This is a genomic window from Rhodococcoides kyotonense, assembly GCF_001645385.1.
In the GTDB taxonomy this organism is placed as follows: Bacteria; Actinomycetota; Actinomycetes; order Mycobacteriales; family Mycobacteriaceae; genus Rhodococcoides; species Rhodococcoides kyotonensis_B.
Genome location: NZ_LVHI01000023.1, coordinates 230,687 through 288,357 on the forward strand (window position 1 = coordinate 230,687; position 57,671 = coordinate 288,357).

At 65.4% G+C, this 57,671-nt stretch carries 49 protein-coding genes and 2 pseudogenes (2 of these 51 running past the window's edge); 25 read left to right on the forward strand and 26 right to left on the reverse strand.

Annotation, left to right across the window (positions count from 1 at the left end):
• The 5 genes in view from A3K89_RS16980 to A3K89_RS17000 are tightly spaced (at most 38 nt apart) and all read right to left on the reverse strand, a layout consistent with a single transcriptional unit that may run on beyond the window.
• Window positions 1-1,513, reverse strand: the 5' portion of a protein-coding gene (locus A3K89_RS16980; RefSeq protein ID WP_167674317.1) for an ABC transporter ATP-binding protein. The gene continues 2,312 nt to the left of window position 1, outside the view; the window shows 1,513 of its 3,825 coding nt (coding positions 1-1,513); the start codon lies at window positions 1,511-1,513; the stop codon falls past the left edge of the window.
• A 33-nt stretch (window positions 1,514-1,546) separates the two neighbouring features.
• Window positions 1,547-2,305, reverse strand: coding sequence for an ABC transporter permease (locus A3K89_RS16985; protein WP_068428132.1), 759 nt, complete (start codon window positions 2,303-2,305; stop codon window positions 1,547-1,549).
• Window positions 2,302-3,324 (reverse strand): ABC transporter ATP-binding protein, encoded by a 1,023-nt coding sequence (locus tag A3K89_RS16990; protein WP_068428135.1) that lies wholly within the window; start codon window positions 3,322-3,324, stop codon window positions 2,302-2,304. The genes A3K89_RS16985 and A3K89_RS16990 overlap by 4 nt, the downstream gene beginning before the upstream one ends.
• A 38-nt stretch (window positions 3,325-3,362) precedes the next feature.
• A complete protein-coding gene (locus tag A3K89_RS16995) occupies window positions 3,363-4,208 on the reverse strand; it encodes an LLM class F420-dependent oxidoreductase (protein WP_068429049.1) in 846 nt (281 codons plus the stop codon).
• 34 nt (window positions 4,209-4,242) lie between these two features.
• Entirely contained in the window at window positions 4,243-4,959 is a 717-nt protein-coding gene (locus A3K89_RS17000) for a hypothetical protein (protein ID WP_068428138.1), read from the reverse strand.
• An 84-nt stretch (window positions 4,960-5,043) separates the two neighbouring features.
• Here A3K89_RS17000 and A3K89_RS17005 point away from each other — a divergent pair, with 84 nt between their 5' ends.
• Window positions 5,044-5,862, forward strand: a complete 819-nt coding sequence (locus A3K89_RS17005; RefSeq protein ID WP_174551447.1) for a helix-turn-helix domain-containing protein — start codon at window positions 5,044-5,046, stop codon at window positions 5,860-5,862.
• Between the two features lie 20 nt (window positions 5,863-5,882).
• Window positions 5,883-6,275 (forward strand): VOC family protein, encoded by a 393-nt coding sequence (locus tag A3K89_RS17010; RefSeq protein WP_068429050.1) that lies wholly within the window; start codon window positions 5,883-5,885, stop codon window positions 6,273-6,275.
• Here the strand turns inward: A3K89_RS17010 and A3K89_RS17015 are convergent.
• Together A3K89_RS17015 and A3K89_RS17020 are read right to left on the reverse strand one after the other, a co-directional pair.
• Window positions 6,257-7,264 carry a glutathione S-transferase family protein gene (locus A3K89_RS17015; RefSeq protein WP_068428139.1) on the reverse strand — a complete coding sequence of 336 codons (1,008 nt, stop codon included), beginning with the start codon at window positions 7,262-7,264 and terminating at the stop codon, window positions 6,257-6,259. The two genes, A3K89_RS17010 and A3K89_RS17015, sit on opposite strands and share 19 nt — an antisense overlap.
• Before the next feature lie 4 nt (window positions 7,265-7,268).
• Window positions 7,269-7,970, reverse strand: a complete 702-nt coding sequence (locus A3K89_RS17020) for a GNAT family N-acetyltransferase (RefSeq protein ID WP_068428140.1) — start codon at window positions 7,968-7,970, stop codon at window positions 7,269-7,271.
• Window positions 7,971-8,094: 124 nt separating this feature from the next.
• Between A3K89_RS17020 and A3K89_RS17025 the strand changes: the two genes are divergently transcribed.
• A complete protein-coding gene (locus A3K89_RS17025; protein WP_068428143.1) occupies window positions 8,095-8,298 on the forward strand; it encodes a cold-shock protein in 204 nt (67 codons plus the stop codon).
• Window positions 8,299-8,489: 191 nt separating this feature from the next.
• Here the strand turns inward: A3K89_RS17025 and A3K89_RS17030 are convergent, their stop codons facing one another.
• The 4 genes from A3K89_RS17030 to A3K89_RS17045 form a co-directional block, all read right to left on the reverse strand.
• A complete protein-coding gene (locus A3K89_RS17030) occupies window positions 8,490-9,869 on the reverse strand; it encodes an aromatic ring-hydroxylating oxygenase subunit alpha (protein WP_068428146.1) in 1,380 nt (459 codons plus the stop codon).
• Window positions 9,866-10,171, reverse strand: coding sequence for a hypothetical protein (locus tag A3K89_RS17035; protein WP_068428148.1), 306 nt, complete (start codon window positions 10,169-10,171; stop codon window positions 9,866-9,868). The genes A3K89_RS17030 and A3K89_RS17035 overlap by 4 nt, the downstream gene beginning before the upstream one ends.
• A gap of 99 nt (window positions 10,172-10,270) precedes the next feature.
• The gene (locus tag A3K89_RS17040) at window positions 10,271-11,026 is read right to left on the reverse strand and encodes a ThuA domain-containing protein (RefSeq protein WP_068428151.1); all 756 of its coding nucleotides are present in this window, start codon (window positions 11,024-11,026) and stop codon (window positions 10,271-10,273) included.
• 76 nt (window positions 11,027-11,102) lie between these two features.
• Window positions 11,103-11,819, reverse strand: coding sequence for a TetR/AcrR family transcriptional regulator (locus A3K89_RS17045; RefSeq protein WP_254303563.1), 717 nt, complete (start codon window positions 11,817-11,819; stop codon window positions 11,103-11,105).
• Window positions 11,820-11,955: 136 nt separating this feature from the next.
• On the opposite strand from A3K89_RS17045, the gene A3K89_RS17050 reads away from it, so the two are divergent.
• From A3K89_RS17050 to A3K89_RS17070, 5 genes are all read left to right on the forward strand, one after another.
• The gene (locus A3K89_RS17050; RefSeq protein ID WP_068428154.1) at window positions 11,956-12,597 is read left to right on the forward strand and encodes a TetR/AcrR family transcriptional regulator; all 642 of its coding nucleotides are present in this window, start codon (window positions 11,956-11,958) and stop codon (window positions 12,595-12,597) included.
• A 68-nt stretch (window positions 12,598-12,665) separates the two neighbouring features.
• Window positions 12,666-13,373: a histidine phosphatase family protein gene (locus A3K89_RS17055; protein WP_068428156.1), complete on the forward strand. Its 708-nt coding sequence runs from the start codon at window positions 12,666-12,668 to the stop codon at window positions 13,371-13,373.
• A gap of 69 nt (window positions 13,374-13,442) precedes the next feature.
• Window positions 13,443-14,204 carry an SDR family NAD(P)-dependent oxidoreductase gene (locus A3K89_RS17060; protein WP_068428159.1) on the forward strand — a complete coding sequence of 254 codons (762 nt, stop codon included), beginning with the start codon at window positions 13,443-13,445 and terminating at the stop codon, window positions 14,202-14,204.
• A gap of 7 nt (window positions 14,205-14,211) precedes the next feature.
• Window positions 14,212-15,612 carry a dihydrolipoyl dehydrogenase gene (gene lpdA, locus A3K89_RS17065; protein WP_068428161.1) on the forward strand — a complete coding sequence of 467 codons (1,401 nt, stop codon included), beginning with the start codon at window positions 14,212-14,214 and terminating at the stop codon, window positions 15,610-15,612.
• A 16-nt stretch (window positions 15,613-15,628) separates the two neighbouring features.
• Window positions 15,629-16,432 carry a ThuA domain-containing protein gene (locus tag A3K89_RS17070; protein ID WP_068428162.1) on the forward strand — a complete coding sequence of 268 codons (804 nt, stop codon included), beginning with the start codon at window positions 15,629-15,631 and terminating at the stop codon, window positions 16,430-16,432.
• Here the strand turns inward: A3K89_RS17070 and A3K89_RS17075 are convergent.
• The gene (locus tag A3K89_RS17075; RefSeq protein ID WP_068428165.1) at window positions 16,425-17,219 is read right to left on the reverse strand and encodes a maleylpyruvate isomerase family mycothiol-dependent enzyme; all 795 of its coding nucleotides are present in this window, start codon (window positions 17,217-17,219) and stop codon (window positions 16,425-16,427) included. The two genes, A3K89_RS17070 and A3K89_RS17075, sit on opposite strands and share 8 nt — an antisense overlap.
• A gap of 31 nt (window positions 17,220-17,250) precedes the next feature.
• Window positions 17,251-18,027, reverse strand: a complete 777-nt coding sequence (locus A3K89_RS17080; protein WP_068428168.1) for an SDR family NAD(P)-dependent oxidoreductase — start codon at window positions 18,025-18,027, stop codon at window positions 17,251-17,253.
• A gap of 210 nt (window positions 18,028-18,237) precedes the next feature.
• Between A3K89_RS17080 and A3K89_RS17085 the strand changes: the two genes are divergently transcribed.
• Together A3K89_RS17085 and A3K89_RS17090 are read left to right on the forward strand one after the other, a co-directional pair.
• The gene (locus A3K89_RS17085; protein ID WP_254303564.1) at window positions 18,238-19,908 is read left to right on the forward strand and encodes a PEP-utilizing enzyme; all 1,671 of its coding nucleotides are present in this window, start codon (window positions 18,238-18,240) and stop codon (window positions 19,906-19,908) included.
• Window positions 19,905-20,921, forward strand: coding sequence for an NADP-dependent oxidoreductase (locus A3K89_RS17090; RefSeq protein ID WP_068428171.1), 1,017 nt, complete (start codon window positions 19,905-19,907; stop codon window positions 20,919-20,921). Before A3K89_RS17085 ends, A3K89_RS17090 begins: the two co-directional genes overlap by 4 nt.
• Window positions 20,922-20,933: 12 nt before the next feature.
• Here the strand turns inward: A3K89_RS17090 and A3K89_RS17095 are convergent, their stop codons facing one another.
• Window positions 20,934-21,533 (reverse strand): histidine phosphatase family protein, encoded by a 600-nt coding sequence (locus A3K89_RS17095; RefSeq protein WP_068428172.1) that lies wholly within the window; start codon window positions 21,531-21,533, stop codon window positions 20,934-20,936.
• Between the two features lie 23 nt (window positions 21,534-21,556).
• Window positions 21,557-23,101: an AMP-binding protein gene (locus tag A3K89_RS17100; RefSeq protein WP_068428173.1), complete on the reverse strand. Its 1,545-nt coding sequence runs from the start codon at window positions 23,099-23,101 to the stop codon at window positions 21,557-21,559.
• A gap of 204 nt (window positions 23,102-23,305) precedes the next feature.
• On the opposite strand from A3K89_RS17100, the gene A3K89_RS17105 reads away from it, so the two are divergent.
• The 3 genes from A3K89_RS17105 to A3K89_RS17115 are packed head-to-tail and all read left to right on the forward strand — an operon-like array spanning window position 23,306 to window position 26,804.
• A complete protein-coding gene (locus A3K89_RS17105) occupies window positions 23,306-24,334 on the forward strand; it encodes a thiamine pyrophosphate-dependent dehydrogenase E1 component subunit alpha (protein ID WP_243636608.1) in 1,029 nt (342 codons plus the stop codon).
• Window positions 24,335-24,353: 19 nt separating this feature from the next.
• Complete coding sequence (locus A3K89_RS17110; protein WP_114328515.1) at window positions 24,354-25,376, forward strand: alpha-ketoacid dehydrogenase subunit beta; 1,023 nt, start codon at window positions 24,354-24,356, stop codon at window positions 25,374-25,376.
• A gap of 3 nt (window positions 25,377-25,379) precedes the next feature.
• On the forward strand, window positions 25,380-26,804 hold the full coding sequence (locus A3K89_RS17115; protein WP_068428180.1) for a 2-oxo acid dehydrogenase subunit E2: 1,425 nt from the start codon (window positions 25,380-25,382) through the stop codon (window positions 26,802-26,804).
• 64 nt (window positions 26,805-26,868) lie between these two features.
• Here A3K89_RS17115 and A3K89_RS17120 read toward each other — a convergent pair whose 3' ends face one another.
• Complete coding sequence (locus tag A3K89_RS17120) at window positions 26,869-29,412, reverse strand: putative PEP-binding protein (RefSeq protein ID WP_068428183.1); 2,544 nt, start codon at window positions 29,410-29,412, stop codon at window positions 26,869-26,871.
• Window positions 29,409-30,035, reverse strand: a complete 627-nt coding sequence (locus A3K89_RS17125; RefSeq protein ID WP_068428184.1) for a hypothetical protein — start codon at window positions 30,033-30,035, stop codon at window positions 29,409-29,411. The genes A3K89_RS17120 and A3K89_RS17125 overlap by 4 nt, the downstream gene beginning before the upstream one ends.
• A gap of 227 nt (window positions 30,036-30,262) precedes the next feature.
• Between A3K89_RS17125 and A3K89_RS17130 the strand changes: the two genes are divergently transcribed.
• Both A3K89_RS17130 and A3K89_RS17135 read left to right on the forward strand, forming a co-directional pair.
• Window positions 30,263-31,735, forward strand: a complete 1,473-nt coding sequence (locus A3K89_RS17130; RefSeq protein ID WP_217266266.1) for an aldehyde dehydrogenase family protein — start codon at window positions 30,263-30,265, stop codon at window positions 31,733-31,735.
• A gap of 13 nt (window positions 31,736-31,748) precedes the next feature.
• Entirely contained in the window at window positions 31,749-32,222 is a 474-nt protein-coding gene (locus A3K89_RS17135; protein ID WP_068429065.1) for a nuclear transport factor 2 family protein, read from the forward strand.
• 233 nt (window positions 32,223-32,455) lie between these two features.
• Here the strand turns inward: A3K89_RS17135 and A3K89_RS26435 are convergent.
• A pseudogene (locus A3K89_RS26435) lies at window positions 32,456-32,917 on the reverse strand (hypothetical protein); the annotation flags it as partial.
• Between A3K89_RS26435 and A3K89_RS17150 the strand changes: the two are divergent.
• Genes A3K89_RS17150 through A3K89_RS17165 form a run of 4 tightly spaced genes read left to right on the forward strand, consistent with a single transcriptional unit; the run spans window position 32,916 to window position 37,539 of the window.
• Entirely contained in the window at window positions 32,916-34,463 is a 1,548-nt protein-coding gene (locus A3K89_RS17150; RefSeq protein ID WP_068428190.1) for a sugar ABC transporter ATP-binding protein, read from the forward strand. The pseudogene A3K89_RS26435 and the gene A3K89_RS17150 sit on opposite strands and share 2 nt — an antisense overlap.
• A gap of 10 nt (window positions 34,464-34,473) precedes the next feature.
• Window positions 34,474-35,502 (forward strand): ABC transporter permease, encoded by a 1,029-nt coding sequence (locus tag A3K89_RS17155; RefSeq protein WP_068428200.1) that lies wholly within the window; start codon window positions 34,474-34,476, stop codon window positions 35,500-35,502.
• A 20-nt stretch (window positions 35,503-35,522) separates the two neighbouring features.
• A complete protein-coding gene (locus A3K89_RS17160; protein ID WP_068428202.1) occupies window positions 35,523-36,650 on the forward strand; it encodes a sugar ABC transporter substrate-binding protein in 1,128 nt (375 codons plus the stop codon).
• 13 nt (window positions 36,651-36,663) lie between these two features.
• Window positions 36,664-37,539, forward strand: a complete 876-nt coding sequence (locus A3K89_RS17165) for a sugar phosphate isomerase/epimerase family protein (protein WP_068428203.1) — start codon at window positions 36,664-36,666, stop codon at window positions 37,537-37,539.
• Here A3K89_RS17165 and A3K89_RS17170 read toward each other — a convergent pair.
• Genes A3K89_RS17170 through A3K89_RS17180 form a run of 3 tightly spaced genes read right to left on the reverse strand, consistent with a single transcriptional unit; the run spans window position 37,500 to window position 40,980 of the window.
• Entirely contained in the window at window positions 37,500-38,297 is a 798-nt protein-coding gene (locus tag A3K89_RS17170) for an SDR family NAD(P)-dependent oxidoreductase (protein ID WP_068428204.1), read from the reverse strand. The genes A3K89_RS17165 and A3K89_RS17170 overlap by 40 nt on opposite strands.
• Window positions 38,294-39,244 (reverse strand): TIGR03619 family F420-dependent LLM class oxidoreductase, encoded by a 951-nt coding sequence (locus A3K89_RS17175; RefSeq protein WP_068428207.1) that lies wholly within the window; start codon window positions 39,242-39,244, stop codon window positions 38,294-38,296. Before A3K89_RS17175 ends, A3K89_RS17170 begins: the two co-directional genes overlap by 4 nt.
• Window positions 39,241-40,980: a PEP-utilizing enzyme gene (locus tag A3K89_RS17180; RefSeq protein WP_068428210.1), complete on the reverse strand. Its 1,740-nt coding sequence runs from the start codon at window positions 40,978-40,980 to the stop codon at window positions 39,241-39,243. Before A3K89_RS17180 ends, A3K89_RS17175 begins: the two co-directional genes overlap by 4 nt.
• Window positions 40,981-41,240: 260 nt before the next feature.
• Between A3K89_RS17180 and A3K89_RS17185 the strand changes: the two genes are divergently transcribed.
• Window positions 41,241-44,624 (forward strand): pyruvate carboxylase, encoded by a 3,384-nt coding sequence (locus A3K89_RS17185; RefSeq protein ID WP_068428213.1) that lies wholly within the window; start codon window positions 41,241-41,243, stop codon window positions 44,622-44,624.
• A gap of 69 nt (window positions 44,625-44,693) precedes the next feature.
• Here the strand turns inward: A3K89_RS17185 and A3K89_RS17190 are convergent, their stop codons facing one another.
• Window positions 44,694-45,839, reverse strand: coding sequence for an acyl-CoA dehydrogenase family protein (locus A3K89_RS17190; RefSeq protein WP_068428216.1), 1,146 nt, complete (start codon window positions 45,837-45,839; stop codon window positions 44,694-44,696).
• A gap of 84 nt (window positions 45,840-45,923) precedes the next feature.
• Here A3K89_RS17190 and A3K89_RS17195 point away from each other — a divergent pair, with 84 nt between their 5' ends.
• The gene (locus A3K89_RS17195; protein ID WP_068428218.1) at window positions 45,924-46,715 is read left to right on the forward strand and encodes an enoyl-CoA hydratase/isomerase family protein; all 792 of its coding nucleotides are present in this window, start codon (window positions 45,924-45,926) and stop codon (window positions 46,713-46,715) included.
• 10 nt (window positions 46,716-46,725) lie between these two features.
• A complete protein-coding gene (locus A3K89_RS17200) occupies window positions 46,726-47,664 on the forward strand; it encodes an adenosine deaminase (RefSeq protein WP_068428220.1) in 939 nt (312 codons plus the stop codon).
• Here the strand turns inward: A3K89_RS17200 and A3K89_RS17205 are convergent.
• Together A3K89_RS17205 and A3K89_RS17210 are read right to left on the reverse strand one after the other, a co-directional pair.
• Window positions 47,651-49,150 carry a molybdopterin-dependent oxidoreductase gene (locus A3K89_RS17205; RefSeq protein WP_068428223.1) on the reverse strand — a complete coding sequence of 500 codons (1,500 nt, stop codon included), beginning with the start codon at window positions 49,148-49,150 and terminating at the stop codon, window positions 47,651-47,653. The two genes, A3K89_RS17200 and A3K89_RS17205, sit on opposite strands and share 14 nt — an antisense overlap.
• Window positions 49,143-50,471: a D-arabinono-1,4-lactone oxidase gene (locus A3K89_RS17210; RefSeq protein WP_068428226.1), complete on the reverse strand. Its 1,329-nt coding sequence runs from the start codon at window positions 50,469-50,471 to the stop codon at window positions 49,143-49,145. Before A3K89_RS17210 ends, A3K89_RS17205 begins: the two co-directional genes overlap by 8 nt.
• Window positions 50,472-50,547: 76 nt before the next feature.
• On the opposite strand from A3K89_RS17210, the gene A3K89_RS17215 reads away from it, so the two are divergent.
• On the forward strand, window positions 50,548-51,180 hold the full coding sequence (locus A3K89_RS17215; RefSeq protein ID WP_068429073.1) for a TetR/AcrR family transcriptional regulator: 633 nt from the start codon (window positions 50,548-50,550) through the stop codon (window positions 51,178-51,180).
• A 35-nt stretch (window positions 51,181-51,215) separates the two neighbouring features.
• A complete protein-coding gene (locus A3K89_RS17220; protein WP_084423879.1) occupies window positions 51,216-52,442 on the forward strand; it encodes an alanine racemase in 1,227 nt (408 codons plus the stop codon).
• Here the strand turns inward: A3K89_RS17220 and A3K89_RS17225 are convergent.
• Window positions 52,439-55,827, reverse strand: a pseudogene (locus tag A3K89_RS17225) (TM0106 family RecB-like putative nuclease). The gene A3K89_RS17220 and the pseudogene A3K89_RS17225 overlap by 4 nt on opposite strands.
• Before the next feature lie 56 nt (window positions 55,828-55,883).
• Between A3K89_RS17225 and A3K89_RS17230 the strand changes: the two are divergent.
• Entirely contained in the window at window positions 55,884-56,498 is a 615-nt protein-coding gene (locus A3K89_RS17230; protein WP_068428228.1) for an alpha/beta hydrolase, read from the forward strand.
• 37 nt (window positions 56,499-56,535) lie between these two features.
• Here A3K89_RS17230 and A3K89_RS17235 read toward each other — a convergent pair whose 3' ends face one another.
• Window positions 56,536-57,671: the 3' portion of an AMP-dependent synthetase/ligase gene (locus tag A3K89_RS17235; RefSeq protein ID WP_068428231.1), read on the reverse strand. The gene runs 655 nt beyond the window's last position; 1,136 of the gene's 1,791 nt are visible here — the last part of the coding sequence; its start codon lies off the right edge, out of view; it ends in the stop codon at window positions 56,536-56,538.

The following is a 57,671-nucleotide window of genomic DNA, read 5'->3' on the forward strand; positions in this document are numbered from 1 at the left end:
CGGTCAGCAGAGCCCTCGCGAGCGCGATGCGTTGGCGCTGACCACCGGACAGCGTCAGGCCACGCTCGCCGACGGTGGAGTCGTAGCCCTCGGGCAGTTCGACGATGAAGTCGTGCGCCTCGGCGAGAACGGCTGCTCGCTCGATCTCTTCTGCCGACGCGTCGGGCCTGCCCAGCGCGATGTTCGCGGCGATCGTGTCGGAGAACAGGAAGGGCTCGTCGAACACGAGCCCGACGGCTCCGCGTAACTGCTCGGCGCTGATCTCGCCGACGTCGAACCTCTCGCCGTCTGATGTGAGCGCGACCGACCCGAATTCCGGGCTGTAGAAGCGAGGGAGAAGCAGGGACAGTGCCGTCTTTCCCGAACCCGCATGTCCGACGACGGCGACGCTCTCTCCCGGCGCGACTGTGAGATCCAGCTTCTGCAGGACGTCTCGCTGCGGATCGAATCCGAACGTCACACCGGCGAGGTCGATACCGAGGGGACCGTCGGGGAGGCGTCGGGGATGCGACGGCTCGGGTACGGACGGCTCGGTGTCCACGACCTCGTACACGCGCTCGACCGCCGCGCGCGACAGCTGGGCCATGACGACGACGGACGACAGCGTCCGGGTGATGGCCGACAGCGTCGCCACGTAGGTCGCGAACGCAAGGAACGTGCCGATCGTGATGTGGCCGTGCAGCGCGAGGTAGCCGCCGAGCGCGATGACGCCGACGAGTCCGAGCTGCGGGATCGCCGCCATCGACGGTGCGAACCGTGAGTTGATCTTCGCCGATCGCATTCGCTCGGCGAACAGCGTGCGGCCCAGACTCTCGAGACGGTCGACGGACCGAGATTCCTGGCCGAACCCCTTCACGACGCGCACACCGGTGACCGTCTCCTCGACGTGCTGCGCGAGATCGGCGGCTCGCTGTTGCGCGGACCAGGTGGCCGCGAACAGAGTGGGCCGGATTCGGTACACGACGAAGGCCACTCCGGGCACGATCAGCAGCGCGACGACCGTCAGCAGCGGCGACAGATACGTCATGACTCCCAGCGCGAGGAAGAACTGCAGCAGCGCACCCGCGGACAGCGGCACCATCGCGAGCAGGCCCTGCACGAGTTGCAGGTCGGTGATGGACCGGGAGACGACCTGACCGGTGCGAATGTCGTCCTGGCCACGGCCGTCCAGTCGTTGCAGCGATGCGAGAAGGCCCAGCCTCAGGTCGTGTTGGACGTCGATCGACAGTCGGCCGGCGAGGAACCGGCGTCCGAACTGACAACCGAATCGAACGACGCCGAGTGCAGCGATGGCCGCGGCGACCACGACGATCGTGCTGTTGTCGCCTGCGGCCGCGTCGTCGACCGCGACCCGTGTCAGCAGGGGGAACGAGATGTCGATGGCAGCGGCGATCATCGTGACCGCCAGGGCGCCGATCGCGGTTTTCCGGTGCAGCCAGCACTGCGCACCGAGCCGGCGAATCCAGCCGATCGGTCTGTCTGCAGCGCGTAGGTCGTTACCGTTCCTTGGCATCGCTCTCAAAGGTAGACCGAGCCACCGACAGCGCTACTGGACGATGTCGCGCTGCCGAGTGCGCCACCACCCCGCGGCAGCGAGTCCGATCGCCCACAGAGCCAGCACGACGGGCGCCCACGGCCACGACATCAGGAACGGAGCGTCGTCGGTATCGCCCACGGTGACCGTCGCGAGCGACGATGCCGCGGGGGTCAGCACCGAGCCGTTCGGGATCCCGAGTCCGGCAAGTATCGAGACCAGCATCGTCTCGCCCATCGGGAACCATGCGACGACGACGATTGCGGACCACGTCGGTGAACCGAACAGCAATCCGAGGCCGATGCCGATGACCGCCCACGCGACGACGGCGAACAACCCGGCGACGACGACACCGATCACGTGCGCGGTCAAGGTGAAGGTGGTGGGGGAGAAGAGCAGCAGGCAGACGATGCTTCCGATCTCGACCGCGAGCCCGTATCCGAGAGCGAACAACGCGGTGACGAGGATCTTCGTGAGTATCACCCGGTCGCGTCCGCGGGAGGTGAGGAACGACGTCGTGATCGTGTCGTGCCGGAACTCGGTGCCGCCGTTGACCGCGGCGAAGACGGCCGCGAACACCATTGCGACGCCGAGCGCCGCGTACAGGCCGAAGATCGCGAAACCGCCCTCGATGTCGAGGTCGCTCACGCTTTCGGAGATCGCCGACGAGATGGCGCTGGCGAAGATGCCCACGACGATCGGCGGCAGAGCCAACAGCCACCAGAACTTCAGCGTGGTGACCTTGCGGAGTTCCGCGGTCAGCAGTGTCATGAACGGCCTCCGTTCCAGGGTGACGACGCGTGGTTCGGTGGAGGTCCGTAGCCGGGTCCGTGATGCGGTGCCGGGAAGCCCCGCTGCATCGGTCCGACCGGCGCGCTCGCGTACTGACCTGCGGTCATCGACAGGAACACGTGCTCGAGATCGACGTGCTCGTACACGGTGCCGAACACCGTCAGGCCGGCGTCGGCGGCGATTCGGACGATCGTGTCGGTGTCGCTGCCTGCGACGCCGAGCCTGCCGTCGGGAAGCAGTTGTGCGTTGGTGACTCCGTTCGACGCGAGTGCCAACGCCAGCGCGGCAGGGTCGGAGACGGCGACGAGTGTTCGGCTCGGCCGCGACGCGCGCAGTTGCTCGACGGTGCCCTGATACATGAGCGATCCGGCGCTGACGATGACCAGATGGTCGACCGTCGCTTCGACCTCACGCAGCAGATGCGACGAGATCAGAACGGTACGGCCACCGGCCGCGTAGGACTTCAGGAAGTCGCGAAGCCACGCGATACCTTCTGGATCGAGGCCGTTGGCGGGCTCGTCGAGAACGAGAATCTCCGGGTCACCGAGCAGCGCGGTGGCCAATGCCAGCCGTTGTCGCATGCCGAGCGAGAAGCCGCCGACCTGACGGTCACCGACGTCGGACAGCCCGACGAGGCCCAGCATCTCGTCGGCTCGCGCATCCGGTACACCGACGGCCGAACAGTAGATGCGCAGATGTCCGCGTGCCGTTCGCTTGGGATGCAGGCTGCGCGAATCGAGAACGGCGCCCACTGCGCGCGCCGGGTGCGTCAGCTCGGAGAACGGAACGCCCGCCACGTACGACGCACCTGCGGTGGGCCGTACGAGACCGAGCAGCATGCGCAGGGTCGTCGTCTTGCCCGAACCGTTGGGCCCGAGGAACCCGGTGATCGATCCGCGCGGCACGGAGAAGCTGAGGTCCGACACCGCGCGGACCGCCCCGAAGAACTTGGTCAGACCCTGCGCTTCGAGCGCACTGACAGCGAAGCCGTACGTCATGCGTCAAGACAGTACGGCTTCGTTCCGACGGATGGGTGTCAGCCCAGGAACGCCGCCGCTACCTCGCGGTAGGTGATCGCCGGGTCCGCGTGGTCCGGCAGGGCATGCACGGTGACGTGTGATGCGCCTGCGTCGATGTGCTCGTGCAGACGTCGGGCAATGGACGCGGCGTCACCGTGCGCGACGAGGGCGTCGATCAGTCGATCGCTTCCACCGTCACCGATTTCCTCGTCCGTGTACCCGAGGCGCTTCAGATTGTTGACGTAGTTCCGCAGCTGAAGGTACGGGTTGTTCACCGGCGGCCGACCGATCTCGCGGCCCTTCACCGGGTCCGTCTCCAGGACGACTTTGTGTTCCGGTGCCAGCACCTTGTCCGGTCCGAGGATCGCGCGTGCCTCGGCGGTGTGTTCGGGTGGCGTCAGATAGGGGTGTGCGCCCGCGGCCCGGTCAGCGGACAGCTTCAGCACCTTCGGTCCGAGCGCTGCGAGAACGCGTCGGCTCTCCGGGACGCCGCCCTCGTCGAGCGCGTCGAGGTACGTCACGAGAGCGTCGTACGGCTTCGTGTACTCCCGCGTTGCCTCGGGATGTCCCGCGCCGATGCCGAGCAGGAACCGTCCGGGGTGCTTCTTCTCGATGCGCTGATACGACTCGGCCACCTCGGCTGCGTCGGCCGACCAGATGTTGACGATGCCGGTCGCGACGACGATGGACTCGGTCGCGTCGAGCACCTCTTCGGCCGACTCGAGATCGGCGGGAGGCGAGCCCCCGAGCCAGATCGTGCCGTAACCGTTGCTTTCGATCTGCTTGGCGAGCTCAGGCGGTATCCCCGAGAAGTGCCTCCAGATGCCGAGCCTGCCGAGTGCGGGTGTGTCGGTGATCGTCATGTTCCCTCCAACGTTCGCTTCGGGTCGAAACATTTCAGTCGGGCTCGATGATGCGGCTTTCCGGCCAGGCGGCAGGCGGGGGACCGAACGCGTCCCGAGCATTGCGAATGACGCCCTTGCCGATCGCACGATTGCCTGCGCCGCCGATGACCGCCCCTATTCCGGCGGGAAGCAGCTTGCCGAACAGCAGGGCACTCCGTTTCGCGAGGTACTTCGAGACGAACTTCTTCACGAGCGACCGGTTCATGTTCGCCATCGCGCCACCCGGAATGCGAGACGTGACGAGAGTTCCCCAGTTCTTCGCCGATGTGCCGACGGTCTTCTGCACGATCTGCATTCCGGATTCGCCCAGCGCGACCGCGAGCACGAGGGCGCGTCGTTGCTGGTGGTCGTGGACGGGAATGCCGTGCACCGACGCGACCGACAGGGTGAGCAGCGCCGACGACTCGATGAAGAACGCCGTCTCCGCACCGACCGCCGTCAGCGATGCGATCGTGCCGATCGCCGGAACTGCCGCCGCGCCGCCGACGGCACTGCCGCTGCCGGTCACCGCGAGCAGGAAACGGTTCTCGAGGCGTTCGATCAGCTGCGCGGGGGTGTCGTTCGGGTGTTGACGACGCATGTGCGCCACGTACTTCTCGACGGCCGGTCCCTGGAGGCGGCTGGCGTTGTCGAGGATGCCGACGAGGGCCTTCTCGACGCGTCCGCCCTCCTTGATGACGTCGACCTGGTCGTTCTTCTTGCTCGCCACGTCCCGCTCCGATCGATCCCTTCGGTGCCGGTTGTCGGCACCGAAGCGCTGGTACCCGTTCGGTGTCGGTTCTACCCTGAACGCATGAATGCCGTGTCCGACGGCGCGCGTCGAGCAGCGAGCGCGAAGTTGCGTCCGTACGTGCGCGCCTACGACGGCTATAGCTTGTCCGGATACGAGCCCGGGCAGCACATCGGTATGCCGAGCCCGTATCTGACGGTGATCGTGTCGATCGGGGACAAGCTGCAGATCGCGGACTCCCCACGACAGGGTGCCTGCTCGTTCGAAACGCTGGCCAGTGGCATCTCCGCGGAGCCCGTGACGATCGCGCACGACGGCAATCAGCACGGTATCCAGCTGTCCTTGACCCCGTCGGGTGCGCGATCGCTGTTCGGCGTTCCGACTGCTGCGCTCGGCGACTGGATGGTCGACCTGTCCGACGTTCTCGGCCGAGACGCCGACGAGTTGCTCGATCGGGTCAGCGACGCCTCCGATTGGATGGACAGGTTCGACGTCGTCGACGAGATCCTGGGTCGGTCGCCGACCGAGCAGCAGGTCGATCCGACGCTGCGCGAGGCCTGGCGACAACTGGTCGACGCCGGTGGCGCGGCGCGCGTCGGCGAGGTCGCGTCGAACATCGGGTGGAGCCGCAGACACCTGGTCGGTAGGTTCGCCGCGGAGTTCGGGATCTCGCCCAAGGATGCGGCGAGAATCGCCCGCTTCCACCGCTCGCACCGCCTGATGAAACGACCCGCCGTGCCTCGTCTGTCCGACATCGCGGCTTCATGCGGCTACTACGACCAGGCACACATGGCCCGCGAATGGCGCGATCTCGCGGGCGTCTCGCCGTCGCAGTGGCGTCGGGACGAGAAGTTCTCATTCGTCCAAGACGAGGACGGGTGACCGGGGGAAGGATCGCAGTCATGACACAGGAAACAGGTACCGCAACCGCAATCTGGCCGTGCTTCGCCTACGCGGACGCGCGTGCCGCCATCCGCTTCCTCGTCGACGTGTTCGGCTTCACCGAGGCGGCCGTGTACGGCGACGGTGACGTCGTCGAGCATGCCGAGCTCAGGTGGCCGGAAGGCGGCGGCGTCATGCTCGGAAGCGCACGCGACGACTCTCCGCTCGATCCGGGCGTCGGGAACGTCTACGTCGTCACGGCCGACCCCGACGCCGTACTCGAACGGGTCACCCGAGCCGGTGCCCGGGTGACCCGTCCGATGAAAGAAGAGGATTACGGCAGCCGCGGATTCACGTGTCGTGATCCCGAGGGCATCACGTGGAGCTTCGGCACCTACGCCGGCACCCAGTGATCCGCCGGGACCTGCTCGTCCTTGCTGGGCGGATGCGGCGCGGTCCCGTCGCCGAACGGGCGTCCGCCGAGTGATTCGCGGCCGTGGGGCTCGAGCCACCCGTGCAGCTCGGGCCCCTTCGGTACGACGCCGGTGGGATTGATGTCGCTGTGCACGACGTAGTAGTGCCGCTTGATGTGGTCGAAGTCGACCGTGTCACCGAAGCCCGGGGTCTGGAACAGGTCGCGGGCGTAGTTCCACAGCGTCGGGATCTCGCTGAGCTTGCTGCGATTGCACTTGAAGTGACCGTGGTAGACGGCGTCGAAACGCACGAGTGTCGTGAACAGACGTACGTCTGCTTCGGTGATCGTGTCGCCGACGAGGTATCGCTGGTCGCTGAGGCGGCCTGCGAGCCAGTCCAGGGCGTCGAACAGGCGGTCGTATGCCTTGTCGTACGCCTCCTGCGATCCGGCGAAGCCGCACCGGTAGACACCGTTGTTGACCTCGGTGAACACGCGCTGGGCCACGTCGTCGATCTCGCTGCGCAGCGCCTCGGGGTACAGATCGGGTGCACCGTCGCGGTGGTACTGCGTCCATTCGGTGGAGAAGTCCAACGTGATCTGCGGGTAGTTGTTCGTGACGACCTGGCCGGTCGAGATCTCGACGATCGCGGGCACCGTGATGCCACGCGGGTAATCGGGGAAACGGGCGAAGTAGGCGTCCTGCAGTCGCGGAATCTTCAGGACCGAGTCGACGCCACCCGGTTCCTCGTCGAAGTTCCAGCTGCGTTGGTCGTGCGTCGGGCCAGGGATGGCCAGGGAGATGGCGTCCTCGAGCCCGAGCAGGCGACGCACGATGATGGATCGATGCGCCCACGGGCATGCCCGTGCCGCGACGAGGCGGTAGCGGCCCGCTTCGACGGGATACCCGTCGCGGCCGTCCGCGGTGATGCGGGTTTCGATGTAGTTGATGTCGCGTACGAATTCCTTGCCGTTCTCGACGTAGCTCATGAATTCAACGTACGTCGACCGAGACGAGCACGCCCCACTCTTCGTACCCGAGCCTCGCGCCGAGGCGACGGGCCGTCGTGTTCTCCTCGTCGCATCGCCATTGCGGAATCATGCCCTCGTCGAACGCGTCGTTCGTCGCAAGACGAGCCACCACCTGAGCGTTGCCGCGTCGGCGCGCCGTCGGTGCCGTCAACACGCCGACGTCCGCGAGTACGCCCTCCCATTCGAGATACGCGGCCGCAGCGAGTGGCGCGGCGGATTCTGCGGGCCTGTCGTCGTCGAGCAGGGTGAACCAGGATCGCTTGCGGGTCAGATCGGCGGCGATGACGTCGTCGGGTGCGCATCGGCCTTCGAGGTCGAGCACCTGGCCGAGGTCGTGGGAGATCAAAGGGTCGTGTCGATCCAGCTCGGTACCGATGTCGCCCGCGAACGACAGTACGATCGGCCCGTGCGTCCGGCCGGGTGCCTCGCACGACGACGCCAGGGTTCCGCGTCGGGCAAGTTCGTCGTCCGACCTGTCGGCCGCCTCGGAGACAGCTGCTTCCGGCCCGACCAGGGCAGTGGCGTCGCCGAGACGAAGGAATGTGACCGACGTCGCCTCCGGGACGACGAGGGTGTGACGGCGTCCGTCACGCAGCGCAGAGTCGGCGAGCCCCAGGTGTCTGGACCATGCGAGGCGGATGATGTCGTGATGATGCGAATCCACCGGGTCCACGCTATCTCGAAGTTTTTCGCCCCCGACGTTTCGCATGACTCAGAACAATGGCATGATCACGGATGAGATTGGAGCTTCGACGTGAAGGTCCAGCTCGCTACAGAAGGTTTACGGTATGACGCAGGGCAGTGTTAAGTGGTTCAACGGCGAAAAGGGCTTCGGCTTCATCGAGCAGGACGGTGGCGGACCTGACGTGTTCGTTCACTACTCCGAGATCCAGGGAACTGGCTTCAAGACGCTCGACGAGGGTCAGCGCGTGGAGTTCGAGGTCGGCCAGGGTCAGAAGGGCCCCCAGGCAACGGGCGTTCGCGCTATCTGATCCCCTTTCAGGGATCGCCAAACCCGGATTTTGCTGACGGCTCTACGCTGTCCCACTACCGGTGACGAGAGGCCGGACACACGGAGAGAGATCTCCGAGTGTCCGGCCTCTCGTTCGTTAGGCGGCGTCGCTACACGTGCGCGCGAATGTATAGAGGGCTATACATTCGCGCGCACGTGCGCCGAAGGCGCCTACTCGCCGATCCACTCCGCGAGAAGGTGATGAATGTGTCTGATCTTCAATTCCTGGTACCGGGCGAGGGGGATGGTCTTCGCCTGCGTCGTCTTCAGCCCTCGCTGAACCTTCGGCATGTTGTAGGCATCCTGGTCGAACACCCGGGCCGAACTTCCAAGAATCGTTGCCTCCAACCATGATTGGTCGGGGTCGAGCCATTGGGTCTTGGCCGGCTTCGGCCGTTCACCCTTGAACGGCCCGAGGAGGTAAACGTCCATGATCGACGTTTCGTGATCGTCGCCGTTGGGCCGAAACCGGTACACGATTCGTTGGTAGGCGCCCCACGGATGAAAGTTCGGGAACACCGTGTAGTAGATGCTGTCGAGTGACTCGGCGTCGGACATGTTGTCCGCCTTGACATCTCCGATGACGTCGCGCAGTCCTTCGCGGGCCAGCATGCCCGACATCTCGCGAGCGGTCACGCCGTCCGGAAGCGTCACCATGGGATCTTCGTCGATACGGGCGTCGACCATCGAGTCGAACATTTCCTGCTCGGTGGGGACGAAGTTGATGTGGGGGCTCGGGACTCCGTTGGCGGTGATGCCGCGGTTGAAGTTTCCCCAGCTGTCGTACTGGCTGTTGGAGTCCCCGGTCCCGACGACGCGTTGAGGATGCGTGGTGATCACGTGAAACGCTTCGGAGAACGCCTCCTGCGCGATTTTCCAGTTCGCCTGGATGACCTGAGCGACGTGGGCTTGGATGTACCGATCCTCGAGTGGCCACGCCTCGAAGTGCTTGCCGAGATCCCCTAGAAAGCTGTCGAGCGATTCGGATTCGGGGTCCATGTTGATGAACACGAAGCCGCCCCAGGTGCCGACCTTCACCTGCGGAAGGTCCATCTTCCCCTGATCGACCTGTGGAAAGTCCCAGGCGCACGTCATCGACTTCAGGGTCCCGTCGAAGTTCCACGCGAAACCGTGGAACGGACAACGTATTTCGTTACCTGCAGGTCCGGCCTCCTCGCGTAGCGTTCGTCCGCGGTGCAGGCAGGAGTTGTAGAACGCGCGGATGCTCATGTCCTTGCCGCGCACGATGAGGATGGACTTCTCGCAGATCTCGTAGACGAGTGTGTCGCCGGGCTCGGGAATCTCCTCCTCGCGGCACGCCATCTGCCACACCTTGTACCACACGCGGTCTCGTTCGAGCTCGTGATATCTGCGGCTGATGTAGCGCGAGACCGGTACGAAATTCTGGTCCTCGTAGAGGTCGTGGCTTTCTTCGCGCAGGATGGGCGGAACCGGGTGGGTGTCGGTGTCGAGAAGGCGTTGGTAGCCCATTCCGTTCTCGATGAATCCGTCGTCGGTCCCCGACGGCGGGCGATCCTCGATATCGGTCACAGCTTGCCTCCCTTGTCCAGCGCCGCGGCGCGGGCTTCCTCGGCGAGTTTGTCGGCTTGCATCTTCTCCAGTAGCTTCGCGGCTCCCATGAAGCGGCGGTTCTGGGTGATCGGAATAGGTTCTCGTGGACCGAGTCCCACCCAGCGCGCCAGTTCGGGATCGACGGCTTTCACCTCACCGTGCAGGTACCTGCCCTCGGGGTCGAACGTTCCGGTTCGTCCGTCGCGAGTGGTCACCAAGACGTTGAAATCGTCGTCGAATTCGTAGATCGCGTGGCTCATCGGATGCTTGATCTGTCGCATCGCGGTTCTCCTTGAAGCGGGGCTGAGGCCTTACTTAACGTCGAATGCACTTACTGTAACAGCGGCACGTGACCGCAGACACATATTTCTTGAATTGGACTACATAAAGCCCTGCGGTCGAGCGGCCCAGCGCACGGCACCTGCCACCAGGCGCCGGTACACCGGATCGCCGAGGGTGGCCGCCGAGTCTCCGGGCTGCAGGTAGACCAGACGGCTTCGACCGTTGGTTTTCGTCCACCCGCACAGCGACGAACCGGGCTCGTGATGCCACCCCTCGCGTTCACCACGCCTGCCGGCCATGGCGAGCGCGGTGGACCAGTGCACGGCGTCGGTCATCTCGGCGTCACTACGCAGCAGGGGCGTCACGTCGTCCTCGAACACCTGGCAGAGGTACGTCTCGTCGACGATGTCGAAGGTCGGGGGGATTCCCTCGACGACCGGGTGCGACGCATCCGCAACCGAAATTCGTTGGGGTACGTCGAGTCGGTAGCCGGAATCGGGTTCGTCGATTCCGCGAACGACGCCCGGTCGATAGAGATATTTGCCCCCCACGAATTCCGACCACCCCTCCCAGGTCGCCCACGACGCGATGGCGTGGTGCAGGACCACGTATCCCAGTCCCGTCGTCGGTGCCGACGCGATCGCGTCGCGTAACGCAGCGGGGGGATCGGACGGTTCGGGCAGTGTCCCCGGCATGTCGTAGTGGAGGCAGACGTCGAAAGTCGTCAGCTCGGTGGGCCCGAGGGCGACGTCGGGATGTTCGAACCAGGTGACGTCACCGGGCAGAGACTCCAGCAGGGCAGCGAAGGCGTCGCGGTCGAACGAATGCCCTCCGGTGAATGCGGCGATGCGCATGGACACACTCCAGAACTCGACAGAACAACTGTGGTTGCAGTCAAGTTACTCGAATGCACCGGCGTGAGCGGCTGTTTCAGCGACCCACGATCATCTTCGAACACACGTCGTTGATCGCGGCGCGCAGACGCGGTGTGGAGATGTTCGACAGTGGCCCGCCCTCGATGCGCAGAGGCTGAATGGCGATCGTGGTTCCGATCATCGTCCGAACTCGCAACGATCGCGCGGCCTGCTGGGCGGCCGCTGCCCGCTTGTTCGACGGGATCTCGACGGCAGGGAAGTAGTCGAACGCCCGTCGGATATGGCGCTCCATGTACTCCTTGGTCAGCAGGCGTGTCCCGGGAGTGGCTCCGCCCGCGATCTGGAGAAACAGCATGCGCGACGCGTTCGGATGTTCCGCGGTCCAGTCCCACACCGCATCGATGACGGCACGGAACGAGTCCGCGTCGGCGTCCACGTCGTCGGGCCTGGTGTTCTGTGCGGCGGCCGAGCTCGCGTCCATCGCGTAGCCGAGAGCGCTCTCGAACAGTTCTTCCTTGCTCGAGAAGTGGTAGTAGACCGCGGTCGCCACCATGCCTGCTGCTTCGGCGATCTCCTGGATCGACGCCTCGGCGAACCCTTTCGTCGAGAACACTCGAACGGCGGCCTGGACGATGAGATGCCGACGGGACGGCCGATGGGCGGAATTCTTGGTCGATGCAGCAGGCGCGGGGTCGGCAGGCATCGGTTCGTCGCCGAATTCGTCGTCGACCTGCGTCGCGAGATCCTCGTCGACAGCTTTCCGTCGCGCCACAGCGTGCTCCCGTTCTCGTCGGCCCCTCGGGTGGGTCCATCCTCACACACCACGTCCACGGGTCGGGCGACCTGTTCGCGACGAGAAGCGGGTCGCCCACCGCCGGGCCGACACCCTGCCTGTCATGATCTAGGTCATGACAGGCAAGAAGGGGACGGCGAGGAGCACCGGTAAGGCCTCGGAGGACGGGAGCGTCAAACGTGCCGCCCACCGGCCGTCGCGTCGCGAGATGGTGATCGACGCTGCTATGCATCTGTATTCGGTGCGGTCCATCGAGGACGTGACGGTGGCCGACATCGCTGCCGAGGCACAGATGACCTCCGCCGCTGTCTACTACCACTACCCGTCGAAGGACGACGTCCTTCTCGGTGGGCTTCGCCTGTATTCGGAGGGTCTGCTCGACGAATTACGCCGTCGGATCGACAGCGACGACTCGGCTTCTCTGGGCGACGTCATCGTCGGGCTGCTCGAATGGACGGATCAACATCGCCCGGCGTCGCTCGTGTACTTCGTGCACTCACCCGGGTGGAGCTTGTCCATCGAGTCTCTTCGTCGGAGTGTTCGTTTGGCTGTGCTGAATTTGTTCATGGCGGAACTGCGCACCCGGCACGGGATCACGGTTCGGGCGAAACAGGCTGCAGCCGCGACCGCGTTGTCGAGTCTGTTGGAAGTGTCGATGTCGTCCTGGCTCACCGAGGACGCGGTACTGGCCAACCTCGGGCGCAGACGGTTCTCGGACGAAGTGCGCGACGTGGCGGCCGACATCGCAAGCCTGTGACGGGGCCTGCGAAGAAAATTTCTCCCAAGTATCTTTAGACCGACGATAGTTTGTGGTTGACTCGGACCATGCTCAGTCAGCCGCGCGCTCGGTCCATCGACCTCGACAACCCGTTCGCCCCGTTGAACGGTCTGTGCGAGCTGGTGCTCGTGCGTCACGGCGAGCAGAAGTTGAGCAAGGATCTCAGCGCAGGCGAGACCGTCGACCCGCCGCTGTCCGAGCTCGGTGAGCGTCAGGTCGACGCCGTGGCCGAGCGATTGGCTGCAGCCCGTGTGGACGCCGTCTACAGTTCACCGTTGAGTCGTGCACTGCGCACCGGAACCGCGATTGCGGAACGTCACGGGCTGACCCCGTTCGTCCGCTCCGAACTCGTGGAATACGAAGCGTGGCAGAGATTTCCGGCCGACCGATCCCCGTTCGAGGTCCTGCCGCACGACGAGATCGCCGCGATATTCCGTGACCACATTCGAACGCGGCGGTACGAGGTCTTCCCGTACGCCGAGGACGCCCAGGCGTTCCGCGAGCGTGTGCTCGGCGTCGTGGAAACGATCGTGGACGATCACCTCGGTGAACGTGTCGTGGTGACGTGTCACGGAGGCGTCATCAACGCGGTGCTCGCCCACGCGCTCGGCAGCGGTCTCGACATGCCGGTGCGGGTCCACCACACGTCGTTGAGCGTCGTTCGCGGCGCCGACACTCGTCGCGCCGTCCAGTCGGTCAACGACTTCACGCACGTGCTCGACTTCCAGACCCATGTCGGAATCATGAATCAGTAACCGCCGCAACACCGCACACGAACTTTCGACACCGGCGCCCAGCGCCCACAGCAGCCAAGGAGTCATCACATGGATCTCGGTCTCGCCGGAAAACGAGCGCTCGTCAGCGGCGCGAGCCGTGGAATCGGCCTGTCGATCGCACGCACTTTGCTTGCCGAAGGTGCGTCGGTCGGAATCTGCGCGCGCGGAGAAGAACACCTTTCCGACGTCGCCGCCGAATTGTCCGGGGCTGGAACGGTTTTCCACAAGGCGGTCGATGTCGGCGACGCCGCTGCCGTCGCGTCGTTCGTGGACGACGCCGCGGCAGCGCTGGGCGGAATCGACATCGTCGTCGTGAACGCCTCCGCAGCCACCGGCAAGGGCCCGCAGGCTTGGCTGAACAGCTTCAACGTCGACCTGATGAGTCTGGTCAACTTCATCGAGGCGGCGACGCCGCACCTCGAGACGAGCGACGCCGCGTCGGTGGTCACCATCAGTACCACGTCCGCTCTCGAAGCCGGGCCGATCACGACGGCCAACAGTTACGGTGCGCTCAAAGCAGCTGTGCTGCAACACTCGTCGGCTCAGGCCCGAGCGCTCGGTCCGAAGGGAATCCGAGTCAACGCAGTGTCGCCCGGTCCGATCTTCTTCGAGGGCGGGGCGTGGGACACCATTCAGAGCAGCCGCCCGGCCTTGTACGAGGCTGCGCTCGCGTCCGCGTCTCTGGGTAAGCTCGGTGCCGCCGAGGACGTCGCAAACGCGGTGTCTTTTCTGGCATCGCCCGCAGCCGGGCACATCACCGGGACCAATCTGGTGGTCGACGGCGGGTTCACCAACCGCTTCGATTTCTGAGTTCGCGATGGGTGACGACGTGACCACCTCTGCGGACGTGGTGATTCTGGGCGGCGGATCGGGAGGGTACGCGTGTGCGCTTCGCGCCGCGCAGCTCGGAATGTCGGTCGTCCTGATCGAGGCGGGCAAGCTCGGGGGTACCTGTCTGCACAACGGGTGCATTCCGACGAAAGCGCTGCTGCACGCCGCCGAGATCGCCGATTCCGTCAAGGAAGCAACGAGTTTCGGGATCAAGGCGACTCTCCACGGTGTCGACATGAGCGCGGTGAACGGCTACAAGGACGACGTGATCGCCGGCTTGTACCGCGGTCTGCAGGGCTTGATCGCGTCGCGGTCCATCGACGTCGTCGTCGGGCACGGGCGTGTCGTCGGCGAACGTACCGTGGAAGTGACGCACGACGGCGGCGGCACCAGCACCTACCGCGGCGACGCGCTCGTGCTCGCGACGGGCTCGCAGTCGAAGTCCTTGCCCGGCCTGGACATCGGTGGGTCGGTCGTGACGAGTGACGGCGCACTCCAGCTGGGCGACGTGCCCGGCCGCGTCATCGTGCTCGGCGGTGGGGTCATCGGATGTGAATTCGCGAGTGTGTGGTCGTCGCTCGGTGCCGACGTGACGATCGTCGAGGCCGCCCCTCGCCTGCTGCCCACGGAAGACGTGTGGGTGTCGAAGCAGGTCGAACGAGCATTCCGCAAGCGTGGTCTGACGCTGCGCACCGGAAGTTCCTTCGCGAGTGCGGCACAGCGTTCGGGCGGCGGGGTCGATCTGGAGATGGCGGACGGAAGCCGTCTCGACGCCGACCTGCTGCTCGTCGCCGTCGGACGAGGTCCCCGCACCGACGGCATGGGTTTCGTCGAAGCTGGAATCGACCTCGATCGCGGGTTCGTGGTCACCGACGAGTGGCTGCAGACGTCCGTGCCCGGGGTCTTCGCCGTCGGAGACATCGTGGCCGGACCACAGCTGGCCCATCGGGGATTCGCTCAGGGAATTCTCGTGGCAGAACAGCTGGCCGGGCTCGACTGTATGCCCGTGAACGACAAGGGTATTCCGCGGGTGACGTACTCGAACCCGGAAGTGGCGTCGGTCGGACTGACCGAGGCCGAGGCGCGCGAGCAGTACTCGGACGTGTCGACTGTGGTGTACGACCTCGGTGGAAACGGTAAGAGCCGCATCCTGCGCACCTCCGGCGGTGTCAAGCTCGTTCGTGCGGGCGACGACGGACCGGTCGTCGGCATACACCTGGTCGGTGCTCGCGTCGGTGAGCTGATCGGAGAGGCGCAGCTCATCTACAACTGGGAAGCCACGGCAGGCGACGTCGCTCAGCACGTCCATGCACATCCCACGCAGGCAGAGGCGCTGGGTGAAGCGCACCTCGCCCTCGCGGGCAAGGCGTTGCACGCGCACGATTGAAGCCACAGGAGGAACGATGTCGGGACCGGCAGGTCGGATCGACGCGGTGTTGGTGTGCGGCGGGCAGTGGCACGACTTCGACTATGCGCGTGTGGAATTGCTGTCGGAACTGGCCCGGTACGAGAACGTGCGCACCAGGGTGTTCGAGGACTACGACTGCGCTGATGCCCTGGCTGCGGCAGATGTGCTGATCACGTATACCTGCAACCGAATTCCCGACGCGACGCAGCAGAAGACGCTCGTCGACTTCGTTTCTCGCGGAGGCCGTTGGTTGGCTCTGCACGGAACCAATTCGGCAATCGAACGAACTCCGGCCGGTTCGCCGAGCAAGTACGTCACACCTCGAACGCTCGGGGGACTTCCCGCAGTGTTGGGGAGCCAGTTCCTCGGGCATCCGCCGATCGCGCCGTACCGGGTCGAGATCACGGAACCGGAGCATCCGCTCGTGGCCGGTATCGGCCCGTTCGATGCCGTCGACGAGCTGTACGTCAGCGAGCTGCATCCGCCGATTCGTGTTCTCGCACATACACGATTCGTCGGGGAGTCCACGGGATTCGAGGAGGGGCACACCACGGTGGACGAGCCGCGGCCGGTGCTCTACACCAAGGATCACGGTAGGGGTACGGTCTGTTACTTCACCTTGGGACACTGCCGCGGGCGATTCGACGTGCAGGATCTGGGCATCGACGACCTGGGCCGAGTCGATCGGGGAAGTTGGGTCGTCCCGCAGTACCGAGAGATTCTCTCGCGATGCGTGTCGTGGGCCGTCTCCGGTGAGATGACGGCGCCACGACCCGCGTCGGCCGGACAGGTCAGATGATGTCGACCGTGTCCAGAATTTTCTCTGCGTAGGATCTGTCGCCGTCGATCGACACGTGATCCCGCCACGAGCTTCTGGTGGTACCCCACAGAACGAAGTCCGTTGCGCGCGAGGTGATCACGGTGTCCGTTCGAGAAAGACCCGTCTCCACGGTCAGGAGTTCGGAACCGGGAACGAGTGTCCACTCGCCGCCTCCGGCGCCGGTCAACTTCACTCCGATCGGACGGTCGAGCACGGCCGATACCGGCGTACACATCTGAGGCAGGCCCGTCCACATCCACTCGACCGCGACGCGAACCAGATCGTCCTCCGGATCGGGAATCGGACGCACCACCGGACCGTCGGGACCGAGTAGATCCACGTACATGTGGCACCACATGTCGAATGCGAAGGCGTCCGACAGCTGATGGGTGCGGTAGGTTCCCAGGTCTGTCAGCACCATGGGCTGCTCCGCGAGATCGTCTCGCTGCATCGCCCCGAGCACACCGACCGCGCCGTCGAGATGGGCGAGGAACTCGTCCGCCACCTGCGTGTACGTCCAGTCACGCCGCGCGTCGACGAGTCGGTTCTGCAATTCCTCGGCAGTGGTCGGTGGCGGTACCGCCGGGTCGGGTTCGGGCGGCTTGGTCAACGCCGCGAAGTTCGAACCGGTGTGGGCGACGAGGTCCTTGACTGACCAGCCGGCGCACCGACTTGGCGCCGACCACTCGTCGGGTGTGAGGCTACGGACGACCACCGAATACCGTTCGGCGAGTTCGCGGCTGGCTTCCAGGCCGGATGTGCTCATCGAAATCCTTCCCGTTCGTCGGCGTCGTCGCTCAGTACGACGCCGTGCCGCCGTCGACCGAGAGGATCGCCCCCGTGATCCCCGCACCGGCGTCGGACGCGAGGAGCATCGCCATCGCCGCGACCTCTTCCACGGTGTTGGGACGTTTGATCGACGATTCCTCGGCGAACATCGCGACCATCTCGTCGAACGTCAAACCCATGGCTTTCGCCGTGTCCGGACCGTTGTTCTTGATGATGTCGGTGATGACGAGACCCGGACAGATCGAGTTGACGGTGATTCCTTCGGTACCCACCTCGCGGGCGATCGACTTCGTCATGCCGTTGATCGCGTGCTTGGCTGCGACGTAGGCGGTGAACACGGGTTTGCCGTGCTTGCCCTCGACGGACGAGATGTTGATGATGCGTCCGTACTTGCGCGGCAGCATGTGTTGCAGCGCGCGACGCGTGGCCCAGAAGTTGGAGTTGAGGTTCCAGTTCATGACGAGCGTCCACTCCTCGTCGCTGAGTTGCGCTGTCGGCTGCAGATCTCGTGCACCGCCTGCGTTGTTCACGAGGACGTCGATGCGGCCGAAGGTGGCGACGGTCTGCTCGATGAAGTCCTCGACGTCCGCTTGGGACGTGACGTCGCCTGCGAAGAACGCGGCACGCTCGCCGACCCCGAAATCGGCGAGCGCTTTGTCGCCTTTCTCCTTCGAACGGCCGTTGAGTGACACCGTGGCTCCTTCTGCGAGGGCGGCGGCGGCGATTCCGCGACCGATGCCCTGGGTTCCGCCGGTGATGGCGACAACTTTGTCCTGCAATTTCATCGAAGGTCTCCCTCTGCGGATTCGGTCGGGGAATTCGGCAAGTAACTTGCTTCCGAGTGCAGTCTTACATGTAGAGTGTCGTGCATCACAGTCTTTTGTGAATTCGATGTCTAGAAACTGGTTTCACCGCATCCGGTGACGACAGAGACGAGAAGCGCAGTGGCCGAACAGCGTTGGTTGGTCGATACCGTTCCCAGCACGAGACTTCCGGTGTACACACGTCTCAATGCCAGTGACGTGTTGTCCGATCCCATCACGCCACTCGGGGCCGACCTCGGGTGGATCCAGAACATTCTGCCCGGGTGGAACTTCGGTTACGCCAGCCTCGGCAGCTATTCGCTGGCCGAGAAGCCCGACGTGGCCGCGTCGTCCGGGATCTTCTACGGACACCTGTACATCAACCTGTCGATGTCCCGGTTGGTGGGCATTCGCGGCGGACTCCCGGTCGAGCTCGTCGACCAGCTCTTCTACGGCGGGGATCCGAACATTCCCGCGTACGTCGGGCATCCGGACGACGAGAACGCCGACGCCACCGAGCGATTGACGGCACGCAACGCCTGGGTCCTGTCGACCGAGACGTTTCCCGAGTTGGAAGAAGACCGGGTGCTCGCAGATCGGCTTCGCGCCGAGCGGCCCGACCTCACGGCGCTGACGCCTGCAGCTCTCGTCGCGCGCGCACGATCGGTGATGCCGCTGGAGCGGGTGGCATGGCGCGGCGAGGTGATCGCGACCAACGGCGCTGCCGTCGGCCCGGCCGTTCTGGGTCAACTTCTGGGCGCCGACCGACAAGACCTGATCGTGTCGTTGGTCGGGGCGGCGGGCGATGTCGATTCGGCACTGCCGTCGTACGCGTTGTGGGAACTGAGTCGGCTCGTCCGGAGCAACACCGAATTGATGGACGCCTTCGATGCCCGCACCGGGGGTGCCGACGCGTCCATCTCGGGCATCGACAGCAAGTTCGACGCCACTCTCGAGCGTTTTCTGCTCGACTACGGCTATCGAGGCCCCAACGAATGGGACCTCGGCTCGCCGTCGTGGGAAACGCATCCCGAACTCGTCCTGGGCCTGGTCGACCGCCTGCGACTGCAGGACGATTCGGCGTCGCCGACGGTCCGCTCGTCGGATCACGCGTCGGACTCGGCGGAGGCGCTCGAGCTGGCACGCGCCGCGGTCACGGACGACGACGGGCGCGCGACGCTCATGACGGCGCTTGCGTCGGCGCGACGGTTCGCGGCGTGGCGTGAGCGCGCGAAGACCAACTGCATCAAGGTGCTTCACGAGGCGCGGGTTCCGTTGGTCGAGCTGGGGCGCCGTCTGTACGCGGACGGTGATCTGGAGTCGGCGGACCACGTCTTCATGGCCGTGGACGACGAACTCGACGTTCTCGCCAGTGCGCCGCACTCGTTGAAGACGACCCTGGCAGAGCGTCACCGCGAGTGGAAACAGCTGTTCGGGCTCGAGCTGCCGACGTTCCTCGACACTCGTGAACCGTTGCCTGCACTGTCGACGCTGGCCCGTCGGGGAGAGACGGCTGTGGAGCCCGTCGAGGTCGGAGACGTCCTGCAGGGGTCGGGAGCGTCGTCGGGCGTCGTCCGGGGCCGTACACGCGTGGTCACGTCGATGGCGGATCTCGGCGAGTTCCAGGTCGGGGAGGTTCTGGTCGCTCCGCAGACGGACCCCTCGTGGACGCCGTTGTTCATGGTGTCCGCAGGAGCGGTCACCGACGTCGGCGCCATGGGTTCTCACGCGATGATCGTCAGTCGCGAGCTCGGGATCCCCTGTGCGGCAGGTGTTCCGGGAGCCACGCGCCGCATTCCCGACGGTGCGCTGGTCGAGATCGACGGATCGAGGGGCACCGTGACGATCGTGGAGCTGCCATGACCACGGGTGTCGCGAGCACGACCCGCGCTGTATTCCTGAGCGAACGGCCGACGCCGAACTGCCCTCGGCCCGAGCACTTCGAAGTTCGAGAGCTGGCATTGCCCCGGCCCGGCCCGGGACAGGTTCTGGTCCGCAACGTGTTCATGAGCGTGGATCCGTCGATGCGGGGCAGGCTGGGTACGTCGGCGATGCACTACACCAGTAACTTCGTCGTCGATGCACCGCTCGACGGATCGGCACTCGGCGTGGTCGTCGAGGGTACCGACGAGGTCCCGGCCGGCTCGTACGTGCGACACCGACTCGGGTGGAGAGAACACGCTGTCGTCGACCTCGCGGGCGCCACGGTGATCGACCCGCGCGGAATCGAGCTCCATCACTGGCTCGGCATTCTCGGGCAGACGGGTTTCACCGCATACTGCGGACTCGTTCGAGCGGGCGAAATGCACGACGGTGACACCGTTTTCGTGTCTGCTGCGGCCGGCGCGGTCGGCAGCGCTGCTGGACAGTTCGCCAGGTTGCTCGGAGCGTCGAACGTCATCGGTAGCGCTGGGGGACCGGACAAGGCAGCGATGTTGACCGATCGCTTCGGCTTCGACGTGGGTATCGATTATCGAGACGGACCGATCGGGTCGGCTCTCCGCGCAGCTGCGCCGAAGGGTATCGACCTGTACTTCGACAACGTCGGCGGTGATCACCTGGTTGCCGCGTTGTCGTGGCTACGGCAGCGTGGACGGGTCGCACTGTGCGGCATGATCTCGAACGGTGGACCGGACAGTCCTCCCATCGATCACTTGATGAACGCAATCCTGAAACGAATCACGATCCGCGGGTTCATCGTTCGCGATCACGAAGACCTTCGAGAGGAATTCGAGAACCGTGTGACCGACTGGCTGTCGTCGGGCGCTCTCGTCGCGGAATCGACGGTGCACGACGGCCTGGACAACGCGGTCGACGCATTCCTGTCCATGCTGGAAGGCGGCAACGTCGGCAAGGCCCTCGTCCGGCTGTCGTGACGGCGGAGTCCGTCAGGCGTTCACCGTGCCCCGCAGGTGTGCGGTGTCGTTGATCGACGCCACCACGACCACGCCCGAATCCAACTTCTGCACGCGGGCCACCGAGGTGTAGGCGGGATTGTGCCAGAACGTCTTCGGCATGTCCAGAACGTCGGCTACCGCTGCATTGATCACTCCGCCGTGCGCAACCGCGACGACGCGTCCGGACGGGTAGCGGTCGAAGATCTGCTCGAGTCCGGACCGCGCCCTCGCCCTGAACTTCGGGAGATCGAGGCCAGGGACGTACGCCTCGAAATTGCCCGTCGTGACGGCAGTGAGGCGTGGGTCGTCGGACGCCATGTCCTCGACGGCCATGTAGTGCTCGGGATCGATGTCGTCGTCCCACTCCCGGAGGTCCTCCAGCACGAGGTCGACGCTGCGGCCCATGCCTGCGGCAAGTTCGTCGGCAGTCTCGCGGGCGCGCACCAACGGACTCGAGACCACGGCGTCGATCTGTTCGTGACGCAACCACGTGGCGAGTCGACGGGCATCGGCGATTCCCTCGGGCGCGAGCGACGGATTGCGTACTCGCGAGACGGGCTGGCCGTGCCGGACGAACAGTACTTCGATCATGGGTGCCTTTCGTGTGGCGGGCGTCAGCCTGCAATGGTGCGAGCGGTGCTCCAGAACGGTGCTCTCAGCGCTTTCTTGTCCAGCTTGCCCATGGCGTTGCGCGTCAGTTCGTCGACGACGACGTACTTCTTCGGGCATTTGTAGGACGCCATCGACCTCTTGGCGAACTGTGCGAGATCGTCGACGTCCACGTGGCTGTCGGTGCAGGGAACCACGAGCGCCAGAAGCGCTTCGCCCAGGTCGTCGTCGGGGACCCCGATCACGGCGACCTCGGCGACGTCCGGATGAGTCGACAGCACGCGTTCGCTCTCCGCGGGATACAGGTTGACGCCGCCGGAGACGACCATGTCGGCGACACGATCGGTGATGAACACGTAGCCGTCGTCGTCCACGTAACCGACGTCGCCGAGTGTGGCGACGTTCGGGAGGATGTACGCCGCTGCGGTCTTCTCGGGGTCCGCGTGATACTCGATGCGACGTTCGGGCGGCGTTCGGAATCCCAGGACTCCGACCTCGCCGCGGCCCAGTTCCGTGCCGTCGGAACCGACCACGACGGCGTCGAACGGCGGTATGGCCCGCCCCACCGAACGCGGATGTTCGAGCCATTCGGTCGAGTCGATTCGGCAGACGGTACCGATCTCGCTCCCGCCGTAGGACTCGATCAGCACGGGGCCGAACCAGTCGATCATCGACCGCTTCACGTCGGGTGGGCACGCAGATCCCGTGTGCGCCACGTACTTCAAGCTCGTCGTGTCGTACCGCGACCGCACGTCGTGGGGGAGGGCCAACAGCCGCTGAAAGTGGGTGGGAACCATCAGCGTCGACGTCACCGAGTGAGACTCGATGGCTGCCAGGGTGCGTTCGGCGTCGAACCGGCCCATGATCACCACGGGCCGACCGGACAGCAGGTGACGCACCGACGTCAACGGTCCGTTGTGTTGCAGCGGCCCGACGACGAGGTGCACGCCGTCGGGGTAGCCGGAACGCGCGGACACCGCGTCGGCGAACTCGCGGGCGGTGTCGACGGAGTGAGGCAACCACCGCACCTGGGTGCCCCGTGCCCTACCGGTGGTGCCGGACGTGTAGACCAGCGGCGGCCGTGCCGGACGGGATTCGGGCGCCGCCGAAATGCGTCCGTCCGCCGGCCGAACGAAGTCCTCCCACGCCACGGTGCCGGGTACCGCAGTGTGACCGTGAACCACGACCGTCTTCGATCCGGACTCGTTCGCGGCGCCCGTCGCGGACTCCAGACCGACCGGGCCCGTCACGACGGCGACGCTCCCCGAATCGACCAACTGATCGGCCATCTCGTTCGGCTTGAGCTGCCGAGATACGGCAACGGTCCCCACTCCTGCCCCGATGCACGCGACGTGCGTCAGCAGAGTCTCGATGGTGTTCTCGCCGACCACGGCAATGCGATCGTCCGGCCGTGGGGCGATGTCGACGAACCGCTCCGCAAGGGCGTCGAGGCTGGTCACGACCTCCGCCCACGTCATGGTGCGACGGTCGTCGACCAGGGCGAGACCGTTCGGGTCCTCGGTCGCGCGATCTCGTATGCGGTCGAGCATCTGCCGTCCTCCACAGGTAGGTCGTCGAAAGTGCGCGCGCTCGCGCTCATCGTGCGATTTACTGAACGTCAAGTCAAGTAAGAGGCGTGAGAAGAACCGAGCAACTAACTCGATAGTGATTCTACTTACACTGGGCTACTCTGTCGGTGATACTGAACGTGGAATCAACAAACTCGCTCCGAGAGCCAGAATGAGGTGCACGTGGTGACCGCAACCGCGACCAACGCCGGCCACGAGGCCGTGGAGCCGGTCGGCTCCGACGATCCGACGCCGAGCAAAGAGGTGGTGCTGGACCTGCACAGGCGCATGGTCCGCATCCGACAGTTCGAGACCGAGGCGGGCCGGCTCATGGAGGGCGGCAAGCTCCCCGGCTTCCTTCACCTGTACGTCGGGCAGGAGGCCGTCGCGGCGGGCGCGATGAGCAATCTGCGCGACTCCGATCAGATTTCGTCGACGCACCGCGGGCACGGCCATGCCGTCGCCAAAGGTGCACAGTTCCGTCAGATGTTCGCGGAGTTGTTCGGACGCGTCGACGGGTACTGCAAGGGCCGCGGCGGATCGATGCACATCAACGACCTGTCGATCGGCATGCTCGGCGCCAACGGCATCGTCGGTGGCGGTATTCCGATCGCGGTCGGAGCCGCGTTCGCAGCGAAATACCGCGGCGAGGACTCCGTGGCGATTCCGTTCTTCGGCGACGGCGCCAGCAACATCGGCGCGTTCCACGAGGCCGCGAACATGGCGGGCATCCTGGAACTCCCGGTCGTGTTCGTCTGCGAGAACAACGGCTACGCCGAGTTCACCGCGCTGCGCGATCACATGAAGCTCGAGAACGTCGCAGACCGTGCGGCCGCGTACGGGTTTCCCAGCGAGATCTGTGACGGCATGGATGCGATCGCCGTCCGCGCCGCCGTCGGGCGCGCGGTCGAACGCGCTCGCGCCGGAGGCGGTCCGACGCTCGTCGAGGCAAAGACGTACCGGTACTACGACCACCAGGGAGTGAAAGGTCTGCGCAAGACCTATCGAACGCAGGAAGAGGTCGCGGCCTGGCGTGAGAAGGACGCGATCAAGCTGCTCGAGGCCCGCGCCGTGGCGGAAGGCATCGTGACCGAGGCCGAGTTCGCGACGGTCTGGGCCGAGGTCGATGCCGACATCGCCGAATCCGTTGCCTTCGCCGAGGCCAGTCCGTTCCCGGACGTGGCCGACTTCGCACTCAATGTCTACAGCGACTGACCCGAAAGAGCCGACACCGATGTCCACTGCACTAGCTCCGAATACCGACCCGGTCGACGCGCCCCGGGTCACCACGTACGTCAAAGCCTTCAACGAGGCTGTGGCGCAGACGATGCGCGAGGACGACGACGTGTTCGTCATCGGTGAGGACGTCGCTGCGTACGGCGGCGTGTTTCACATGTACGACGGGCTGTTGGCCGAGTTCGGCAAGCGACGCATGGTCGACACGCCGATCGCCGAGATGGGGCTCATCGGCCTCGGCGTCGGCGCCGCCGCGCGTGGTCTCCGCCCCATCGTCGACATCATGTTCATGGACTTCCTGGCCGTCGCTCTCGATCAGGTCGTGAACCAAGCCGCCAAGATGAAGTTCATGTACGGCGGCGACGTCAAGGTGCCGATGGTGATCACGGTGGCCTACGGTGCCGGCGTCAGCGCCGGTGCACAGCATTCGCAGAGTCTCGAGAGTTGGCTCGCCCACACGCCGGGCCTCAAGGTCGTCATGCCGTCGAACGCGTACGACGCCAAGGGTCTTCTCGTGTCGGCGGTCCGCGACGACAACCCCGTCGTGTTCATGCTCAACAAGGTGCTGCTCGGGGCGCGCGGCGAGGTGCCGGAAGAGTCGTACTCCATACCTCTCGGGCAGGCCGCGGTTCCGCGAGAGGGAGACGACGTCACCATCGTGGCGTTCGGACGCATGGTCACCGAAGCTCTCGCCGCCGCGGATGCCCTTGCCGAGTCCGGAGTGTCGGTCGAGGTGGTGGATCCGCGTACCGTGCAGCCGCTCGACACTGCCACCATCGTGAGGTCGGCGTCGAAGACCAACCGCATCCTGGTCGTGCACGAAGCCGTGACGTTCGGTGGAATCGGCGCCGAAGTTGCCGCGCAGATCCAAGAGGAGGCGTTCGACTACCTCGACGCGCCGGTCCTGCGACTCGGTGCCCCGTTCACGCCGGTGCCGTTCAGCACCCCACTCGAAAACGCGTACGTACCCGACGCCGACCGTATCGTCGCCGGGGTTCGTCGTCTGCTCGAAAGGAACTGACCCGTGGCTCAGGAGATCGTGCTGCCGAAGTTGGGGCTCACGATGCAGGAAGGCGTCATCGGTGAATGGTTGGCCCAGGCCGGTCAACACATCGGAACGGGCGACGTGCTGTTGCGACTCGAAACCGACAAGGTCGAGGTCGACGTCGAGGCCGAGGCGAGCGGGATCTTGGCGACGACGGCGAAAGTCGGCGAGGTGTTGCCGGTCGGTGCCGTGATCGGGTGGTTGCTCGCCGACGGCGAAGTCGCACCGACGGGTGCCGACGGATCCAGCGCGTCTCCGGCGGACCCGAAGGATTCTTCGACGACCGCAGCATCGCCCGCGGCGTCGACCGACGGCCCGCTGGAACAGGGTGAGCGGATCAAGTCGTCGCCGAACGCTCGTCGCGTCGCCGCGGAGTCCGATGTCGACCTTGCCGAGGTGCGGGGTACCGGACCGGGCGGCCGGATCGTATCGGAGGACGTCGAGGACTACGTCGCGGCTGTGTCCGTCGCGGAGCCGAAACCGGAGCCGGCACCCGGTGTTCCGCAGCGCGAGAAGAGTTCGTCGGCACAGGCTTCGAGCGCGCACTTCGTCGGCCCGCTCGTTCGCCGCCGTGCACACGAATTGGGTGTCGATCTGAGCACCGTCGCCGGCAGTGGAGTCGGCGGACGCGTCACGACCGCCGACGTCGAACGGGCTGCAGGCCACCTGTCCACCGACACGACGGAATCCACAGCGCCTGCGGGCCCTCGGGCAGGCGAGGTCGTCCCGCTGAAGGGCATGCGAGGCGCGATCGCGCGGAACATGATCGACAGTCTGCAGACGATGGCGCAGCTGACGCACGGATACGAAGTCGACGTGACGGCGTTGGTCGCCGTGCGTGACAGCCTGAAAGCCGAACTGGCAGAAGCCGGTTCGCGACCACCGAGTCTCAACGACTTCGTCGTCAAGGCCGCAGCTCTGGCGTTGGTCCAGCACCCGATCCTCAATGCGGGCATCGTCGGTGACGAGATCCGCTTGTTCGACACGATCGACATCGGTGTGGCGGTGGCAGTTCCGGGCGGACTGGTGGTTCCTGTCGTTCGAGGCGCGAACTCGCTGTCCGTCGGCGAAATCTCCGGACGAACCAGCGCTCTCGCTGCCGCGGCGCGGGGTAACACCCTCGGGCTGAGCGACATAGAAGGTGCGACGTTCTCCGTCAGCACTCTCGGTGCTTACGGCGTCGACTTCTTCACCCCCGTCGTCAATCCCGGCAACGTCGCCATTCTCGGAGTCGGTCGGGTGAAGGACGGATTCCGCTGGGAGGGTGAGACTCCGGTCCGCACCCAGGTACTCACGTTGAGCCTGACGTTCGACCACAGGGCAGTGGACGGGGCGCCCGCTGCGGAGTTCCTGCGCACGATCGCGTCGATCCTGTCTCGGCCGTACGCTCTGCTCGCAGGGTAGCCGAACACAGAACATCGGCCGAGTCCTCGAGAGGACTCGGCCGATGTTCTGTATCTGCTGCGTGTCAGCGGTGTTCGAGCGTCGCGTGGGCGGCAGCCAGACGTGCGACCGGGACACGTCGCGGCGAGCACGATACGTAGTGCAGTCCCACCGAGTCGATGAACGAGATCGACCGGGGGTCACCGCCGTGCTCACCGCACACTCCCAGCTTGACGTTCGGGCGCGCAGCGCGCGCCGCGTCGGCAGCCATGGAGACGAGGGCACCGACGCCGTCGCGGTCCAGAACGGCGAACGGGCTGTCCGTCACCAGTCCGTGATCGAGGTAGTGAGCAAGCATGGTCTTCTCGACGTCGTCCCGTGAGAAGCCGTAGGTGAGCTGCGTCAGATCGTTGGTGCCGAAGGAGAGGAACTGTGCGTCGGCCGTCAGGTGGCCTGCGAGCAAGGCCGCGCGCGGAGTCTCGACCATGCTGCCGACATCGTACGGAACCTGAATCCCGGTGTCCTCGAACACGGTTCGGGCGGCACGATCGACCTGCGCGATTGCTTCCGCCAGTTCCCCGGGCAGCGAGACCAGCGGGATCATGACTTCGAGTTTCGGAGATCGGCCCTCGGCGTTCACGGTCACCCACGCCCGGAACAAGGCCTCCGCCTGCGCGGGGTACAAGCGCGTCTGCACCATCGCGAAGCGCACCCCGCGCAGACCGAGCATCGGGTTCGATTCGTGTGCTGCCGCGGCACGTTCTGCTCGAGCAGAGTCACCGTAATTACCGTCCGACGGCAGGAATTCGTGCAGGGGAGCGTCGAGCAGTCGCACGGTGATGGGCCGATCGCCGACGACCCGAAGCAGTGCCGTGAAGTCCGACTCCTGGGCGGCGGTCAGCGCCGCGATCGCCTCGATCTCTTCGGCTTCGTCGTCGGCCAGAACGAGTCTTTGTACCAGAGGAAGCTGGTCTCCGAGGAACTGATGTTCGGTGCGGCACAAGCCGATTCCTTCGGCGCCGAGGCGAAACGCGGTTGCCGCGTCCTCCGCGTTGTCCGCGTTGGTCCGTACGCGAAGCCGGCGAATGTCGTCGGCCCAGCCGAGTAGAACCTCCAGCTCGTCGGACGGTTCCGCAGGCCGGATCGGAACGGAACCGATGTACACGTCGCCGGTACGGCCGTTCACCGAGACGACGTCGCCTTCGTGCAGCGTGAAGTCGCCTGCGGTGACCGTGTTCGACGCCGTGTCGATTCGTAGCGTCGTCGCTCCGCAGACCGCAGGTCGGCCTGCACCGCGTGCCACGACCGCCGCGTGCGATGCCAGACCGCCGTTCGACGTGATGACCGCGGTGGCGGCGAGCAGCGCCGGTACGTCCGCGGGTGTGGTCTCCGCCGAGACGAGTACGACGTTCCGTCCCTCGGCGGCAAGCCGTAGTGCGGCGTCGCTCGACAGAGCTACTTCGCCGACGGCAGCACCCGGCGACGCCGGAAGACCATGCGCGAGAAGCTGTTCCCGTCCTGTCAGGGTCAGTTGAGCGTGCAGCAGGTCCTGCATGAGGTCCGGCTTCAACATCCGCACGGCGTCGCTTCGTTCCATCGAGCCCGCGTTCGCGAGATCGACGGCCAGGTGCGTGATGGCGCGGGGACCCGGATGTTCCAGCGGCCCTGCGCTGAGCAGGGCGAGTTGCCGGTCGCGGACCTCGAACTCCACTTCGGCGACGGCCCGCAGATGCGGCTCCAGGGTGGCGAAGATCTGATCGAGTATCTGGGTGCCGCCGGGAGTGTGGGTGAGCGGATCGCCGGGCCCGGGGTTGGGGTCGGCACGGCGAACTCCGAGATGGAAGACGCCGTGCGGCGCGTATCTACCGGTCTCGAGGTCTCGGCTGATGGCGGTGCCGTAGCCCGATTCGTTCCAGGACCCGAGCCGGAGGGCTCGGACGTGCAATGCGATTCCTGTGTCCTCGGGTAGCGACAGCGCGCTTCGGGCTCGACGGCCACGAGGTGACGCCCAACGATTCAGCATGGCCTTCGCCGCGAGACCGAGCTGTTCGGCGGGATCGACGGGAAACGCTGCGCCCGTGGAGTTCTCGATCAGATCGAGGAGGGCGGGCACACGCGTCCTGCTGTCCGGGTGATCGTCTTCCACGTCGTCGAGGTCGTCGGCGTCGACGTCGAGAGCCTCTTCGGCGACGAACCGCAGATTCGAGGCCCACGAGTCGTAGATGTCACGGTCGCGTCCGATCACGTCGACCAACGCGTCGATGTTGCGGTTCGACAGCCCGATGACGGAAATTGCGGGCGGGAGAGCGGAGACCGGAACCGGCGCGCTGCAGCGCAGATGCATCAGCATCGGTCTGCGGTCTTGTCGAACCGCAGGCCAGATGCCGCGCACCGCGAGTTTCTCCAGCAGGTCGATGACGGTGTCGGCAGTCTCGCGATTCTGCAGTCCGGCGCCGGACCCGATCGGTACGGTGAGACCGGGAACCACCGGAAGACCGAGGGCGACCAAGTTGTCCATCTCGACGCCGTGAACGCCCATGACGTCGGCACCGAGTCCGCGAGCGCGACCCTGTCCGTACGGAACGGCCGATCTAGTCAGCGCCTGAACGCTCGTGTCCGACACGGTCATTCGGAGCTACCGGAGACGAGCTTCTCCTCGAGTGCCTCGTCCTCGGCGCGGGTGAGACCCAGCATCATCAGCAGGTGCTGGTGGAGCCACATCCACACGGTGTGATAGCCGTCGGTCAGGGGTGACGTCAGCGACGCGGTGTCGCCGTCGTCGAAACGCGTCAGGGCGCCGTTCAGACGCTCTCGGTAGTCGAGGAGCACGGGGCACTGCTTGCCCGCGCGGCGCAGCATCTTGGACACGTCGGAATGGATGTCCTCGAGCTGGTCACGCAGTTTGGCGTCGTACTGCGCGTCCGAGTGGTCGTTCGGGGAGCCGTCGGGACGGCACTGCCATGCGGTGCACAGCTCGCGAAGGCGGCGATTGACGGGAAGGAACACATGCAGAAGATCGTCGACGACGGTGCGCTCGGCCGAAGCGTCGGGAAGCCGAACAAGTGCATGGGCATTGTCGATGCCCGCTTGGGTCGGCATGACCACCGGACCCTTGGCCACGGCGTCGCCCGCGTCGATCACCGCTTGCAGTTCCGGAGTGACGGGGCCACGAATCATTCCCTTGATCACCAGATCGACCACCTCGCTCGGCGCTGCGGTGGGAGCGGACGTGTTGGTCGCGAGGTCGTTCATGGTGCTCCTCGGGGCATGTCCGGTCCCGGTTCGGGACCGACGTGATCGTGTGGTGTGTTCACACCGTCGACGGAACTGTGACGGTGCTCATAACCTAGCCGATCAGGAGTGGTTGTCAAGAAAGAATCAGCTAAATATGTACAGACTTTGGAATGTCTCGTTTCTTGACATCGAGTACGTAAAGTCGTTTACGCTCGATGTGATGGTTGCCACTCCACGAACGGGACATGGCATGGACGGACGAAGCGAGGCGCGGGATGGACGATCGGCACGAGCTCTACATCGGCGGTAAGTGGGTCCCCTCCGTCGGCGGCGGCACGATCGACGTGCTCGAGGCGGCGACGGGCACCGTGTTCGCGCGCGTTCCGTCCGGGACGGAGCAGGACGTCGACGACGCGGTTGCCGCGGCTCGTGCCGCGTTCGGCTCCTGGTCCGAGTCGCCGATCGAGGAGCGAGTGTCGGTTCTGCGACAGATCGCCGACGGGTTGGTCGCGCGCGAGACGGAGCTCGCCGAGACGATGACTCGAGAAGTCGGTACGCCGATCGCCCGGTCGCGCTCGGTCCAGGTGGGTCTCGGTGTGACGATCTTCCGATCCATGGCGGACATCCTCGAGAACACCACGCTCGAGGAGCGCCGGGGGACCTCGCTGATCCTCAAGGTCGGTGTCGGTGTCGTCGGTGCGATCACGCCGTGGAACTATCCGCTCTACCAGCTGGCGGCGAAGGTGGCGCCGGCGATCGCGGCGGGCTGCACGACGGTGGTCAAGCCCAGTAGCGTTGCGCCGCTGGCCGCGTTCGCAGTCGCGGAGATCGTCGAGTCGATCGGTCTGACGCCGGGTGTCTTCAACGTCGTCACCGGGCCGGGAGGACGGGTCGGAGAACGGCTGGCCGGCCATCCGGACGTCGACCTCGTCAGCCTCACCGGTTCCACGGCGGCCGGCGCCCGAGTAGGTCAGGTCGCCGCAGCTGGTATCAAGAAAGTGACGCTGGAGCTCGGGGGTAAGTCCGCGTTCGTCGTCGCCCCGGATGCGGACGTCGACGCAGCCCTCAGCGCAGCCGTCCGCGGCTGCTATGTCAACAACGGGCAGACGTGTACGGCCACGACGCGTTTGCTCGTTCCTCTCGACCGGCTCGACTACGTCGAAGAGAAGTTGGCGCAACTCGTGGGGTCGCAGAAGGTCGGAGACCCGCTCGACGAATCCACCGACATCGGGCCCATGGCGTCGGCCGAGCAACGACAGTCCGTGCTGCGGTACCTGTCGGAGGTGCCGGCAGAGGCGAAGTTCGTCGTCGGGGGACCGGGTGAGGTCGCCAACCTGCCGGACGACCTGAGGTCCGGGTTCTACGTCAGGCCCACCGTGGTCAGCCGCATCGACAACAACTCGTCGATCGCGCGTGAGGAGGTGTTCGGACCGGTGCTCGCCGTTCTGGCGTACGACGGGATCGACGACGCCGTCGCTATCGCGAACGATTCCGATTACGGCCTGTCGGGGGCGGTGTTCGCGGGCGACGACGACGCAGCCATCGCGATCGCACGTCGGCTCAGGACAGGCCAGGTCTCCATCAACGGCGGTCGCTTCAACGCGTCGGCCCCGTTCGGTGGGATGAAGAAGTCGGGCATCGGCCGCGAGTTGGGGCCGGAAGGTCTCGACGAGTACTTCGAGAAGATCTCCCTCCAACTGCGTACGGAAGCGAACTGACATGGACGGTGACATGGCCGGCGACGCCCATCGGGACATCACGAAACTGATGGCACGGTTCGCCCGGGCTATCGACCTTCGGGACTGGGAGCTGTATCGATCGGTCTTCACCGACGAGATCGAGATCGACTACACGAGCTACCGCCCGGGCAACGGAGGCCTGTTCAAAGCCGAGGACTGGGTTCAGCGGGGACGCATGCTGTTTCCCGGTCTCGCTGCGTCGCAACATTTTCTGTCCAACCTGGACATCACGGTCGACGGCGACGACGGCACTGTCGTGTCCTACGTCCGGGCCGAACACGTGCTTCCGAACACGGCGGGCGACGCCGTCTTCACGATCGGCGGTTACTACACCGATTCGGTCGTGCGAGTCGGTGGGGAGTGGAAGATCTGCCGCAAGCAGTTGACGGTTCTGTGGAACACGGGCAACCCGCAGGTTCTCACGATGGCACGTGAACGGGCGGCGGAGTTGCTTCGGTCCGCCTGATTCGGGCTTCGCCGGCAATCACATCTCCCGCACCGGTTCGTAGCCGTCCCAGTCCACGGCGGCCTCGGCGACCCGTCGGTACAGCGCCAGGATGCTCGGGCGAGCCTCGTAGATCTCGACGAGGTGCCCGAGCTCGGCGCGTGCGTCGTGGAATGCGAAGGCGTTGCCGTCAGCAACGCCCGCCAGCCCAGGTCGCTGAACTTCTTCTGCTGTTCGGTGAAGGATTCGACCATCATCGCAACGTGGTGGACACGTCCCATTTCTGTCGTGGTGTCGGCGAATTCGGTCGGCGCTGCCGCATGCGTCTGCACCAGTTCGATCTGCGTGCGACCCCATTGGCCGTACGCCGAGCTGTGATCGAACATCGCGGGGCGACCGTCCGGACCGACTGCGTCGGTGATTCGGTTGCGACGCACCAGAAACGGTCCGGCGCCGGTGGCCGCCGCGAATCGTGCAGCGGCCGTGCGTACGTCGTCCACGAGGTACGCCGTCTGGACGACCGTGCCCAACTGGAACTCGTCAGCTCTCACCATGCTGTCCATCCGTTTCTTGTCGATGCCTACTGATAGAGACGCGTTCGCGGCCCGAGGTTCGAGCCGAAAACTCGTGCTGGACTTATCTCTGTACATAGTTGAGTATGACCTAGGTAACAAATGCTGGGTTAAAGTAACCCACCTCACAGGGGTAGGTGTCATGGCAGACGCGCTCTGTATCACCGGGCTCTCGAAGACTTTCGTGGGCCAGCGTGCTCTCGACGGTATCGATCTATCGCTTGCGCCGGGAGAAATCCGTGGCTTGGTCGGACAGAACGGCTGCGGCAAGTCGACGCTCATCAAAGTGCTTGCGGGCTATCACGACCCGGACGACGGGGCGCGCATCGAGGTCGGCGGGGCCGAGTTGCACCTGGGTGTTCCCGGCAGCGGCGAGGCCGCAGGACTGCGCTTCGTACATCAGGATCTCGGATTGGTCGAAAGCCTCGACGTCGTCGACAACCTCGCTCTCGGGCACGGCTACGCGACCACGGCCTTCAAAACCATCGACTCCCGAGCCGAGCGCGCGCGGGCACGTGCGGCGCTCGCCGAATTGGGGTTCGACTTACCGCTCGACAAGCTCGCCGGCTCGCTCAGCATGAGCGAACGCACGATGCTGGCAGTCGCACGAGCCGTCCAGGACCGGTCCGGGGCGACGACTGTCCTCGTGCTCGACGAACCGACTGCGAATCTGCCTGCTGCAGAGGCGGTTCGCCTTTTCGATCTGGTTCGTCGCATCAGGGACCGCGGAGTCGCGGTGCTGTTCGTCTCGCACCACCTGACGGAAGTGTTCTCGTTGTGCGACAGCGTCACCGTCATGCGGGACGGAAAGATCGTCACCACGCGAGATCTCGACGGACTCGACGAGGCAGGGTTGGTCGAACTCATGATCGGCCGTCGCGTGGAGGAATTCCTGGCCGAGCCGGAAGCGACGACGACTGGTGTCGGCTCGCCGGTGTTCGAGGTCAGCGGACTGTCCTGTGGGGCGCTCGCGGACCTCGATTTCTCGGTTCGCTCGGGCGAAGTACTCGGCATCGCCGGAATCACCGGCTCCGGACGTGAACAAGTAGTGCCCGCATTGTTCGGGGCGGAGGCTCGCGCCGGGGTCGTGGCGGTCGAGGGCCGCGTCGTCGAGCAGGGTCGTCCGGATCTCGCGATGTCGGCCGGCGTCGGATGCGTACCCGCCGAACGTGTTTCCAATGCGGCGTTCGTCAACGCATCGCTACGTGAGAACGTGTCGGTCGCCGACCCGTGGGCCTATTCGCGATACGGATTCTCGCGGACGAGGCGCGAGAAGTCCGATGTCGCACACTGGTTGGAGCGGCTCGGTGTACGACCGGCGGGCGACACGGAGCGCACGCTCGGCACCCTCAGCGGTGGGAACCAGCAGAAAGTCGTTCTGGCACGGTGGCTTCGACGTAACCCGCGAGTGCTGCTGCTCGACGAACCCACCCAGGGCGTGGACGTCGGAGCGAAAGCCGACATTCACACGCTCGTCGACTCGGCAGCGCACAGCGGCGCCGCCGTCCTCGTCGTCTCGACCGATCACGGGGAGCTGACCCGCCTGTGCGACAGGGTGATCGTTCTGGCGGGTGGAGGGGTCGTGGACGAGTTCACGCGGCCACGGATCGACCCGGATCGGCTGACCGCATCGACTTTGAAGAAGCCTGCATCGACGGCGAGTTCGTCCGCGTCCGCGGACAACCGGTGAAAGGATCACCATGACAACACAATCGCACGAGGGAACGTCGGCCGCGCCGCACAGCTCTCCGTCGGGTGGCGGTACTCCGACGCCGACCCGTGACCGCAAGCGTCTGCCCAAGCTCGGACTCGATCGTTTCAGCGGCCTCTATGTCTGGGTTGCCATCATCGTGTTGTTCGCGATATGGATTCCCGACACCTTTCTGACCGAGGGGAACTTCAGGATCATCGCGGGCGACCAGGCGATCACGGCCATGCTCGCGATCGGTCTCATCGTCCCGTTGGCCGCAGGTGTGTTCGATCTGTCCATCGCGGGAGTGATGGGTTTCTCGGTCGCGATGGTGTCCTATCAGCTGTCGCAGGGTATCGGTGCACCGGTAGCCGTCGTCACGACGCTGTTGTGTGGTGCGCTGATCGGCGCCGTCAACGGCTTCGTGGTGGTGAAGCTGGGCGTCGATTCGTTCATCGCGACCCTCGGTATGTCGAGCATTCTGCTGGCCGGAACCTACTGGGTCACGGACGGAAAGCAGATCACGGAGGGATTCACCGATGGATTCCTCGACATGGGCAGCAAGCCGTTTCTCGGGCTGCCGTTGCCGTTCTTCTACATGATCGTCGTGGCCGCTGTGATGTACGTCGTTCTGGAGAAGACCCCCTTGGGACGGTACCTGTACGCAACCGGTGGTAACCGCCAGGCGGCACGCCTGGCCGGTCTTCGTGTCGAACGAATCATGTTCGGCGCGTTGGTCACATCCGCCACGGTGGCCGCACTGACGGGTGTGGTGCTCGCGGCCAAGCTCGGTACGGCGGCTCCCGACATCGGCCCGTCCTACCTACTTCCGGCGTTCTCGGCAGTCTTCCTCGGTTCCACCCAGATTCGTGCCGGACGGGTCAACGTCCTCGGCACGCTCATCGCTATCTATCTACTCGCGACCGGCGTCAAAGGGCTGCAGCTCGCCGGCTCGCCCAGCTTCGTCAACGACCTCTTCAACGGTCTGGCACTCATCGTCGCCGTGGCACTCGCCGCGCGCACGGCTCGTCGCAAATGAACTCCTCGAAAGGAACGCGTGTGTTCACTGGAACCAGGACCAGGGCCTTCGTCGCCGTCGTCTCCGCATGCCTGCTGGCATCGGCCTGCAGCAGCAGTTCGGCCGACGAAGGTACCGGGCAAGCGGCCGACGTGGCCGGTGCGCAGGCGGTCGCCGATCGGTACGAGGCGGCGCCGACCGATCTCGTTCTCGACACGCCCCTCAGCAGAGCGCCCGACTCAGGAAAATACGTCATCAGTATCGAGACGCCGCAACCGATTTCGAGTGCCAAGAACGACGCGATCCAGCAGGCGGCCGACGTACTCGGTTGGCGTTACCAGCGCATCTTGATGGGCACCGACGCCGAAGCTGCGCCCAAGGCCGTCGACCAGGCCATCGCGCTCCGGCCGGACGCCATTCACGTCTCGGGCACTCCGCTGACCATGTTGTCCAAGCAGATCGAATCGGCCCGAGCGGCAGGCATTCCCGTGATCGCGGACAGTATCGCCGGACCACCGGTGCCCGGCGTGATCTCCACCGCGCTCGACGGTGACGCCCAGGTGCAGGAGTGGGGCAAGATGGTGGCCAGCCAGGTGATCGCGGACAGTGACGGCGACGCGAACGTCGCGATCTTCTCCATCACGGACTACTCGATCCTGAACGTGTTCACCGACGCCTTCACCGCGCAGCTGAAGGAACAGTGCCCGGACTGCAAGGTCCAGCTCGTCAATCAGCAGGTCACCGATCTCGGGACGAAGACTCCTCAGAGCGTCGTCAGTACGTTGCAGCGTGATCCGACGATCAACTACGCGCTGTTCTCGTTCGGTGACCTCGTGCTCGGCGTCGACGCAGCTCTGCGAGGGGCAAGTCTGCAGGACCAGGTGACGTTCGCCGGTCAGACACCCACTCCCGACAACCTCCAGTCGTTGAAGGACGGCGACAACAGCGTGTGGGTCGGTTTCCCGGTCCAGATTCTCGGCTGGCGCGTTCTCGACACGCTTGCCCGACACTTCAACGGCGACGACATCGCAGTGGCCGACGCCGCATTCCTGCCCACTCAACTGTTGAACGCGGACAACATCGACTCGGCGGTTCTCGACGAGGCCACCGGATACTACGCGGGAGTTGCCGACTATCAGCAACAGTTCGAGACTCTCTGGCAGAAGTGACAGGCCGCGATACGTGAACGAGGCAGCTGGTCGACGCGTCATGTCGCTGTCGCATCTGTCGGCCTTACACGTACCGCCCCATCGGTTCGTCGAACTCGCCGCCGCGGGCGGGTTCGACGCCGTGGGCGTCCGCGTCGCGCAGTCGGGGGAGAGCAGAGGGTACGCGCTCCCGTCGGGGTCGGCGGCATTGCGTGACACCAGGAGTGCCTTGTCCGACAACGGGTTACGAGTGTTGGACGTCGAAGTGGTGAAGCTGCATGCCGGGAGCACGAGCGACGACTGGACGGCCGTGATGGAGGCCGGGGCGGAGCTCGGCGCGGAGTATCTCCTCGTCGCGGTGCTGGACGACGATCTGCCTCGTGCCGCTGCTGTTCTCTCACACCTGGCAGCGTCGGCCTCGGAATACGGCCTTCGGTGCTGTCTGGAACCGATGGTGTTCTCGTCCGTTCGTGACGTACGGGCAGCCACGAAATTACTCGACGGTATCGATGCCGGTCTGTTGGTCGACACTCTGCATTTCGCACGCGCAGGATCGACGCCGAGCGATCTGAATCCTGTGTCGAGACAGCGGTTTCCGTACTTTCAGATCTGCGACGCGTCGTTCGCGGGGCCGGCGGCCGATCCACACGAGGCCCTCTCGGAAGCGCGGACGGACCGGTTGGCGCCGGGGGACGGCGTACTGCCGCTGCTGGATATCGTGCGGGCACTTCCGAGAACTGCTGCGGTCAGCGTCGAGGCTCCGTCGACACGAGGCATCGAGGACCCCGGCGGCTGGACAAGTCATCTAGGCGCGTCGACACGTGCGCTGCTGACACACGCGGACGATGACGTCGAACAATCGGTGTTCGTTCATCCCGCCGAGGCAGGGGCGGGCAACGGTACCGTTTGACCGCTGCCGCACGTGGCGCCACCGTCGACCGGAATCGCGGCACCGGTGACGAACGACGCCAGCGGTGACGCGAGGAACGCGATCACTTCCCCGACCTCACGCGCGGTCCCCCAACGATGAAGCGGCACCATGGCTTTCAAGGCCTCGTACCGTTCGGGGGTGCCGACTGCGATGCGTTCGGTCATCCCCGTGCCGATCGGTCCCGGGCAGACCGCATTGACTCGAATGCCGTCGTTCGCGAGATCGAGTGCGAACGACTTCGCGAGATTGACGACGCCGGCCTTGGCTGCCGCGTAGGGCCATCGATTCGGTTCGCCACCCAGCGCCGTGGCCGACGCGGTGATGACGATGGACCCGCCACCTGCTCGCCGGAACGCCGGAATGGATTCGCGCACACCCAGTACGACGGCTCGTAGGTTGACGTCGATGGACCGGTCGAACACGTCCATGTCCAGCGTCTCGATCGAACCGGACGCGGGCACACCGGCGTTGAGAACGAGAGCGTCGAGTCGGCCGAACGCACGCTCCGCCTCGGCGACGGCTGCGCGGTTGTCGGCAGGGTGCGTCACGTCGCCGACGAACGGGACGGCCCGGTCGATCCCGGCCAACCACTCCATGGCTTCGGGCGTGGTGTCGAACGCGACAACGGAACCTCCTCGTTCGAGGAGGATTTCCGTTGTCGCGCGGCCGATCCCGGATGCCGCGCCGGTGACGACGGCGACGAGCGGTCGGGAATCTCGTGACGCGGTGGAGGTCACGGTGCGTCCGCAGTCGCGAGCTGCGCGGACAGTTCGTCGGCTTTCTCGAGAAGCGGGGCGAGTCGAGAGGGCGCCGCGACCCAGTCGGCCGACGAGCGCATCTCGTCCCAGAAGTTGAGTTCCACGATCAGCTGTTCGGCACCTGTGACGAGGGCTGTTCGAATGTCGTTCTCGACGCCGGTGATGCCCTGCCCGCCCGATCCGACCGCGTCCGTCGGCCGTTGGAGGTACGAACGAAGGAACAATCGAACCGGACTCATTCCCTCCGGCCGCATCCCCGCCATGGTGTCGAGCTGGTCCAGCAGGGCTTCGGGAGTTCCGCTGCTGGGGTTCCAGATGTCGAACAGTGCCGCCGTCCTCGTCAAGCCTGCCGCGGAGCGCAAACCCGACAGCAGCGGGGGATGCGGTGTCTGCACCGGCTTCGGGCGAACCGCCGATCGCGGAATGGTGAAGAAGTCGCCGTCGAACTGGACCGGATCCGGACCCCAGCACGCGCGGACCGCCTCGACCAGTTCGCTCATACGACGGCCCCGCGTACGTGGATCGACATCCATCTGAGCATGCTCCTCGTCCGACCAGCCGGCGCCGAGTCCGGCGACGAGCCTGCCGCCGGACAGCACGTCGAGAGTGGCCAGCCGCTGTGCCAGCTCCACCGGTCGGTGGTAGCCGGCGACCAGGATGCTGCTGCCGATGGAGACGGTTCGGGTACACGCGGCGACGAAGGCCATCAGTTCCGTGGCGCCGAACACCGACCGATACGCCGGATGGACGCTCGTCGTGTGTCGACCGCCGTACACCGACTCGTTGGCCTCGGGATAGAACAGGTGTTCCTGGACCCACAGGCTGGCAAAACCGAGTTCCTCGGCAGCGACGGCGAATTCGCGTACTGCGACGGTGTCGACGTGCTCCCCGAGTTGGGGAAGCGACAGCCCGATACGAAGGCTCACAGGACGGTCACCGTCCCGGTGTTGCCGTCGACCTCGATCATGGCGCCGTCGGGAATGCGTGCCGTGGCATCCTGCACGGAGACGGCACACGGAATGCCCAGCTCGCGGCACACGATCGACGAGTGTGTGATCGTCGCGCCGACGTTGACGACCACGCCGCCGGCGAAGACGAACAGTGGGGTCCACGCGGGGTCGGTCTGTGGCGCGACGATGATGTCACCCTCGGCCAGATCGCCCACGTCGTACGGATCGTGGAGAATCCGCGCGCGTCCGCGAACGGTGCCGGGCGCGCCGCCGACGCCCGTCAGCGCGTCACCCGGCACTGCCGCCTGTGCCTTGTGTTCCTTCCGCTTGGGCCACTGCGACAACGGAAGTGGTTCGAACAGGAAGAACGGCGGTTCCAGGTCGAACAATGCGAGGTACTGCTCGCGACGTTCGGCGATGGTCGACGCGAAGGACTCGGGATCGGCGACGAAGGCGTCGAGTTCGTCGTCGAGCAGCATCGTGATGTCGTGGTGGTCGTCCATGACGCCGCGCGCGACCATGCGCCCTCCCAATTCGTACAGGGCGGTACGCATTTCCCCCATGACCTTCACGCACGCAGTCTTGGTGCGTTCACGCCACGGCATGAACTTCGTAATGGACTTGGCGGCGTCGAGAAAGCTCTGTCGCGTCGCGTCGTCCGGCATCTTGTCCGCGAGTTCGGCGGTGAGTGCGATCCTCTTGGCCTCGTTCCGCTCGCGAATTTTCTCGGGGTCCGACTCTTCGGGGCTGAGGCGCATCCCGTTCACGGCGAGAAGAGCGAGAACGGGCTTCGATTCCCAACTGTCCGAGCGAATGTCCCACTCGTTCGGTGCGCGAGAGCCGTACTTGTACAGGAAGTCGTCGAACTCGATGCGGAACTGCTTCGCATCGGAGGAGTCGCTCGCGTCCACCGCGTCCAGAAGAGTCGAGAGACCGTCGTCGAACAGTCGGGTCAACTCCTCGGACCCGGCGACGAGGCGGCCCATCTTCCACAGGGCGTAGGACGGGGCGGCGGAATCCACTCCACCGAGTCCGCTCAGGAGATCGCCGAGTTTGTCGGCTTCGCCGATGGCTTCCAGAAGCGCGCCGGCGACCGCGGGGCCCATGGTGGACAGCGTCGTGGTCACCGGGTGATAGGCGTAGCAGAAGATCAGATCGGGAACGAACGACCGAGCGTGGTCGACGAGCGCCTGATCGGTCAGCTCGCGGACGTCCGGGCGGTTGGCGCGTGCGAGGTCGGCACGTTTCTTCGCCTCTTCCGCCTCGGGGAACGTGTCCGTGGTGAGCGCCCACGCAGTCTTCTTCTCGAGACCTTCGGTGAGCTCGGCATTGTTGTGCCAGGGCTTTTCGACATACTCGGGGATGTCCGGGTGATCGCCCACCCACAGTGTGTTCCACACCGGAACGGTCAGCCCCGGCAGACGGGCGCCGTTGAGCTCGGTCATCGAGAAGTTCGTGTAGTGGTACCCGCCGAAGTTGCCGATGATCTCGGGCATGGTCTCGTCGATCTCGGAGGCCAGGTGCGTGCCGAGATGGTCGACGTATCCCTCGCGCCAACCGATGTTGAGGCCCTTGTTCCACACGAGGGTCACGTTGAGTGGACTGGACGGATCGGGAAGAACTTCACCGGCGTTGGCCCGCGTGTACACGGGGTAGCGCTCGCTGAAGTCCCAGTCGGTGATCCAGCGGTCGGGTGTCTGCTCGTCGCTCATCGAGTCCTCCTCGGAGGGGGTTGGACTGTATTTCAAGTCACACTATAGAAAGTTCGTGCCAATGAAACCATGTACAGAGATTTCCCGCGGCAAGTTGACCAGGAAAATCGAGAGAAGATCTGATTTCAGTAACTTTAGTTCAGATCTAGTATCGAATCGATAGATGTGCGAGACTCGGGTCGTATCCCGGTGAGCGACGATCGCTCGCGCCGCCGTCGTCGCGGCGCCCGCCGGCTCAGGCTCACCCGAGAGGGGCCACCATGTTCGCGAAAGTCCTCGTTGCCAACCGCGGAGAAATCGCCGTCCGTGCGTTCCGTGCAGCGGTCGAGCTGGGCGCATCCACCGTCGCCGTCTATCCCTTCGAAGACCGCAAGTCGGCGCACCGCGCCAAGGCATTCGAGTCGTATCAGATCGGTGAAGTGGGCCATCCGGTGCGCGCGTACCTGTCCGTCGACGCGATTCTCGACGCGGCAAGGACGTCGGGTGCGGACGCCGTCTACCCCGGCTACGGATTTCTCTCCGAGAACGCCGAATTGGCGGCGGCGTGTGCGTCCGCGGGCATCACGTTCGTCGGACCGTCGCCGGAGGTTCTGAGATTGACCGGAGACAAGTCACGTGCGGTAGCAGCGGCGAAGGCTGCGGGCCTGCCCGTCCTTGCGTCCACCCCTCCGTCCGACGACGTCGACGAGTTGGTCGCCGCCGCCGAACGTATCGAGTACCCGTTGTTCGTCAAAGCGGTCGCGGGCGGGGGAGGTCGCGGCATGCGACGCGTCGCCGAGCCCGGGCAGTTGCGCGATGCGATAGGCGCCGCATCCCGCGAAGCCGAGACGGCGTTCGGGGACGGAACCGTCTTCCTCGAACAGGCGGTGGTCGACCCACGCCACATCGAAGTGCAGATCCTTGGCGATTCGACGGGCGAGGTCGTCCATCTGTTCGAGCGAGATTGCTCGTTGCAGCGGCGGCATCAGAAGGTGGTCGAGGTCGCTCCCGCGCCCGGTCTCGATCCTGTTCTGCGACAGTCGATGTGCGACGACGCCGTCCGCTTCGCGAAGCATGTCGGCTACACGTGCGCCGGCACGGTCGAGTTCCTTCTTGGCCCCGACGGCAGGTACGTGTTCATCGAGATGAATCCCCGCATCCAGGTCGAGCACACGGTGACGGAGGAGATCACGGACGTCGATCTCGTGGCGTCGCAGTTGCGTATCGCGTCGGGTGAGACTCTGTCGGATCTGGGACTGACGCAGGACGACATCTCGATTCACGGTGCTGCTCTGCAATGTCGCATCACGACCGAGGACCCGACCGATGGATTCCGGCCCGACACAGGCGAAGTGACCGCCTACCGCACTCCGGGCGGCTCGGGTATCCGGCTGGACGGCATCGTCGGAGTCGGTTCCGAGATCGGTTCGCACTTCGACTCGATGTTGGTGAAACTGACCTGTCGCGGACGTGATTTCGCGACGGCATGTGCACGGTCCAGGCGCGCTCTGGCGGAGTTCCGTGTGCGCGGCGTGGCGACCAACATTCCCTTCCTGCAGGCGGTGCTGGGTGATTCGGACTTCGCGGCGTGGCGCGTCACCACGACGTTCATCGAGGAACACCCTGAACTGTCGACGCAGAACGTCTCTGCCGACCGCGGTTCGAAGATTCTGCGGTACCTGGCCGATGTGACCGTCAATCGTCCGCATGGAGAACGCCCGTCGTCGATCTACGCTGTCGACAAACTCCCACCTGTCGATCTGGCGGCGGCACCTCGAGCAGGTTCACGTGACCGGCTCGCGGCTCTGGGTCCCGACGCCTTCGCAGCCCATCTTCGTGCATCGTCGGCGCTGGCGGTGACCGACACGACGTTCCGAGATGCTCATCAGTCGTTGCTGGCGACGCGTGTGCGGACACGCGACCTCGCTGCCGTCGCACCTCATGTCGCCCGGTTGACGCCGCAGTTGTTCTCGGTGGAGGCATGGGGCGGAGCCACCTACGACGTCGCCCTTCGATTCCTGCACGAGGATCCCTGGGAGCGGCTCGCGACGTTGCGCGAGGAGATGCCCAACATCTGCCTGCAGATGCTGCTCCGGGGACGCAACACGGTCGGCTACACGGCGTATCCCGACCGCGTCACGCACGCATTCGTGCAGGAAGCTGCCGCGACAGGCGTGGACATCTTCCGAATCTTCGACGCGCTCAACAACATCGATCAGATGAGACCGGCGATCGATGCCGTTCGTGACACCGGTGTCGCAGTGGCGGAAGTCGCCATGTCGTACACCGGTGACCTGTCCGATCCGAACGAGACCCTGTACACGCTCGATTACTACCTCCGGCTGGCGGACAGCATCGTCGACGCAGGCGCGCACGTCCTGGCGATCAAGGACATGGCAGGCTTGCTCCGCCCCGCGGCAGCAGCGACGTTGGTGGGGGCGCTTCGTTCGCGCTTCGACCTGCCGGTCCATCTGCACACCCACGACACCCCGGGCGGTCAGCTGGCGACGTACCTTGCGGCATGGCAAGCAGGCGTCGATGCGGTCGACGGTGCGAGCGCCGCGCTGGCGGGAACCACCAGCCAACCTGCGTTGTCGGCCATCGTCGCAGCCACCGAACACACCGACCGTGACACCGGTATCGACCTGAGTTCGGTGTGCGACCTCGAACCGTATTGGGCGGCAGTGCGTTCGATGTATGCACCATTCGAGTCCGGCATCCCGGCCCCCACGGGCCGCGTCTACACGCACGAGATTCCCGGTGGTCAGTTGTCGAACCTGCGTCAGCAGGCAGCTGCGCTGGGACTGTCGCATCGATTCGAGGACATCGAGACCGCGTACGCAGGTGCCGATCGGGAATTGGGGCGACTGATCAAGGTGACGCCGTCGTCCAAGGTGGTCGGCGACCTCGCACTTGCGTTGGTCGGTTCGGACACGACCGCAGCCGAATTCGCCGAGCAGCCGCAGAGCCTCGACATCCCGGATTCGGTCGTCGATTTCCTGCGCGGCGAACTCGGTGAGCCCGCGGGCGGATGGCCCGAGCCGCTTCGTAGCCGCGCGCTCGTCGGTCGTCCGGACAGATCCGCCGTCACGCAGCTGAGCGACAGCGACATCGCTGCATTGGGCGAGCCGGGTGACCGACGGCGAAACACGCTCAACCACTTGCTGTTTCCCGGTCCGGCCGGCGAGTTCGAGAAGCATCGACGTGAGTACGGAGACACGTCTCAGTTGTCGACGAACCAATACTTCTACGGACTGAGGCAAGACGAAGAACACCGCGTGCAACTCGAGAAGGGCGTCGAGTTGATCATCGGCCTCGAGGCGATTTCGGAGCCGGACACGGACGGGATGCGGAACGTCCTGTGCATCTTGAACGGGCAGTTGCGTCCGGTTCGAGTGCGTGACCGCGGCGTCGAGTCGTCGACGACGCAGGCCGAGAAGGCCGACCGCGCGGACCCGAAACACCTGTCCGCCCCGTTCACCGGCGTCGTCACGCTGTCCGTGAAGGAGGGCGACACGGTCGAGGTGGGCGATACCGTCGGCACGATCGAGGCCATGAAGATGGAAGCGTCCATCACGTCGACGAGGGCCGGTGTCATCACGCGGGTGCCGATCGCGGCCGGCGCGCAGGTGGATGGCGGCGATCTGTTGTTGGTGGTCGGCTAGGGCGGCTTCGCCTCGTGCGCGCGAATGTATAGAGGGCTATACATTCGCGCGCACGTGCGCCGAAGGCGCCTACAGCCCTAGATCCCGGCCGATCAGTTCCTTCATGATCTCGTTCGATCCTGCCCAGATCTTGGTGACCCGAGCGTCCTTCCAGGCTCGGGCAGCGCGGTACTCGTTCATGAAGCCGTAGCCGCCGTGGAGCTGGACGCAGTGGTCGAGGATCTCGTTCTGCACCTGCGACGTCCACCATTTGGCCTTGGCGGCGTCGATGGCGGTCAGTTCACCGTTGCCGTGCGCGACGATGCAGTTGTCCACGAACGCCTGTGCCACATCGAGTTTCGTGACCAGCTCGGCGAGCAGGAACTTGTTCCACTGCAGCGAGCCGATCGCCTGACCGAATGCCTTGCGGTCCTTGGCGTACTGGAGCGTCTCCTCGAGGATCGGCCGGACGTGACCGAGGTTCGCCACCGCCGCACTGATGCGCTCCTGCGGCAGCAGCTGCATCATGTGGATGAAGCCGCCGTCGAACTCGCCGATCATGTTGGACGACGGCACCCGCACGTTCTCGAAGAACAGCTCGGCCGTGTCCGATTCGGGCTGACCGACCTTGTCGAGCTTGCGTCCGCGCGAAAAGCCTTCGGTTCCGTTCTCGACGGCGAACAGCGTGATGCCGCGCGCCTTCTTCTCGGGCGTGGTCCTGGTGGCGACGATGACGAGGTCGGCGCTGTTGCCGTTGGTGATGAACGTCTTCGACCCGTTGATGATGAAGTCGTCGCCGTCCTTCACTGCGGTGGTCTTCAGGGACGCCAGGTCCGATCCGCCCGACGGCTCGGTCATCGCGATCGCCGTCAGCAGTTCGCCACTGCAGAAGCCGGGCAGCCAGCGCTTCTTCTGCTCCTCGGTCGTCAGCTGGACGAGGTACGGGGCGACGATGTCGTAGTGAATGCCGAAGCACGACGCCACGGCGGCGCTCGATCGAGCGAGTTCCTCACCGAGGACTGCATTGAAGCGGTAGTCCTCGGCGCCGCTGCCGCCGTATTCCTCCGGCACCTCGAGGCCGAGGAAGCCGTTGCGCCCTGCTTCGAGCCAGATCTCCCGGTCGATGAAGCGCTGCTCGATCAGCTTTTCCTCGACGGGAGTGATGGTGCGTGTCACGAACTCGCGGACGGATTCGCGGAACGCGTCGTGGTCCTTCTCGAACAGGCTGCGCCTCATGTGTGTTCCTCCAGGTAACGGTAATCGAGACGCAATATACTCGTCGGTAACTACGCGTCGCGCAGCGTATGGCACTCTGACACCATGGCTGACCAACCCACTTCGCTCGTCAGGTACACCACCGATGCCGGTGCGGAGGTCGCAGTGTTGACCTTCGACCACGGGCCCCTCAATCTGTTCGATCAAGCGATGTTCGACGCCGTGTGCGCGAACATCGCCGATCTGACGGCGTATCCACCCCGCGCGGTGCTGCTCAGGGCCGAGGGCAAGGTCAACTCGGCGGGCGTCGACGTGCATGTCTTCGACGGCTTGTTGGCCCAACAGGGCGCCGATCTGTGGCGTCGCCTGTTCGACGAGATCGCGCATCCGCTCGAAGCGTTGCCGTGCCCGGTCGTCTACGCGGCTCACGGACTGACCTTGACGGCCGCGTTCGAGATCTCCCTTGCCTGCGACATCATCGTCGCGTCACCGAAGGCCAAGTTCGGCCTCGTGGAAATCGTCGTCGGCCTCACCCCGTCCATGGGTGGCCCGCAGCGCCTCGCCGAACGCGCCGGCTCCGGACGTGCGCGCGAGTTCGTGATGACGGGCGACCTCTACGACGCGGCCACCATGAAGGAGTGGGGCGTGGTCAACAGCATCCACGACGACGTCGACGCCTCTGCCCGTACCCTGGTCGAGCGATTGGCCGCCGGACCGACGGTGGCTCACGCTGCCACCAAGAAGATCGTGGCAGCGTGGCGTTCGGGTGGTGTCGCTCATGCGGACGAGATCACCGCGGACGTGTCGGGGGCGCTGTTCGAGACCGAGGATCTGAAAGGTGCGGTGAAGAGTTTCCTGGCGAACGGCCCGGGAAAGGCGACGTACACCGGTAAGTAGACTTTCTGCGATGACTACCCCGCTCGCCGAACTGCACATGCACATCGAAGGTTCGCTGGAGCCTCCGCAGATCTTCGCACTCGCCGAGCGCAACGGAATTGCGTTGCCGTACAACGACATCGACGAGTTGGCGGCCCGGTACGAGTTCACGGATCTGCAGTCGTTCCTCGATCTGTACTACGCCAACATGTCGGTGCTCAGGACTGCCGAGGATTTCGGTGATCTTGCGCGCGCGTATTTCCGTCGTGCTGCCGCAGGTGGTGTGACGCAGGCGGAGATCTTCTTCGATCCGCAGGCGCACACGGCGCGGGGTGTCGCGCTCGAGGCCGTCGTCGAGGGCTTGTCCGATGCGGTGGCGTCGAGCGAGCGGGAATTCGGGGTGAAGAGCGGGCTGATCGCGTCGATTCTGCGGGACGAACCGGTGCTGCATGCCAACAAGCTGCTCGACGATCTGCTCGCGATGCAGGCCCCGATCATCGGGCTCGGCCTCGATTCCGCTGAGGCCGGTTTCCCGCCGTCGTTGTTCGTCGACGTGTTCGCGAAGGCGCGAGCCGAGGGCTTGCACGTCGTCGCGCACGCGGGGGAGGAGGGCCCGGCGGAGTACATCTGGCAGGCCCTCGACCTGCTGGGTGTGGAACGCGTCGATCACGGTGTCCGCTGTCTGGAGGACGACGCTCTCGTGAATCGTCTTGTGGACGAGGAGATTCCGCTGACGGTCTGCCCTCTGTCGAACGTGCGGTTGAAGGTGTACGAGGATCTGTCGGAGCATCCCATCCGGCAGATGATCGAGCGCGGTCTGATCGTCACGGTCAACTCGGACGATCCGGCGTACTTCGGCGGCTACGTCGACGACAACTTCGCCGCCCTCGAGACCGCGCTCGGTCTGACGGCTCGTGAGCGAGAGATCCTGTACGACAACAGCATCAAGGCGTCCTTCATCGGACGGTGACGAACGCTTTCGGATAGCCGGTTGCCCCGTCGGGCACGGTGTCGGCCGTCATCGACGTCTGGATGTCGCCGTTCCCGTCGGTCGCGCGGGCACGGATGGTGTGCTGGCCGGGCGTTGCGGCCCACTCGTAGGTCCACTGTCGCCACGTGTCCGTCGAGTACTCCTCGGACAGTGTTGCTGCCACCCAGTTTCCGTCGTCGATCTGCACGTCGACGCCGGAGATTCCGGTGTGTTGATGCCATGCGACGCCTGCGACGACGACCGTTCCCGCGTCGACCGCTGCTCCTGGCTTGGGGGTGTCGATGCGCGACGCGGTCTTGATCGGGCCGCGCTCACCCCAGCCGCGGTCGGTCCAGTAGGCGCTGGCCTTGTCGAATCGGGTGATCTCGAGGTCGGTGACCCACTTCGTCGCGGACACGTACCCGTACAGGCCGGGTACGACGAGACGTGCCGGATAGCCGTGCTCGACGGGGAGCGGTTGCCCGTTCATGCCGACGGCCAGGAGCGCGTCGCGGCCGTCCAACAGCACCTCGAGCGGCGTGCCCGCGGTGAAGGCGTCGTGACTGGACGACAACACCATGTCCGCGCCGTCCTGGATTCCGGCCTCCTCGAGCAGGTCCTTCAGCGGGTAGCCGATCCAGGTGGCGTTCCCGACGAGATCGCCGCCGACGATGTTGGACACACACGTGAGCGTGACGGTGCGTTCGACGGCCTGCCTCGTCGCGAGGTCGGCGAACGTGATCTCGAGTTCGCGGTCCACCATCCCGTGGATGCGCAGCGACCAGTCCTCCGACGCCACCTGCGGCACTACCAGTGCGGTGTCGATGCGATAGAACTCGTCGTTCGGCGTGATGTACGACGCCAGCCCGTCGATCCGCAGGTCCGCGCCCGCGGGGATCGGGGGCTGAGGCGTCGGCGTTGGGAGCCTGAAGCCGAGTCGGTTGGCGGTGACGTCACGCGCCTGGCCGAGAAGCCGGCCTGCGGTGCCTGCCGCGACGGCGACGACTCCGGCGGTGACGGCAAGGCCGAGGAAACTACGCCGCGACATACCGTCGGCGACGGGTTCTTCGGTTCGCAGAAGGGCGTTCAGTACGACGATCCCCGCCGCGACGCCGATGATCGTCGGTAGTGCGGACAGGGGAGTGGCGGTGCTGCGTGTGACGGCGGCGAGTACGCCGACCGCCCCGAGCACCCCGAACAGCACTGCTCCCCACGGCCGTCTCAGCACCCCGGCCGCAGCGGCGATCGACGCGATGACGACCGCCATCCCGACGAACAGGGCAGTCTTGTCCGACGTGCCGAACGTGTCGATCGCCCACTCCCGTACTGCTTCGGGGGTGTTGTCGACGACGGCGGATCCGACTGCGAAGAACGGTGACGAGTTCGGCCCGAACGGCACGGCGACGAGTTCGCCGACGCCGAGAACGACTGCGGCAGCGAGAAGTCCGGACAACACGTGAGCAGAAATGTATAGCCCTCTATGCATTTCTGCTCACATGCAGCGCAGCTGCCAGGTACTCGTTCCCGAACATCCCGCCCGGATCGAGTTTGTCCCTCATCGCGACGAAGTCACCGAAATGCTCGTACATCTCGGCGAAATCGTTCGCCGTCTGCGAGTGCAGCTTCCCCCAGTGCGGCCGCCCGCCCACGCTGCGGGCGATCTTCTCCACCGCGTCGAAGTACTCGCGGTGCTCCCGCCGGTGGTACTGGTGCACCGCGACGTACGCGCTGTCGCGGCCGTTCGCCGTCGACAGCCAGATGTCGTCGGCGGCCGCGAAGCGCACCTCGACGGGGAACGCCACCGCGAAGCCCGACGACTGCAGCCACCGATCCACCTCGCGCACCACGTACGTGATCGACTCCGCAGGCACCGCATATTCCATCTCGCGGAACCGAACGGTGCGCGACGACGCGAACACGCGATAACTCCGGTCGGTGAACTCGCGCGCCGACAGTGCCCTCGACGAGAAGGCGTTGACTCGCGGAATCGCGGCCGGGAAACGCGTCACCGCGCGGTTGACGATCTCGAATGCACGGTTCGCCAACAACTCGTCGTCGAGATAAGCCCTGACACGACCGAGTGGCGCCAACGGACTGTCGGCAGGCAACCGAGTATTCGTCTTCGTCAGCACCCGGTCGGTGTGCGGAAACCAGTAGAACTCGAAATGATCCGTCTGCTCGACGACGTCCGGCAGCGACGACAGCGTGCCGGTCAACGTCGACGGCGCCTCGACGGCATGCAGCGCGAACGCCGGCTCGCATCGCAACGTGACCTTCGTGATGATGCCCAGCGCGCCGAGTCCGACGCGGGCCGCGTCGAACATGTCCGGCTCCGAGTCGCGGGAACACGTCACGACGCTGCCGTCGGCGGTCACCATCTCCAGTGCCTGTACCTGAGTCGCGATGCCGCCGAATCGTCGTCCGGTCCCGTGCGTCCCCGTCGAGATGGCACCCGCGATCGACTGTTCGTCGATGTCGCCGAGGTTCGTCATCGCCAGGCCCAGGTCCCACAACCATGCGGTCAGCGCGCGCAGACGCGTCCCGGCGAACACCGTCACCGACGCAGAACCGTCGGGCATCGGCACGACGGATTCGATGCCCTGCAACCGGTCGAGGTCGACGAGGATTCCGTCGGTCACCGCAATCGACGTGAACGAGTGGCCGGCGCCGACGCACTTGACGCGCAGTCCGGTCTCGGCTGCATGGAAGACCGTGCGTCGCACTTCCTCGACGGTTTTCGGACTCACCGACTCCTGCGGGCGAGCGCTCTGATTCCCGGCCCAGTTCCGCCACTCGACTCCGTTCATCGCACAACTATGAATGTGCACCGTCGACACGGTCAATCGCCAGTCCGCAGAGGGGCTGCCCGCTTACTATCGGGGCATGCAGACCCGGCTGTCGGCGGACACGAGGCGTGCACAGCTGGTCTCGGCTGCCCTCGATCGCGCCGAGCGGGTCGGAATCGAGGCATTGACCGTCCGCGGTGTCGCCGACGAAGCGGGGGTGAGCCAGGGGGCGGTCTACTACCTGTTCGAATCGAAGGAGTCGCTCGTCATCGCGATGGGCGAGGGCCTCGTCGTCGACGTGACGCGAGCGCTGCAGGCTGCGTTCACCGACTCCGTCAATCTGCCGGGGGTTCCGGGTCTGCGAGAACTCGTGCACAGCGGGCTCAGCGCCATCTGGCCGATCGTCGAGAAGACCGCCGACCGGCAGCTTCTGTCCTACGAGATCAAGACCTACCTGCTACGCCATCGTGCGTTGGGGTCGGAGTTGGCCGCGTCCATCGCGACCGGGCAGTACCGCATCCGCGACGACGAGACCCTGCTGTTCTTCCAACGCTGCTCGGAGTTCACCGGCACGCGGTGGATCGAGCCCATCGAGGCCGTGGCGCGTTTCGGTATGGCGACGGTGGACGGGCTGATCCTGCGGTGGCTGGTCGACCACGACGACGTGGCGGTCATCGCCGCTCTCGACGATCTGTCCGGCATCATCGCCTCGAAGGCTGTAGAAGTGTGAGGACACTGCCTTCGGACGACAGGACGAGGAACTCCGTGACATCACTGCTGCCACGAACCGTGCACGGCCGTACCGCGTTGGACCGCATCGCAAGCGCCACCGAGTCGCTCCGACCACCGTTCGCGGCGGTCGACGCCGTCGCGCTCGACGCCAATGCCGCCGACCTGTGCCGTCGATCAGGCGGCATGCCGGTGCGCGTCGCGGCGAAGTCGGTGCGAACCCGAGCCGTGCTCGAACGGGTTCTCGGTCCCAATCTGACTGCAGGAGGCGGCTTTCGCGGGATCATGACCTACTCGCCCGCCGAAGCGCTCTGGCTCGCCCGGCTCGGTGCGCAGGACGTTCTGATGGGATATCCGACGGTCGACGCCGACTCCATCGCCGAGATCACCCGCGACAGAGTGCTGTCCGGGCGGATCACCCTGATGGTCGACGACGTGGCCCACCTCGACATCATCCGTGCCGCCGCCGGTTCCGACCGGATCAAGCCGCGTATCTGCATCGACGTCGACGCGTCCCTGCGGATCGGGCCACTGCATCTCGGGGTGCGTCGCTCGCCGCTCCGTGAGCCCGACCAGGTCGCCCGGTTCGCGGCGCGGGCGAAGGACCGCGGCTTCCGCGTCGTCGGAATCATGTTCTACGAAGCGCAGATTGCCGGGTTGCCCGATTCGAGTGTGGCCATCGAGCTGGTCAAGCGCGCGTCGGCCGCCGAGTTACGCACGCGCAGAGGAGCTGTCGTCGACGCAGTGACGGGCGTCGTCGGAGATCTGGAGTTCGTCAACAGCGGTGGGACCGGCTCGCTCGAGGTGAGCAGTGCGGACCCGGTCGTGACCGAGGTGACGGCAGGTTCGGGTCTGTTCGTGCCGACGTTGTTCGACCGCTACAAGGCGTTCGCGCCCAATCCTGCTCTGTACTTCGCACTTCCGGTCGTTCGGACGCCCACTCGCTCGGTGGCGACGGCGTTCGGCGGCGGGTACATCGCGTCGGGGCCTGCGTCGAAATCGAGGGTGCCGACGCCTGTCGCCGTCTCGTCCGCGGCGCGCGGCCTCCTGCTCGGCGGATTGAAACTGCTGCGCAACGAGGGTGCAGGCGAGGTACAGACACCCGTTGCCGGGGCCGGAATCTCGATCGGCGACCGTATCTGGTTCCGGCACGCCAAGGCAGGCGAGGTGTGCGAGCGGTTCGACGCGCTGCACATCGTCGAGTCCGACGGCAGCGTCACCACCGTGCCGACCTACCGGGGCGAGGGGAAGAACTTCGGCTAGCCGGTCTCGCCGAGTGCCATGAATGCGCCCAACGATTCGAGGCCGTGCGGTGTCGACGGGAGATACTGCGTCAGCGTCGACGACTGCACCAGCAATGCCGCCCACTGTCCGCGCGAGATCGCGACGTTGAGTCGGTTCTTCGACAGGAGAAAGCTTGCGCCCCTGGGTGATTCACCCAGGTTGGACGCGGTCATCGACACGATCGCGATCGGTGCCTCACGGCCCTGGAACTTGTCGACGGTTCCGACGAGCACGTCCCCCAGACCGGCGCCGTCGAGGTGTTCTCGAATGCGGGCCACCTGCGCGTTGTAGGGCGCGACGACGATGAAGTCGGTGGGTTCGAGGCCCCGGCTTCCGTCGTGGTTCTTCGGGTCGGTCCACTGCTTGCCGACGAGCTTCTCGATCTGTCGACGGATCTCGTCGGCTTCCTCGGGGGAGTCGGTGGTGTTCGCGTGATGGTCGACGTACACGGTGTGCAGGCCCGCGCGGAGTCCGACGAGGTTCCGCTGCAGCGTGTGCGCCTCGTTCGAGAAGAGCTTGCCCTCGTACGACAGAGCCGACACGGGTGCGCACAGGTCGGGGTGCATGCGCCATGTGCGACTGAGAAAGTAGCCGCGGTCCTCGGGCAGTGCGCCGTGCCCCGCCGACAGCCAGCCCAGAGCGGACTCGTCGACCGGTTCGGGGTGCGTGCCCTGACTGACCTGTGGTAGTTGCTGAGGATCGCCGAGCAGCAACAGATTTCGAGCGGATTGCGCGACCGCGATCGTGTTCGCGAGTGAATACTGTCCCGCTTCGTCGACGACGAGAAGATCCAGCGAGCCGGGTTCGACGCGATTCGAGTTGGAGAAGTCCCACGCCGTGCCGCCGACGACGCAGCCGTCCACGGAATCCCCGATGAACGACGGGTAATCGCCTTCACGGAGTTCGGTGAGTCCGTCGGGTGCCTTCTTCTTGCCGATCTGCTGCGCAGGAACACCGGCTTTCGCGATGCCCTGCAGTAGATTGTCGACGACCGAATGCGACTGTGCGACAACGCCGATCTTCCACCGATGCTCGCGTACCAGGGTCGAGATGACGGATGCGGCCGTGTACGTCTTGCCGGTTCCGGGAGGTCCCTGCACGGCCAGGTACGAGTTGTCCAGATCGAGCAATGCGGTGCGAATGGCCCCGATGTAGTCGCTGCCGACGAGCGTCGGAAGTGGCTTGCCGGACAGTGTTCTCGGTGTCGCTCGGGAGGTCAGGTCGGCGACGGCGGTCCGCGGAAGGTCCGGCAGTCCCCGCTGCACCTCCTCGGCGGCAGCGGTGATGGCGGCTTCCAGACTCGCCGACGGAATCGGCGACGTCGGAGCCAAAGCCATCGGAGGTCGGCGTACGGGTCCGCACCGGCGGCGAGCTTCTCGTCGACGACGACGAACGTGTCTCCGATTTCCACGACATCGCCTCGGCTGCACGAGCGATACGTCGGGTGCGGTTGTTCGAGGCCGTCCGGGGCAGGCAGGTCGTACAGCAGTCGCACGGACTTCTCGACGCCGCCGTTGCCGATCAGACGAAGACGTCGCCGGAGCAACTTCTGCCGTGGGGTCGTCTTCGACCACTCCGACTCGATCGTTCCCGACTCGACCACGAATACGTCTGCAGCGTCGGCCCATTCGTCGATCGGCTTCTGCAGCCGGTCGAAATGAGCCCACCAGAACGGTTTTCGCTCGCGACGGTGATATCCGATGGATCCGCCGTACAGCGCGACGGCCTGCCGCACCGCGTCTCGTTCGCCGATGCCGGCGAAGTCTCGAAGCGACTGTTCGAGTGGTGACGCTTGATCGTCGATCTCGAGGGGGATCTCGGAGATCGGATCTGGTGTGACGCCTGCCTCGGATGCCCTCTCCAGCAACCAGTCTCGCAGCCGGATGGTGGAGACGCAGTCGTACTCGTTGTAGTCGGCGATGGCCGACAGGACGGCGTCCGCCTCCTCGGTGCGGCCTTCGTCGCGCAGGTCGCACCAGTTGGCGTATTCGACGATCGACGCGGCCGCATTGGTGACGTCGCCGTCGCGATCGGCAGGCATGTAGAGCGGTTCGAGTTTCTTGATGCTGTACGAGCGTTCGCCGATCCGCATCGACGACCGGACGATCGGGTAGAGGTCGACGAGCACGTTCTGCCGCAGCAGATTGTCGACGACGTCCTCGCCGACGCCGTAACGTCCGGCGAGTCGAAGCAGGGCCGTCTTCTCGTACGCCGCGTAGTGGTAGACGTGCATGCCGGGGAAGCGTCGACGCCGTTCGACGACGTAGTCCAGGAAGTCTCCGAGCGCCTGGCGTTCCTGCGCGCGGTCGTGTGCCCAGAACGGCAGGAAGGTGCCGTCGGCTTCGAGCACGCCGAACAGGTACTCGAGGCCCCAGTCGTTGGAACCCGGCTCTGCCCACAACGGGTCACCCTCAAAGTCGAAGAAGATGTCGCCGGGGTCCGGTTCCGGGATCGAACCGAGTGCGTCGGCGTCGAAGATCTCGTATTCGGCGACGCCGCTGTCGGCCTGCGCGAGCTGCAGAGCCGCCTGCGAACGCAGGTTGGTCAGAATGCGATGCGAGATACCGTCCACGGAACCGTCGTGTGCTGCAAGTGTTCTCGTCGTCGTGATGCCCGCGTCGATCAGATGTGCTCGATGGCCACCGCTCAGCCCCGCCACGAGAAGAAGGTCGTCGCGCGCGACCACTTCTTCTTCGCACGCGTCGCACCTGCCGCACGCGGTGTACCGCGGATCGGCCCAGTCGACGGGTTCGTCGTCGGCGATGTGCTCGTCGAGAATGTCCTCGAGGTGTGCGCGCTGACGACGATAGACCGGCAGCAGGTCCTTGCGCGCGTGATCGGTGGTGGTGCCGTCACCGAGCATCAGGTGCAGCGAGTCGGCGACCTCGATGCCGTTCCGTTCGAGCGCGTCGGCGTACGCGGCGAGCTGGAGCAACGCAGGCACCCGAGCGTGCCGGGACAACTTCGTGTCGTAGACCGAATAGCCACGATCCTCCTTGACGAGGAAGTCGCAGAATCCGAGGAATCGTCCGTCGAAGAACGTCGCTTGGTACAGGACGTCGTAGCCCCACAACGCCGTTTCGACGGTGGCCGCGTTCGCGTCGGCGTAGGCGACACGCGTGCGCTCCGGCCGCGGCATGATCGACACACCGGCGCCGAACTGTTTCTGGAACGCCTCGAGTTGCCGACGTTCGTGCGCGAATCCGAGCGCCGATGTGCGTTCGAGCATCGGGTCGGCAGCAGCGACGCCTGCCTCGACCCGGCCGAGGTGCGCGTCGAGCGTGCGCAGCAGCGCGTACTCGCACACCGCTGCCGCGGAGAGGTCGCTCGCGCTGAAGACCACCCGGTCGTCGAGGAGGAACACGCGGACAACTGTAGGGGACTGCTGCGACATCGAACCGAGCCAGGCAAAATAGTCGAATGCCGTTTTTCGAAGGAGTCACCGGTGCTGTCCACTACCGCTCGTGGACCACAGCTCATCCACGTCTTGTCCTGGTGTTTCTTCATGGTCTCGGACAGAACAGCGGTCACTACCACCGTCTCGCCCGCGTGCTCAACGGCGAGAACATCGATGTCTGGGCCGTCGACCACGTCGGCCACGGACTGACCGAAGGGGAGTTGTCCGACGCGTCGCAGATCGGTGGTCTGGCCGACAACGCGCTACAGCTCGCCGAGATCGCCAGGTCCGAGCGCGCGGGCGTGCCGATGGCTCTGATGGGTCATTCCCTCGGCGCGGCGACGACGATTGCAGCCCTCCACAAGGATCCGGATCATTTCGTCTCCGCAGTGTTGTGCGGAACGCCGACGTCGACGACGGGTAAGGCCGGGGATCTGAATTCGTCGACCGTGCCGTTGCTGGCGATGCACGGTGTCGACGACCGAATGGCCCCGATCGACGCGGTGCGCGAGTGGATCCCGTCCGTCCCCGGTGCCCGGCTGAGGGAGTTCGAGAACGCCGGCCACGATCTCCTGCACGAGAAGGTCCACCGCACGGTCACGCTCGAAGCCGCGGATTTCCTGCTCTCTCACGTGTGACGTGCAGGCCGGGTACCTGCACGTCACACGAAAAGGACTACTTGGCGTAGATCGCCTCGATCTCGGCGCCACGCTCCTGATGGATGATGTTGCGCTTGAGCTTCATCGTCGGCGTGAGTTCGCCGGTCTCGACGGTGAAGTCGACCTCGAGGATCTTGTACTTCTTGATCTGCTCGGCCTTCGAGACCTTCTTGTTGGCGTCGGCGACGGCCTTGTCGATCTCGGCGACGAGGTCGGCGTGCTTCGACAGTTCGTCGAATGCGATGCCGTCGGCGATGCTGTTGCGTTCTTTCCACCCGGGAAGCGCCTCGGGATCCAGCGTGATCAGCGCGCCGATGAACGGCTTGGCGTCGCCGACGACGAGGCACTGGCTGATGAGGGCGTGCGCTCGAAGTGCGTCCTCGAGCACAGCGGGTGCGACGTTCTTGCCACCCGCGGTGACGATGATTTCCTTCTTGCGGCCGGTGATCGAGACGAAGCCGTCCTGGTCGATCGAGCCGAGGTCGCCGGTGTGGAACCAGCCGTCGACGATGGATTCGGCGGTCGCCTTGTCGTTGTGCCAGTAGCCACCGAAGACGACCGGTCCCTTGACGAGCAGTTCGCCGTCCTCGGCGATCTTCGCCGCGTGGCCGTTGATCGGCTTACCGACGGTGCCGACGCGCTGGTCCTTGGTGGTGTTGACGGTGACGGCCGCGCTGGTCTCGGTGAGTCCGTATCCCTCGTAGACCGGGATGCCGACGCCGCGGAAGAAGTGGCCCAGCCGTGCGCCGAGTGCTGCGCCTCCGGACACCGCGCGGTCGCATTCGCCACCGAGTGCAGCGCGGAGCTTCGAGTAGACGAGCTTGTCGAACAGCGCATGCTTGAGGTTCAGCACCAGGCCGGGGCCGCCCTTGTCCTTGGCCTCGCTCCACTCGATCGCGGTGGCGGCAGCCTTGTCGAAGATCTTGCCCTTGCCGCCGTCGTGCGCCTTCTGCTTCGCCGAGTTGTAGACCTTCTCGAACACACGCGGCACCGACAGGATGAAGTTGGGCTTGAAGAGGGCGAACTGGTCGAGCAGCGTCGAGATGTCGGAGGTGTGTCCGACGGTCGTCTTGGACTCGAATGCGCCGAACGAGATTGCACGGGCGAACACGTGTGCCATCGGGAGGAACATCAGCGTCCGCCTGCCCTCCT

Coding starts and splice junctions, on each gene's coding strand:
- A3K89_RS17135 (WP_068429065.1), top strand. CDS start 31,749: ATGGCCGGCGACGCCCATCGGGACATCACGAAACTGATGGCACGGTTC.
- A3K89_RS17040 (WP_068428151.1), bottom strand. CDS start 11,026: ATGCGCATCGCCGCATTCACCGGAGGGCATTCGTTCGACCGCGACGCC.
- A3K89_RS17210 (WP_068428226.1), bottom strand. CDS start 50,471: ATGAACGGAGTCGAGTGGCGGAACTGGGCCGGGAATCAGAGCGCTCGC.
- A3K89_RS17120 (WP_068428183.1), bottom strand. CDS start 29,412: ATGACCGTGTCGGACACGAGCGTTCAGGCGCTGACTAGATCGGCCGTT.
- A3K89_RS17200 (WP_068428220.1), top strand. CDS start 46,726: ATGACTACCCCGCTCGCCGAACTGCACATGCACATCGAAGGTTCGCTG.
- A3K89_RS17150 (WP_068428190.1), top strand. CDS start 32,916: ATGGCAGACGCGCTCTGTATCACCGGGCTCTCGAAGACTTTCGTGGGC.
- A3K89_RS17010 (WP_068429050.1), top strand. CDS start 5,883: ATGACACAGGAAACAGGTACCGCAACCGCAATCTGGCCGTGCTTCGCC.
- A3K89_RS17155 (WP_068428200.1), top strand. CDS start 34,474: ATGACAACACAATCGCACGAGGGAACGTCGGCCGCGCCGCACAGCTCT.
- A3K89_RS17125 (WP_068428184.1), bottom strand. CDS start 30,035: ATGAACGACCTCGCGACCAACACGTCCGCTCCCACCGCAGCGCCGAGC.
- A3K89_RS17005 (WP_174551447.1), top strand. CDS start 5,044: ATGAATGCCGTGTCCGACGGCGCGCGTCGAGCAGCGAGCGCGAAGTTG.
- A3K89_RS17075 (WP_068428165.1), bottom strand. CDS start 17,219: ATGAGCACATCCGGCCTGGAAGCCAGCCGCGAACTCGCCGAACGGTAT.
- A3K89_RS17050 (WP_068428154.1), top strand. CDS start 11,956: ATGACAGGCAAGAAGGGGACGGCGAGGAGCACCGGTAAGGCCTCGGAG.
- A3K89_RS17095 (WP_068428172.1), bottom strand. CDS start 21,533: ATGATCGAAGTACTGTTCGTCCGGCACGGCCAGCCCGTCTCGCGAGTA.
- A3K89_RS17025 (WP_068428143.1), top strand. CDS start 8,095: ATGACGCAGGGCAGTGTTAAGTGGTTCAACGGCGAAAAGGGCTTCGGC.
- A3K89_RS17230 (WP_068428228.1), top strand. CDS start 55,884: ATGCCGTTTTTCGAAGGAGTCACCGGTGCTGTCCACTACCGCTCGTGG.
- A3K89_RS17180 (WP_068428210.1), bottom strand. CDS start 40,980: ATGAGCGACGAGCAGACACCCGACCGCTGGATCACCGACTGGGACTTC.
- A3K89_RS17110 (WP_114328515.1), top strand. CDS start 24,354: ATGTCCACTGCACTAGCTCCGAATACCGACCCGGTCGACGCGCCCCGG.
- A3K89_RS17195 (WP_068428218.1), top strand. CDS start 45,924: ATGGCTGACCAACCCACTTCGCTCGTCAGGTACACCACCGATGCCGGT.
- A3K89_RS17185 (WP_068428213.1), top strand. CDS start 41,241: ATGTTCGCGAAAGTCCTCGTTGCCAACCGCGGAGAAATCGCCGTCCGT.
- A3K89_RS17130 (WP_217266266.1), top strand. CDS start 30,263: ATGGCATGGACGGACGAAGCGAGGCGCGGGATGGACGATCGGCACGAG.
- A3K89_RS17090 (WP_068428171.1), top strand. CDS start 19,905: ATGACCACGGGTGTCGCGAGCACGACCCGCGCTGTATTCCTGAGCGAA.
- A3K89_RS17060 (WP_068428159.1), top strand. CDS start 13,443: ATGGATCTCGGTCTCGCCGGAAAACGAGCGCTCGTCAGCGGCGCGAGC.
- A3K89_RS16990 (WP_068428135.1), bottom strand. CDS start 3,324: ATGACGTACGGCTTCGCTGTCAGTGCGCTCGAAGCGCAGGGTCTGACC.
- A3K89_RS17215 (WP_068429073.1), top strand. CDS start 50,548: ATGCAGACCCGGCTGTCGGCGGACACGAGGCGTGCACAGCTGGTCTCG.
- A3K89_RS17205 (WP_068428223.1), bottom strand. CDS start 49,150: ATGCATAGAGGGCTATACATTTCTGCTCACGTGTTGTCCGGACTTCTC.
- lpdA (WP_068428161.1), top strand. CDS start 14,212: ATGGGTGACGACGTGACCACCTCTGCGGACGTGGTGATTCTGGGCGGC.
- A3K89_RS17100 (WP_068428173.1), bottom strand. CDS start 23,101: ATGCTCGACCGCATACGAGATCGCGCGACCGAGGACCCGAACGGTCTC.
- A3K89_RS17190 (WP_068428216.1), bottom strand. CDS start 45,839: ATGAGGCGCAGCCTGTTCGAGAAGGACCACGACGCGTTCCGCGAATCC.
- A3K89_RS17080 (WP_068428168.1), bottom strand. CDS start 18,027: ATGAAATTGCAGGACAAAGTTGTCGCCATCACCGGCGGAACCCAGGGC.
- A3K89_RS16995 (WP_068429049.1), bottom strand. CDS start 4,208: ATGACGATCACCGACACACCCGCACTCGGCAGGCTCGGCATCTGGAGG.
- A3K89_RS17035 (WP_068428148.1), bottom strand. CDS start 10,171: ATGCGACAGATCAAGCATCCGATGAGCCACGCGATCTACGAATTCGAC.
- A3K89_RS17070 (WP_068428162.1), top strand. CDS start 15,629: ATGTCGGGACCGGCAGGTCGGATCGACGCGGTGTTGGTGTGCGGCGGG.
- A3K89_RS17015 (WP_068428139.1), bottom strand. CDS start 7,264: ATGAGCTACGTCGAGAACGGCAAGGAATTCGTACGCGACATCAACTAC.
- A3K89_RS16985 (WP_068428132.1), bottom strand. CDS start 2,305: ATGACACTGCTGACCGCGGAACTCCGCAAGGTCACCACGCTGAAGTTC.
- A3K89_RS17055 (WP_068428156.1), top strand. CDS start 12,666: ATGCTCAGTCAGCCGCGCGCTCGGTCCATCGACCTCGACAACCCGTTC.